Here is a 57,671-nt window from a genome sequence, read left to right on the forward strand (position 1 = left end):
TATGTCTTGCGCGGGGTGGCCGGTGTCGAAGTCATTAATATCGATATGTCCCCCTGGTTTCTCGTCTGCGCTTCACTGTTGGCCCTCTTTATTGTTTTCTGCAAGCGGCGGCACGAGCTGATGTTGTTGGGGGAAGGGGCGGACCGGCATCGCGCTTCGCTCAAGGGTTACGGGACTGTTTTTCTTGACCAGTTGATCGCCATCGTAACCGCGGCGGTGATCGTCACTTATTCGCTTTACACCCTGGCGCCGGAGACGGTTTTAAAGTTCAATACCCAGAGGCTTATTCTGACTGTTCCTTTTGTCCTGTTTGGCCTCTTCCGCTTTCTCTACCTGGTCTACAATGAAGATGAAGGCGGGAGCGCGGAGACGATCATGTTGACCGACTGGCCGCTTATCCTGACCATGTTTGGCTGGCTGGCCGCGGTATTGATGATACTTTACGCCAGGTTTTAGGCTCCGCTTTTACCCCTAACCCCTAGGTCCCCTTCCCCCTTATTAAGGGGGAAGGGGATGGCTTGCGCTTTTACACCCCACTTTCGCTATAATATAAGTGATGACGAAGATATATAACAGAAGAAAGGACAGGGAGAAGCGGCAAATATTACGGGCGAATATGACGGAGGCGGAGCAGGAGTTATGGAAAAAGCTACGGAGAAGGCAGCTCAAGGGATGCCGGTTCCGTCGGCAATACAGCATAATGGGTTTTGTGGTTGATTTCTATTGCTCTGAAATAAAACTGGCGATCGAGGTTGATGGTGGATATCACCAAGGTAAAGATCAGGTTATATACGATAGGGCGCGACAGAAACTCCTCGAAACACTGAAAATAAACTTTCTCCGCTTCACAAATGATGATATATTAAATGATATAGACTTGGTTGTTGATAAAATATCAGATCAAATAGCTGATTCATTATTATCTTCCCCTTAATAAGGGGAAGATGTCACGACGATAGTCGTGACAGAAGGGGTTAAGGGGGCCATGGACACAACCAGAATAACAATAATCGGCGCTGGAGTGGTCGGGCTGGCGATCGCGGCCGAGCTTAGCAGGAAACAGCAGGATATTGTCTTGCTGGAGAAGGAAACTTCTTTTGGCCAGGGAGCGAGCAGCCGGAACAGCGAGGTTATCCACGCCGGTATTTATTATCCCAAAGGGTCACTCAAAGCGAAATTGTGTGTTGAAGGGAGCAAACTTCTCTACAAATATTGCCAGGAGCATGATATCCCGCATAAACGACTGGGGAAGATAATTGTCGCGATTAATGACGGCGAAGTTAAACAGCTTGAGGGGTTGATGAAGCAGGGGGAGCTTAACTGGGTGAGGGGGTTGAGGTATATGATGGGAACGGAGTTAGCCAAGTTTGAACCAGGGGTCAAGGGAGTCAAGGCGCTTTATTCGCCTAATACCGGGATCATTGATTCGCATCAGTTAATGAAGGCGCTCGAGCAGGAAGCGCAGGAGAACGGCTGTTTACTGGCTTATGGTTCACAGCTGACAGCCGTTAGCCGTCAACCGGACGGCTATTTGCTAAGTATAAACGGCGAACCTTCGCTGAAAACAGAAATCCTCATTAACTCGTCCGGATTGTACGCCGACCAGCTCGCGGCTATGGCTGGGATCGATATTATTAAAGAAAAATATCGTCTTCATTTTTGCAAAGGGGAGTATTTTGCTTACACTAAGCCGCCATTTATCAAACATTTGGTTTATCCGGTGCCGGAACATGACGTGACCGGGTTGGGGGTCCATTCGGTCGTTGACCTGGCGGGCGGCCTCAAGTTCGGCCCGAGCGTCCAATATGTCGATAAGCTTGATTATACGGTCGACCCAGCCCACCGCCGTGCTTTCTGGGAGTCGGTGGTTAAATTATTCCCTCAGGTTAGGGAAGAAGATCTAGCTCCAGATCAAGCTGGCATCAGGCCAAAATTGCAGGGTCCAAGTGAGGGGGTACGTGATTTTGTCATCAGAGAAGAATCGCGGCTTGGTTTGCCGGGCCTGATCAACCTGATCGGCATCGAGTCGCCGGGATTAACCGCTTGTTTGGCAATCGCGAAGCATGTCTCAGCCCTCACCCGCTAACGTTGAGGACTCTCACCCTCTCCCTTTGGGAGAGGGTGCTAAGCAAAGCTGCTTTAGCAAGACACCTTCTCCCCCTGGGAGAAGGTACGAAACTTTAACGCATCGGATGAGGGCGCTATAGCCACTGGTTCGTCTTGACACCTTTTGACACTTTATGTTAAAATGAGCCTGCATGGAAGTTCTTGAGCACGCTATCTACACGCCTGAAGAGACGGAATCTCTCCTCAAAATATCGCGCTCTACGTTTTTACGATTAATCAAAAGGGGCGTGCTGCAAGCGCGCAAGGTTGGGGGGCAGTACAGGATCTTGGGGGAAGAGATACTGCGGATGGTTAAACCTAAACTGGCAAAAGAAAGGCGGCCAAGGAGAAGTGAATGAAATGAAAATCCAGTGGGTGGTTAGAACCTATCGAAAGAGCGGGCACTCATGAAAGTATGTGTGATCGGGACCGGCTATGTTGGTTTAGTTACCGGGGCCTGCCTGGCGGATTTTGGCAACGAAGTTTCCTGCGTTGATATTGATCGGAAAAAAATAGCTAATCTCAAGAACGGGGTGGTGGATTTTTTTGAGTTGGGGTTGAGAGAGCTCATCCTGAAGAATGTGGCGGCCAACAGGCTGTTCTTTACTCATGAGCTTGCGAAATCAATTACTTCAGCTAGTGTGGTCTTCATTACTGTTGGAACCCCTCCGCTGCCTAATGGAGAAGCGGATCTCTCCGCGATAATTGAGGTCAGCCGGAAAGTGGCTAATATTTTAAAATCGAAGAGATCTGATTTTAGAGTTGTTGTCGTGAAAAGCACTGTGCCGGTCGGAACCTCGGAAATGGTTGAAAAGCTAATGATCAAGGCTGGATTAAGCCGGAAAAATTTTGAGGTAGTTTCTAACCCTGAATTTCTGCGTGAGGGGAAAGCGGTTTTTGACTTTCTCCATCCCGACCGGGTAGTTATTGGTTCGAGCCACAACAGATCTTCTAACATAATGTCCGAGCTTTATCGTCCTTTAAATGCCAGGGTCATTTTTATGGATTCCCGTAGTTCTGAATTGGTTAAATACGCTTCAAACGTTTTTCTGGCGACTAGGGTTTCGTTCATTAATGAGATTGCCAATGTCTGTGAATGCGTTGGGGCTGATATCAGGCGGGTGGCGGAAGGAATGGGCCATGACCATCGGATCGGCCATGATTACCTGAAAGCCGGCCTGGGTTACGGCGGGTCCTGTTTGCCGAAAGATATTTCGGCGTTGGTCAATATGGCTCAAAAACATGATTATGAGACTAAGCTCATTAAAAATGTCGCCGCTGTTAATCAGGCCCAGCGGGAAAGATTTGTCCTCAAGATAAAGAACATCTTAGGCGGTGTGAAAGGAAAAAAGATAGCTATCTGGGGGTTGGCCTTCAAACCGCTGACCGATGACCTGCGCGATGCCCCGGCGCTTTATATCATTGAGAAGCTTATGGCTGAAGGGGCGGTTTTGCGGCTTTATGATCCAATGGCCAGCGGCAAGGTTAAAAAAATATTTCCGGAATTAATATACGGCCGGAGCTCTTATGACGCGGCCAAAGATTGCGACGCGGTGATCATTGTGACTGAATGGAACGAGTTCCGTGAAGTAGATTTTAAAAAGTTGAAACAAATGATGAATCGGCCGGTGATCATCGATGGCCGGAATGTTTTTGACCCCAAGCTCCTGCAGTCGGCCGGTTTTAATTATTACGGTATCGGAGTAGGGTGACCATAGGCTGGGCCGCTGGCCTGTCGATGTTTGTCAGTCCCAAGACTTAAATGATATAATAGTAAATATTTACTTAGTTCTAACTAGAGAAAAATAAGAGGAGAATAAATATATGCTGAAGAAGCTTGTTTGGGGGATGCTGATGATCTTTGTCCTTAATTTGCCTACCGCCGTTTTGGCCCAAGCTACAGCCAGTGATACGGGCTACATTGTCAGTGATAATATCATTGAAAATGAGTACAAATTGGGCCCGGGCGACCAGGTGGCGGCCAATCTGATCATTGGTGAGAATGACATGTCCTTGGACTATCTTCTGGTTGTCGGGCCGGATGGGAAGATATTTATCCCGAAAGTAGGGGAGATCGAACTCTTGGGCTTGACCATCCCTGAGGGGAAAAAGCTGATCGATCAGAAAATAAAGGAAGTTTATAAGGAAAAATTCACTTTCTCGTTTCGTTTGGTCCAGCCGAGGAAAGTACAAATATATCTCAGCGGATCAGACGATAAACCGTTGTATCTCGGCGAAAAAAAATTCGTCTACGTTTACGGCCAGGTCCAGAGGAGCGGCCGGTTCGAATATTTGTCCGGGAAAAAATTCTCGGATTATATAAGTTTTGCCGGCGGTCCGACAGCGCAGGCTAATTTCTCCGCTTCGACCATAACTCGCGGCGATAAGCAGGTCGGCGCGGATGGCTCTGATATTATATTTAATGGCCGATCAGAAAAGGACATTGAAGTCATGCCTGGTGATGTCATAAATGTTCCGGCGCAGTTCTTTTATTTCTCGGACTTTACCAGCTTTACTTCCTTGGTCTTTACGACGATCGCGCTATATAAGACTGTTTTCTCGAAATAAGAATATATTGGAGGATCATATGGGTGATGAGATTGACTTGAAGGATTACGTCGCGGTTATTTGGAGATGGAAGGTTTTTATCGTGCTGGCGTCGATAATTATGACTTTTCTTGTTGGTTGGCCGTCACTTTCGCAAAAAAAAATATATGAAGCCAAAGCTGTTCTGCTTCTAAAGGGGCAAAACAATTCCCAAATTCCGGGGATGGTCCCCGCAGGGCTATTTGGAATTCAATTAAATGGGTCTAATTCATTTTTAAGTATTATTTCATCTCGTGCGGTTGCCGAAATTGTTTTGGATGATCTTAATTTAACTAAGCGGATAAAGGGGTGGGCGCTGTCGGGCATATCAAGACAGGACCAGATTACTGCAGTTCAGGCGATGCCAAAGATATCCAAAGGCGAATTAATAGAGATCAAGATCATAAATAATGATCCGGTTTTGGCCGCCGATATTGCCAATGACTATGCGGCGGCGGCGGAAAAGTACTGGCGAAAAATGAATTTTACGGAAGCCAGGAAAAAAAGGGCGTATTTGGAAAGCCAGATCCCCAGGGTTGCCGCGGACCTGAAAAGCTCCGAACAAAAAATAAAAAAATTCTCTCTTTTGGCCCCGGATAATTTGTCGGCTTTGGGCGTCGAAGCAAGACGATTGAGGATGGAATATGATATCCTTGTTTCGACTTACTCAATGTTGAAAAGTGAGTTTGAGCTGGCCAAACTTGAGGAAGCGAAAGAAATCGATGCGTTCAGCGTGATCGACCGGGCGGATGTCCCTAACAAGCCGATCCCGAAGCGGAGGATATTCTCGTTTATTGCCGGCTTCTCTATCGGACTTTTTGGCTCGATGTTTTTAGCGTTTTTCCTGGATTATTTGATCGAAGCGTTTAAATAGAGTTGACTAGTGATGACTAGTTAATTCTCTTCTTGACAATTAATGCCTAAATGGTATAATCTTGTTATGCTTTACCCGAGGTGAATGAATACTAATGAAAAAAGCTCTGATCACCGGGATTACCGGTCAGGATGGCTCCTACATCGCCGAATTATTGCTTTCCAAAGGTTATGAAGTTCACGGCTTGATCCGCCGGGCCAGCACATTTAATACTCACCGCATCGACCATATTTACATCGATCCGCATAGTATTGGCGCGAATTTCTTTCTGCATTACGGCGATCTTTCCGATTCCGGACAATTCACGGATCTTATTTACAATATCCGGCCGGATGAGATCTATCATCTGGGCGCGCAGAGCCACGTTAGGGTGAGTTTTGACACGCCGGAATATACGGGCGACATCACCGGCTTAGGGACAACGCGTCTGCTGGAGGCGATCAGGCGCAGCGGGATCAAAACCAGGTTATACCAGGCTTCGAGCTCGGAAATGTTCGGGGCCGCTCCAGCGCCGCAAAATGAAGCGACTCCTTTCCAGCCCCGCAGCCCTTATGCCGCCGCCAAGGTTTACGCCTATTGGATGGTCACCAATTATCGAGAAGGGTACAATCTATTTGCCTGCAACGGGATATTGTTCAACCACGAAAGCCCGCGCCGCGGTGAGACCTTTGTGACCCGCAAGATCACCCGCGCGGTGGCAGAGATTAAAGCCGGCCGGCAGAACAAGCTTTTTCTGGGAAATCTCTTGGCCAGGCGCGATTGGGGCTACGCGCCCGAGTATGTCGAATGCCAGTGGTTGATCCTGCAGCAGGATAAGCCTAATGATTATGTGATCGGTACGGGCGAAAGCCACTCCATTGAAGAATTCGTCAGCGCGGCGTTTTCTTACGCCGGGCTGGACTGGCAAGAGCACGTGGAGATCGATCCAAAATATTTTCGTCCGACCGAGGTCGATTTTCTCCAGGCGGATATCTCCCGGGCCAGGAAAATCCTGGGGTGGGAGCCGAAAGTCAGGTTCAATGAACTGGTCAAGATCATGGTTGACGCTGATTTGGAAATGCTGGGCCAGAAATCGCCCGGTGAAGGTAAAAATATCTTGGCCGCTAAAGGGATCAATTGGACGAATAATAAGTTGACGGTGGGATAGAGAATGACTTTCTGGAAAGAGAAGCGAGTGACCGTTACCGGTGGGGCGGGTTTTTTAGGTTCATTTGTCGTTGCCAAGCTTAAAGAGCTGGGCTGCCGTGAAATATTCATTCCGCAGATAGAAAATTACAATCTGGTCGAGATGGCCGATGTCAAAAGGCTGTATCGCGACGCCCAGCCGGATATTGTTATTCATTTGGCGGCGGTGGTCGGGGGGATCGGGGCCAACCGGGAAAATCCCGGGAAGTTTTTTTATGAAAATCTGATGATGGGCGTTCAGCTTATCGAGCAGGGCAGGCAATTCGGGCTGAAGAAATTTGTGGCGATCGGGACGATCTGCGCTTATCCGAAATTCACTCCGGTCCCCTTCAAGGAGGAGGATCTCTGGAACGGTTATCCTGAAGAGACCAACGCTCCCTACGGCCTGGCAAAAAAGATGCTGCTGGTCCAATCGCAGGCCTATCGCCAGCAATACGGTTTTAACTCGATCTTTCTTCTGCCGGTCAATCTCTATGGGCCGGGAGATAATTTCGACCTTAATTCCTCGCATGTCATTCCAGCGCTGATCAGAAAATGCTTGGAAGCAAAGGAGCGGGGTGAGCAGGAGCTGATAGTTTGGGGGACAGGGCAGGCGACTCGGGAGTTCTTTTACGTTGAAGACGCCGCCGAGGGTATTTTGCTGGCCGCTGAATTATATAATAAACCGGAGCCGGTAAACCTGGGCGCCGGTTTTGAGATCTCGATCAAGGACCTGGCCGCGCAGATCGTTCTGCTGACCGGCTTTCAAGGCAAAATAGTCTGGGACGCGGCTAAGCCCGACGGCCAACCGCGGCGCCGGCTCGATATTTCCCGGGCGGAAAAAGAATTCGGCTTTAGGGCCGGGACCTCCTTTGAGGTTGGCCTGAAAAAAACAATTGACTGGTACAAAAAAGAGAGAAAATTTAATTAAGATGAAAACCTTGGTTACCGGTTCGGCCGGATTTATTGGTTTTCATGTTTCAGCCGCCCTCCTGGCCCAAGGTGATGAAGTTGTCGGCCTTGATGATCTGAATGACTATTATGATGTCGGCCTCAAATTGGCCAGGAACGCCATTTTACAAAATAAATCAGGCTATAATTTCTATCGTCTTGACTTGTGCGATTACGAAGGGCTGACCAAATTATTCCGTACCGAAAAAATAGATCGGATCTGCCACCTGGCGGCCCAGCCGGGGGTCCGTTATTCCTTGACCAACCCCTTTGCTTATCAAAAATCAAATAATGAAGGTTTCTTGAATATCATTGAAGGTGCCAGGCAATTCGGCATTAAACAATTTGTTTTTGCTTCTTCCTCTTCGGTCTATGGCGGGAATACTAAACTGCCGTTTTCTGTGGACGATCGGGTGGATAATCCTATCTCGCTATACGCGGCAACCAAGCGGTCGAATGAGCTGGTGGCCCACGTTTACAGCCATCTTTACGGCATCCAGGTTATTGGTTTGCGGTTTTTTACGGTTTATGGCCCATGGGGGAGGCCGGACATGGCCTATTTCAGTTTTACTAAAGCGATCTTAGACGGCCAGCCGATTGACGTCTACAATCAGGGTAAGATGACCAGGAATTTTACTTATATTGATGACATTGTGGCGGGCGTGAAAGCCAGCCTGGTTTATAACGCTAAATATGAAATATTTAATTTAGGTAATGATAAGACCGTTGAATTACTGTCTTTCATAAGCTGTTTGGAAAAATTGTTGGGGAAAAAAGCGAAATTGACGATGATGCCCTTGCAACCGGGTGATCCGATAGAAACCTGGGCGGATATCAGTTCGGCCAAGAAAAAGCTCAATTATCGGCCAAAGACCGATATCGAAGCCGGCTTGAAGGAATTTGTCGCTTGGTTCCAGACAGAGTACGCAAAGGAGAAACAGCATGTTTAATAATAAAACGATCCTGATAACGGGGGGGACCGGTTCTTTCGGTAAGAAATTCGTCAAGACAGTGCTTGACGAATACCGGCCGAAAAAGGTCATAGTTTTTAGCCGCGACGAGCTGAAACAATTTGAAATGGCCCAGCAGTTCGCGGGCCAGGAAACAATCCGGTTTTTCATCGGGGATGTTAGGGATAAGGAGCGGTTGATGAGGGCGTTCCATGAGGTTGATTATGTCGTCCACGCGGCCGCCCTGAAGCAGGTCCCGGCCATGGAGTATAATCCGTCGGAAGCGATCAAAACAAATATTGACGGGGCGATGAATATCATTGACGCGGCGATCGCCTGTAATGTAAAAAAAGTGGTGGCGCTCTCTACTGACAAGGCGTGTAATCCGATCAATCTTTACGGAGCCACCAAGCTGTGCTCAGACAAGCTCTTTGTTGCCGCTAATTCATATTCCGGCGGGACTGGCACCAAATTTGCCGTGGTCAGGTACGGGAATGTTGTCGGCAGCCGGGGCAGTGTCGTGCCGTTCTTTAAGGAGAAGATGAAAGCGGGGTCATTGCCCATTACTGACGAGCGGATGACCCGTTTTTGGATCACCCTGGAACAGGGGGTCAGATTTGTGATCAAAGCATTTGAGAGGATGCACGGCGGGGAACTATTTGTTCCCAAGATCCCGAGCATGAAGATCACCGATCTGGCGCAAGCGATCGCGCCTCACTGCAAAACCGAGATCGTTGGCATACGTCCGGGAGAAAAGCTCCATGAAGTGATGATCTCGGCCGATGATGCCAGACTGACCAAAGAATTGAGCGACTGTTACGTCCTGCAACCGGCTTTCAACTGGTGGAGCCGGGCAAATCATGCCGAAGGGAAAGACGTGGCCGACGGATTTTCCTACAGCAGTGATACCAACGAACAATGGTTGTCTATCCCCGAGCTCCAGGCAATGATCAAGGAGAATTAACTTTGAGATCAGTCCCTTACGCAACGCAATGGATCGATGAGGCCGACATAGACGCGGTGGCAGCGGCGTTGCGGTCTCCTTGGCTGACCCAGGGGCCGAAGGTTAAAGACTTTGAAGAGAAGGTCGCCGCCTACTGTGGGGCTAAATACGCCGTAGCCATGAACTCCGGCACCTCCGCGCTGCATGCCGCCTGTTTCGCGGCAGGGATCTCTGCCGGCGACGAAGTCATCACTTCCCCGATCACTTTTGTCGCTTCCGCCAATTGTGTTCTCTATTGCGGCGGCAAGCCGGTCTTTGCCGATGTCGAGTGGGAAACGGCCAATATCTCGGCTGAAAAGATCACCGCGGCGATCAATTCTAAAACGAAAGCAATTATTCCTGTCCATTTTTCCGGCAATCCTGTCGAGTTGAAAGAAATTAGCAAGATTGCTAAAGCCAAAGGTTTAACGGTAATTGAAGATGCTGCCCATGCTCTCGGGGCGGAGTACGAAGGGAAAAAGATCGGTTCTTGCGCTTATTCCGACCTGACTTGCTTAAGCTTTCACGCGGTCAAGCACATCACTACCGGGGAAGGCGGCATGGTCTTGACCAATAACAAGGCCTTTTATACTAAGCTTATGATGTTCCGGACACATGGGATTACGCGCGAACAGAGTGTCTTGACCAGGCCGGACGAAGGAGCTTGGTATTACGAGCTGCATCACCTCGGCTTCAATTACCGCCTGACCGACTTCCAGGCAGCTTTGGGGATAAAACAGCTGGAAAAACTGGATAAGTTTATCAAACGACGGCAAGAGATCGTTATTCAATACGAGCGGGCCTTGGCCGGCTTGGCTGGTGTCAAGACCATTAAAGTTAAACCAGGGCGAGCTTCTGCCTGGCATATCTATCCGGTCGTTGTTTCGGACAAGAGGAAAGAGATATTCGAACAACTTAGGAGTAAAGGAATTGGAGTTAATGTTCATTATTTTCCGGTCTATCTTCAGCCTTATTATCGCCAGCTGGGCTATCAGCCCGGCTTATGCCCCAACGCGGAAGCTTATTATCACGGAGCCATCACTTTGCCGCTATTCCCTAAAATGAACGATGAAGATGTCACTTATGTGATCGACACATTTAAACAAGTTATTTCGGAAGCAGGTTTGCCATGAACAAGCTTACTTTGGGGACGGTTCAATTCGGATTGGATTACGGCGTCAACAACCAACGGGGTAAAGTTCCGCGAGAAGAGGTATTTGCGATCCTGGACGAAGCAGCGGCGGCCGGAGTTGATCTTTTGGATACGGCCTATGGTTACGGCGAAAGCGAAACAGTTATTGGTGAATATTTACGTTTCAAAAAGAATTATTTTCAACTGGTTTCAAAGTTGCCAAAATGCCAGGTTGCGGAAGCGCCAAATTATCTGGCGGAAACACTTCAGAGGTTGGGGCGGACTTCTTTATACGGATATATTTTCCATGATTTTGAGACTTACCGTTTTCAACCAGTTATCTATGATTGGCTTGTGGAACAAAAGCGCTCTGGTAAAATCGCCAAGATCGGATTTTCTCTTTATTATCCAAAAGAGCTTGATGAGCTGCTGACCAATGAAGTCCCTTTTGATCTTGTTCAGTTTCCGTATAGTATTTTTGACCGCCGTTTCGAAGATTATTTACCGACCCTTAAGCGGAAAGGAATCGAGGTCCATGTCCGGTCGGTGTTTTTACAGGGATTGGCATTCAAAAATCCGGCAGAGCTTGACCCGTCATTTAATGCTATCAAGGATAAAATAACCAGTCTGCGCTCCCTTGCTTCCCTGAATAACATATCGATCCAGGCGATCTGTTTAAATTATGCTGTTTTAAATGATCAGGTGGACCAGGTGATTGTTGGGGTGGATAGTCCGGAAAACTTGAAAGAACTGATCCTCGCGGCCGGTCGCTCCTCGGAAGTGGCCGGCCTGTTACCAGAATTAGACCAGTTAAAAGAACAAAATGAAGAGATTCTTTTGCCGTTTAATTGGGCCGGGAAGAAAGTTGGCGCATAAATGAAAATAGTCGCCATAATTCAAGCGCGAATGGGTTCGACCAGATTGCCGGGTAAGGCACTGATAAAGATTGCAGATAAAACAGTGTTGGAGCACGTGATTCGAAGGGTCCAGGCCTGCCGCCTGGTCAACGAGGTGGTAGTCGCCACCACCGTATCGAAAGGCGATCTGCCGATCATTAAGCTTTGCGCGGAGCAGGGGATAAGCGTTTATTGCGGGTCCGAAGATGATGTGTTGGACAGGTATTATCAAGCGGCAAAGTTGTTCAAGGCCAAAACGGTGATCAGGATAACGGCCGATTGCCCGCTCATGGACCCACAGGTGATCGAAACGGTTTTGCGCAAGCATATCAAGGATCGAGCTGATTACACTTCGAATACCATCAATGAAACTTTTCCGGATGGAGAAGATGTCGAAGTCTTCAGCGCCGCGGCTTTAGAAAAAGCCTGGATAGAGGCGAAACTTTCTTCGGAACGCGAACATGTGACCGCTTATATCAGGAAGAATCCGGCGTTTTTTAAGCTGGCGGGAGTTGAATATAAGACGAACCTTAAGGAGAAGCGTTGGACATTGGATAATCAGGAAGACCTGGAATTTGTCGGCAAGATCTACAGCGCGCTTTATCAAAAAAACAATTTATTTTCTATGGATGATATTCTTGAATATTTGGCGAAATATCCGGAGCTTGAGCAGATAAATTCCCATATAACCAGAAATGAAGGTTATCAAAAATCTTTGCGCGAAGACAAGATTGTGAAGGAGAGAAAATAAATTATGGGAAAATCACAAGATCTATATAAAAAAGCCAAGCAGATCATTCCGGGCGGGACCCAGCTTCTGTCCAAGCGGCCGGAAATGTTCCTCCCAGACCGCTGGCCGGCTTATTATGAGCGGGCCGCAGGGTGCGAGGTCTGGGACCTGGACGGTAATAAATATATTGATATGAGCTATATGGGTATCGGTGCCTGCGTTCTTGGCTATGCCGACCCAGACGTGAACAAAGCGGTCAAACAGGCGGTCGACAAAGGTTCGATGACGACGTTGAACTGTCCCGAAGAGGTCGAACTGGCCGAGCTTTTGTGCGATCTGCACCCCTGGGCAGGAATGGTCAGGTACGTGAGAACCGGCGGAGAAGCGTTGGCTGTTGCCGTTCGGATCGCCAGGGCCAGGACAGGAAAAGACCTCATTCTTTTTTGCGGCTATCATGGCTGGCATGACTGGTATCTTTCCGCCAATTTAGCCGATGACCAAGCGCTGGACGGTCATTTGATAGCTGGGCTTTCTCCTAAAGGTGTTCCGCGCGGTCTCATCGGGACCGCTAAGCCGTTTATTTACAATGATATCAAAGGTTTTCGGTCGTTGATGGAGAAACATAAGGGTAAGATCGCCGCGGTCGTGGTGGAAACGATCAGAAATTACGAGCCAAAAGACGGCTTTCTTGATGAGATCAGGCAGGCGACTAAACAAGCCGGTGTGGTCATGATCTGCGACGAGGTCAGCTCCGGCTGGCGCTTAAATCTTGGTGGGGCTCATCTGTTATACGGTCTTAAGCCTGACCTGGCGGTCTTTGGCAAGGCGTTGGGGAATGGTTTTCCGATCGGAGCGGTGATCGGTACGGGCGACGCGATGTCCGCCGCCCAGGAGACTTTTATCAGCAGTACTTATTGGACGGAGCGGGTCGGGCCGACCGCGGCAATCGCCACGATAAAGAAGATGAAAGAGAAGAATGTCCCGGAACATCTGGTCAAGACCGGTAAAGAAGTCCAGGCCGGCTGGGCCGAAAAAGCGCAGAAGCACGGCCTCAAGGTAACGGTATCCGGCATCGCGCCGCTCGGCCATTTTTCCTTTGATTACGACAATCACCTGGCGCTCAAAACCCTATTCACCCAGGTAATGCTGGATAAGGGGTATCTCGCTTGCAACGCCTTTTATTCGTCTTATGCCCACAAACCAGAACATGTCGCCGGTTATTTTAAAGCGGCGGATGAATCTTTTGCTTTTATTGCCCAAGCGGTAAAAGATAAGCGGGTTGAAGCTTGTCTTAAAGGCCCGGTTTGCCACGCCGGATTTAGGAGGTTGGAATGATGACCGATAAGGTTCGGAAAAACGAATACGGCTTCTTCAGCGCGATCGATATGCCCTCAAAAGAAAAGTTAACAGACTATTATAAGGAAAATTATTTTCAGGAAAATAAAGGGTCTTATGAAAGCGTTTATTCTAGGGCCGAGGTCGAATATTTCCAAAATAAGATCGAACAAAGATATCAGGTAATAAAAGAACATTTGGGCGGTAATAAGAAAACTTTTCTCGATGTTGGGTGCGGCGAGGGTTGGGCACTCAAATTCTTTAAGAGTAAAGGGTGGCAGGTTGTTGGCCTGGATTACAGCGAATATGGATGTAAAAAAAACAATCCGGAATGTGCCGATGACCTGATTGTCGGTGATATCTATGAAAATCTATCCGCGATAATAGCCAAGGAGAACAGATATGACGTGATCTGGCTTGATAATGTTCTTGAGCATGTGCTTGATCCTTATAAATTGCTTAAGGATTGTCGATCAATTATCTCGGACCAGGGAGTGTGCGTTATCGAAGTGCCAAATGATTTTTCCAGCCTCCAGACGTTTCTGCTTCGTAACGGCTATATTGACGATGAGTTTTGGGTTTGCTTACCCGATCATCTTCATTATTTCAATAATGAAGGTCTCAGGAATATTTGCCTGCGGAGCGGCTGGAAAACTGTCGATATGATTTCTGATTATCCCATCGATCTAAGGTTGATGAATGAGAACACGAATTATGTTAGGGATAAGACAAAAGGCAAGTCATGCCATAAGGAAAGAGTGGCGGTCGAGAATCTGATGCACTCCATCTCGGTAGATAAGACCAATAATTATTACCGCGCGCTAAGCGAGCTTGGGCTAGGACGAGAGATCTCTGGGTTTTTCATGCCGGTCAAAAATAAATAAAATGAGATATCAGGTTGGCTTAAAATTGTTTTCAAGGAATATTTCCGCGATTAAAACGGCTGGCGAGCTTTTCGCTCGTGGTGATTGTGATTACGTCGAGCTTTTCGCTGTGCCGGGCAGTTTTCGGGGAACAATTTCAAATTGGCTGGGGCTAAATGTCCCGTACGTGATCCACGCGCCACATGAAATGTACGGGCTTAATCTGGCTGACAAAGATCGACGAAAAGGTAATCATCAGTTGCTTGCCGAGGCGGTTGCCTTTGCCGATAAATTAAAGGCGCGGGAAATTATCATTCACCCCGGCTTAAAGGGAGATTGCCGGGAAACGGCGAAACAGCTTAAAGCGCTGAAGGACGATCGGCTGTTGGTTGAGAATATGCCGTTTATTTCCCTGCTCGAGACCAAGGGGGTCGGCAGCACGCCGGCGGAGATCAGAGAGATCCAGCGGGTGGCGGGGGTCGGTTTTTGCTTTGATGTCGCGCACGCGGTCAAAGCGGCTTTCGCTCTTGGTCAGGATTACCTGGAATATGCCGAGCGTTATTTAGCCTTAAAGCCCGGGATCATCCATATTTGTGACGCCAATACGACTGGTTGTTTTGATCAGCATCTGGCGCTCGGGGATGGGAATATCGACCTTAAGAGGCTGTTCATGATCATGGTTCAAAAAAGACGGTCCGCTAAAATTACTCTGGAGATACCGGAGCGGTCATACAAAACGCTAGAAGCGTTCAAGAAGAATTCCGTGATATTAAGAAAATTACTTAGGGGAGCGGGAGTGAGATGAAAAATAAAGTTAAGATCGGGGGCCGATTGGTCGGCCAGGGCGAACCGGTTTTGATCATTGCCGAAATAGGCTCTAACCATAATCGAGATTTGAAGACGGCGTTGCGGATGATCGATCTTGCGGCTGAGGCTGGGGTCGATGCGGTCAAATTTCAGACTTACAGTGCTGACACGCTTTATTCAAAATTCACTCCGCGGCTTTCCGAAATGGAGGGCCGCTCAAGAGCGGGCGAAGGGCCATACGAGCTGATAAAAAGACTGGAAATGCCGAGAGAATGGCATAAGGTTCTTAGGCGGAGATGTCGCGAACGGGCCGTCTTGTTTGCCTCATCGCCTTTTGACCTGGCGGCGGTCAAAGAACTGGATCGCTTGAATGTTCCTTTCTTCAAGATTGCCAGCTATGAGACGGATGATTTCCGATTGCTCAAAGCGATCGGTCAGACTGGCAAACCAGTCATTATCTCGACCGGCAATAGCGACTTAAAATTGATTAGGGAAGCGTTGACTGTTTTAAGGAGGTCGGGTAGCCGGGATATTATTCTGCTTCATTGTGTTAGCCAGTATCCGGCCGTTTACCGGGACATTAATTTACGCGCAATCAATACGTTAAAAGAAACGTTCAAATTGCCGATTGGCTTTTCTGATCACACCTTAACCCCGATCTCTTCGATTGCCGCGGTCGCCCTGGGGGCTTGTGTGATCGAAAAGCATATCACCTTGGATAAGAAACAGACCGGTCCCGATCACCCATTTTCTCTGGAGCCAGATGAACTAAGGTCATTTGTGGCCGATCTCAGGAATACGGAGTTACTGCTTGGGGACGGGAAAAAGGTTGTTCTTGATTCTGAAAGAGAAAATTTTCGCCTGGCTCGTCGCAGTTTGCACGCTGTTCATGATATAAAAAGCGGAACGATGATAACGTCGGAAATGTTGACAGTCAAACGACCGGGTTTGGGGATTAAATCGAGAGACGAGCGCAAGGTTATTGGTCGGGTTGCCCGGAGAGATATTAAGGCGGATCAATGGATTACGAAGGACATGATCTGAAATGAAGAGAACAGTTGTCGTGACCGGCGCGGCTGGTTTTCTCGGGAAAGCGGTCAGCCGACGGCTCAAGAAACATGGCTTTCATGTCAGATCGATTGATCGGGTGGCAACCGGTGAAAATGAGGAGTTTGTTGTCGATCTGGCGGATAACGATTTTTTCGCTAAAATTTCACGCCTACCAAAGGCCGACGTTATTGTTCATTTGGCGGCGGTGGTTAATTTTGAAAATATAATGGACGATTTGTTCGTTCCCAATGTTGTGGCAACGGCCGAACTGGCTCGTTGGGCAAAAGCGACGGGGGCGTATTTTGTTTTCGCTTCGTCAATAACTGTGCATGGATTGAGAACGGCGTTGATCAACCAGGCGACCGGGATCGCTCCAGATACGGCCTACGCCCGTAGCAAATGGCTGGGGGAAGAGCTGGTCCGGGCCGCCGGCCTTGAGCACCTGATTCTCCGGATCTCTGGGATCTATGGTCATAATGGGCCGGGGCATCTTGCTTTGAACCGGGCGATCGACCAGGCGATGCTCGGGAACCTTCCGACGTTGGTTGGAGATGGAAAAGCGAAGCGTAATTATGTTTATGTCGATGATCTGGCCGCGACGATTGTTAACGCGATAGATCGTAAAATTATCGGGACACATTTTGCGGCTGGCCCAGTGCCGGTAACCATCGCCGACATGCTGAAGGAAATTTGCGCCGTTTTTTTGCCTGGTCAAAGCCCGATCGGGTTGCCGGGGGAGACGGGGAGCGATCAGATTGTTGAGCCGTCGTCCGAATTGTTGGCTGGCCGAAGTTTTAAGCAAGTTTTAGAAATAATCAAGAGTGGGGGGATGGCGTGAAAATTGCCGTGCTGGGGGATATTCACGGAAATAGTCTGGCCTTGAAGGCGGTGTTGAACGAGATCAGGAATGAGGGGATTGATCGGCTACTTATTGCCGGTGATCTGGTTGGTTATTATTATCATCCCGATGAGGTTTTCGTGGTTTTGTCCGATTTTGATTATGAAATGGTCCAGGGGAATCATGACGAGATGCTGGCGGCTCATTCGGTTTGGGATGACCGGCAAAGAGCTAAGTACAATAGCAAGTACGGATCGGCGTTGAAGAAAGCGGCGGAACAGTTGAGCAACGAGCAGATAAACGTGTTGCAAGCTCTTCCCTGGCGGCGGGAACTTGTTATCGAGGGAAAAAAAATCATCCTTTGCCACGGTTCACCGCTTGATCGTGACGAATATATTTATCCAGATGCGCCAGAAAACGTTTTTGATCGGTCTGTTGCTCAAGGGGAATATGACCTGGTGATCATGGGGCATACCCATTATCCATTGTTGAAAAAAAACAAGGGCGTAACATTCTTGAACCCTGGTTCGGTCGGTCAGCCGCGTGACGGCCGGCCGGGTGCGAGCTGGGCGATCCTAAACACGACCGGATTGGCGGTCGAATTCAGGCTGACCCAATATGACGTTGGGGCGGTCGCGGCGGAAGCGCGCCGAAACGACCCGGAATTGCCGTATCTGTCTCAAGTGTTGATGAAAGGGCAAGATGAAAATAGATAAAGCGGGCCGAATATTATTGACCGGGGTTGGTGGTGATATTGGACAATCGGTGACAGGCTGTTTGCTGGAAACAGAGTATGCGGAACGACTCTGTGGTTGCGATCTTGATCGCTACGCGGCCGGGCGGGCCCTGCTGGATGTCTTTAAAACTGCTCCCTCTGTCTCTGACCGGCAAAGGTACGAAAAGTTCATCTTAAGGTCTATCGCAGAATTGAATCTTAGCCATATTATTCCGCTGACTGAAGGTGAGATCGATTATTTCTCGCTGGAAAAGAGGCGTTTTGAGAAATTAGGTGTTAAGGTCCTGGTGTTGAACAGGAAGATTATTGATAAATTCCTGGATAAATACCTGACCATCGAATATTTGAAGGCCCATGGTTTTAAGGCGCCGCGGACCTATCTGCCCGAAGATTATCGGGGCAACTTATCATTTCCCTTGTTGCTAAAAGATCGGCATAGTTGCGGCGGGAAAGGCTTGGTCCGCGTCGAGGACCAGGCGGCGATGGATTTTTATCTCCGGAGAAATCCGAGATCGATCATTCAGGAGTTGGTTGGAACGGAGGACGAGGAATATACGGTTGCCGTGTTTTCCGATGGGAAAAAGGTTCTTTCCATGGCCTTTAAACGTCAGCTTGGTTATGGCAGCATGACGAAATTCGCCCGATTGGCGGAGGACCCGCGGATCACCAGGCTAGTGACCAGGCTCGCCAGGTTATGTCGTTTGGTCGGGCCGATGAATGTCCAGATGCGCAAGACGAAGGCCGGTTTTTTCCCTTTTGAGATAAATCCGCGTATTTCCAGCACGGTATTTTTTCGGCATCGATTCGGTTTTCATGATGTTAAATGGTGGTTGGACATTAATCATGGTAAAACCGTGGAATATTCCCCCCAATTCAGCTCTGGCGTGGCTGTCCGCACCATTGGCAGTGTTTTTTTTGAATTAAAATCGAGGCCGGAATGCAAGTAGTGCCGTTGACTGAAAACAACCGGACTGACTGGGACAACTTTTGTTGCCAATCAGACGATGCTTGGTTTTGGCATACGATAAAATGGCTTGATTACTGTGTCGTCTACGGCCAGGAAAATTTTGGGACGAACAACCTCTCTTTCCTTGTTAAAGATGACACCGGCCTAATCGCCATCTGTCCGCTGCTCTGTGAAAAAGATCTTTTTGCCGCCAGAGGTGGCGGTCGATATGGGGCGCTTCCCGCGCTAGCCAATGGCCTGTCCGGTAGCCGGCGGGAAAAAGTAATTAAATACATTTTTGAAAAAATCGATGAGCTGGCCGGGGGGGGGTCGATTAAAAAAATATATTTTCGTTCCAGTCCGCTGGCGAAGACCACGATGAAATTCAACTGGCTGGTCAAACTCGGCTATCTTGATGATTCTCTTAATACGGAATTGATTCAGCTTGACCGGCCCATCGATGATATCTGGGCGGCGGTCAGGAAAGGGCATAAGTACGATATTAACCGCGGATCGAAACACTATAAAGTGGATTTCATTGATCGCCATAACGCGGACAAAACCATTTTTGACCAATATCGGTTATTGCATCATAAAGCGGCGGGCCGGGTGACCCGTCCGGTTGAGACTTTTGAAATGATGTATCGCTGGATCAAAGATGGCGAAGGGTTGCTTTGTGGCCTGAGCTTCGAGGGACGATTTGTCGGCTTTTCTTATGTTTGCATCTATAAAAGCGCTGCCTATTACGCCTCGGCCAGTGATGATCCTGATTTTAAAGATGACGTGCCTATTTCCCATGTCATTCAGTGGGAAACGATCAAGTATCTCAAGAACCTGGGCTTCAAGACCTATGAGATCGGCGTTCAGCAATTTGGCCCGCAGTTCAACGATTTGCCGAGCGATAAAGAAGTTAGCATTTCTAATTTTAAACGTGGGTTTGGCGGTGAAACGGTCACATATTATCGGGGAGTGAAATATTTTGACAAAGAATATATGCAGAAAGAATTGTCGACCAAGCTAAACCAGCTCACCCTTGATTATCAGATCGGAGGCAGATAGTGGATTGGACGGATAAATATGATCAGCCTGCGATCGTTGAAAAAACGAATAAATTTATCGATCAAGTGATCGACCGGCTGCACCAGAGTAAAATCGAAGTATTTTCCGGCTTAACCCGCGATGAATTAGCGCTGGTCATCCGTTTTCCGGTGCATGTAGCCACCAATATTTTTGTCGAGCGGCTGTTGCGCCAATATTTGAACCGAGAGATTTATCCGCCGGCTACCAAGGAGAACAAATATTATAACAATACGGTCGAAGCAGTTCAGAGTTATTATTATGATTTTTCCGTCAATTATACGTTGCTTAATCAGATCGCTTCAGTATTTGGCGCGGAAGAGCGGGCCAAAGACGTCATAATGCCAATAACGGTCAAAATCGATCAATCGAGTTTCATATTGCTTAAACTTAGGAACGTGAAAAAATATTTACTCGGCCTCCGGTCCAATATTTTTATGAAATTAATGAAGCCAGTTTATATTTGTGATTATTCTAATTGGATGAGAATGTTCATGCCCGCTTCGCATATTTTTGCCTTTGATTTTAACCCCCGGGTAAAAGAGGTCGATCGGATTACTCGGCGGCAGATTCGCGCCGTATTGACCGAATTATTTTTAATTGAAATTGATGGAATATTATCCGGACTTCATGATCAAGAAAAACAATTCCTGGCCCTGATATATGCGGAATTTGCCGAGCATATTTTGCCGACTAGTCTTGTCGAGGGTTTGCGGCCGAGATTTTCTTATTATCGGGTGCTCCTCAAGGACTGGCCGGTCAGGCAACTACATTCTTTTACCGGGTTTCAATACAATGACAATCTCAAGATATTTGCCGTTTTGGCAAAAAGAGAAAAAGCAATTTTGGTCGGCTATGAGCATGGGATAACAAATTTTATTGTTGACCATCGTGGTTTTAGCAATGAGTTGGTCTTTCTCGATTATTTTTTTTCGTGGGGGGTGAAGAATAGCGATTGGCTGGCCAAGGGCGCGCCTCTTGCCAATTTAAAAATATTTAATTTTGGCAGTCCTTATCTTGGCGAAATAAAAAAATGGGAAAGGAAGGCCGTGAGTCCACCGGTTTTTACCATTTTGTATCCTTCCGGCCCTTTGTTGGATTTTATGGATGATCTTGAGGGAGCGTCACCGGAAAAGAATCGACAGCATCGTTTAAAGGTGTTGATGATGTTAAGGGCAGTACTAAAGCTATTTCCGTCCGCGCAGATTCTTTATAAGCCATTTCCTGGTACCTTTGCCAAAGATCCAATTAAGGACGTCCTTGCTGAAGAATTAGGGCGGGGCCTGGTTAAGATTGTTTATGATAAGCCGATTCATTATTTCAATCAGGTTGATCTGGTGCTCTGGGACACGATCAGCACCGGCTTTGCCGAATCAATGGCGGCTGGCGTGCCGACGATGGTTTTCCATTCTAACGGGGAAAAGCAACAGGCTCTTCCGCTTGGTAAGATGGTCGACGGTGAACTAGAAAAAGCAGGGATCGTATTTTACGATATCGAATCTGGTTTGAATGCATTTAAACGAATTATAAATGACCGGTCCGCTATTTCTCGTTCTGAGAGTAACGCAGTCAAAGTATTCCAAGAGGCGCTGGCTTATCCAGTCAAGCGCACTGAGTTTGTTGGCCAGGTCGAGAAAGCTCTTAACATTAGGATGCAGGGATGAAAAGGAGGAACTATATTGTGGCGACGGTTAAGCCCTGGAACATCAAGCTGGCCGCCGCTTTTGCCAAAAAGAGTGCGGATCCAATGCGGATTATCAGTCGCTATGATGAATTAACCTATCAGAAGATCAATCATGTTGATCCAGAATTGATTTTTTTTCCGCATTGGTCGTGGAAAATACCGGAAGCGATATATAAAAAATGGGAATGCATTGCCTTTCATATGACCGATCTGCCCTTTGGCCGAGGTGGCAGCCCATTGCAGAACTTAATTTCGAGGGGAATATATAAAACTAAAATATCTGCTTTCAGAGTAACTGGGGATTATGATGCAGGGCCCGTTTATTTAAAAGCTGATTTGCGGTTAAAAGGAACCGCCCAAGAAATATTCACTAGGGCGGCAGAAATTATTTTCAATGAAATGATCCCTCATATAATCAAAAAACGGCCGGTGCCACAACCGCAAAGAGGGCCCGTAAAATATTTTAAGCGACGCCAGCCTTCGGAAAGTGATATTTCGAAAATAAAGGGATTGGCGAGTATTTATGACCATATCCGGATGCTTGATGCTGACGGATACCCGTCGGCCTTTTTGGAATCGGGAGGGGCGAGATATGAATTTTCCGGGGCCGAGATGGTTGGCAATATGGTTAAGGCAAGGGTAAAGATTAAAATGATGGTTGCGGATGGTGAGGTTGATAAATCATGAATTCGGGGGGTGGATGATGTTTTTTAGCGCTAAGAACGTTCTGGTCGTTGTTGCTCATCCCGACGACGAGGCCTTCGGTTGCGGGGGAACGATCCTCAAACACGTTCAGGCGGGTGCGGAGGTTAGGCTCATCGCTCTGGCTGATGGGGTGACTTCGAGAGTTTACCGCCACGGCGTGTCCAGAGAGAGTGAGATAAAGAAATACTCTAAGCTCATTTTAAAGAGAAAAAGAGAACTTTTTCGGTCGGCCGCTATCTTGGGGATCAAAAGGAAAAATTGCTACGCGCTTGGACTGGCCGATCAGCGGCTTGACAGCATATCTTTGTTGGATATCGTTAAGGAGATCGAGCGGATCGTGGCCGGGACAGATCCCGACATTATTTATACCCATCACTGGGGAGATATTAACCGTGACCATCGGGTTTGTTGCGAGGCTGTCCTGACCGCTTTCAGACCAAGTAAGGAGCCGGTAAAAAAAAGAGCGGTGTTTTGTTTTGAGATCCCTGGGAACATGGATTGTTTGCCGCCGATTGAAATTAATAAATTCAAGCCAGACAATGTTGTTAATATCTCTTCTTATATCCAAAGTAAAAAAGCGGCCATCAGAACTTATAAGGAAGAACTCAAAGAGTTTCCCAGCCCGCTCTCGCTCAGAGCGGTGGTTGATAATTGCCGGCAAAGAGGCAAGGAGAATAAATACGGGTATGCAGAGGCCTTTGCTAGATTACAATAGGTCGGACTGGACCGGTGAATATGACCAGCGCGAAATAGCCAGCCAAACTGGCCGCTTGGTTGACGAATTGCTGACCGAACTCTATGCGGCCAGAATCGTGACGTCCGGTGACCTGGCCGGCGAAGAATTTCGTTTGCTCTACCGTTTTCCGGTCCATGTGGCCTGCAATTTCTTCGTGGAGAGACTTCTGCGGACGGTAGTGAGCGAAAAGAACAACGAGAGTGGTGAAACTGTGAATATTTCCGCTGATCGATACTATTACTTGAACAGCTTTATTTCTCTTGAAAGATATTACTACGATCAGGATATCAACCGGCAGTTGCTTGGCCGGCTGGCCAAGGCACTTCGCGGGGAAGCAATCGCCCGGACAGGCTCGAGCGCCAAGGCGAAATTGTTCAACCGGTGGAGTGTTGGCGAGCTTTTTAACCCCAAAAAGATCATCAGGCGTTTTCTTGATCGATCTGAGCTTGCCAGGATCAGAAGAAGCAAACCGCGCAAGCTCGCTGATAAGACGGAAAAGATGAAATATCTGCTTGAAGATCGGGAGATGATGATTTTTAATTATCAGCTACCTTCCGTGACGATCAATTTGACCCTTCGGTTCAATATGCGTGACGTCTTTGAGAAAGTATTTATCGCATGGATCAATAATATCTTGCCGAATCTTAATAATTCAACCCGTGATTCATTAGCCATTCTCTTTGCCGATTTTGTTGATCGGGCTCTGCCGGTGGCGGTGGTTGAAGGCCTGCCTGAGACGTTAGCTTATTATTCGCGGCTCCTAATCGGCTGGGATATAAAACAGGTCCACTCCGCAACCGGTTATTATCGTAATGACAATTTTAAGATCTTTGCCTTGCTGGCCAAGCGAAAGAAAGCCTTGTTGATCGGCCATCAGCACGGAGCATCAAACATGATCAGTTCCCGCAAACAAGCGGCCAATGAGTTGGCTTTTCTTGATTATTATTTCGCCTGGGGGAAGAATGATAGTGACTGGCTTAAAGGCGAGGTCCTTCTTCCGAGGTTAAAAACGATTAGTTTCGGCAGCACATACCTAACCGCAATCCCGAAATGGAATAAGCCGGTGATCAACGGGCAGGAGCTTACTCTTTTTTATCCCTCCGGACCGCTGATGGATTTTATGACCGATCTCGAAGAAATTTCCCCTGAAAAAAACCGGGTTCACCGCTTGCAGGTGCTCCAATATCTTAAAGAGTTAAAGCGACTGTATCCGGGACTAAGGGTTTTGTACAAGCCTTTTCCCGGAACCTACGCTAATGACCCGATCAAGGAAGTGTTTGCCGATGAACTGAAAGCCGGGAGTGTTGGGATTGTCAGTCAAAAACCGCATGAGCTGTTTGCCATGGTTGATCTGGTTTTGTGGGATACGGTGAGTACTGGTTTTGCTGAATCTGTCCAGGCGGGAGTGCCAACTTTGGTTTTCCATAATGAATGGGAATGCCTGCAGGCTACCGTGCGCGGGAAGGAGATCGACCGTGAATTGGCCGCGGCGGGGATTATTTTTTATGAAGCGTCGGCCGGCTTAAGGTCGTTCAAGATGATCGTTGATGATAACCGCGAATTCCTAAACAAAGGTCGTCTGCCGATCAGAAAGTTCCAGGCGGAAGTCGCCTGGCCGGTTAGCCGCCAAGAATTTTTTGAGCAGGCAAAGGCCATATTATGATCAAATTGTGGAGAGATATGGCCGTACAAAATCCGGGACTGGGAAATTTCCCGCTTAGGAATATTTTTCCCAGCGGCCGGCAGGCGCTTAGCCAAGCGCTCACTGAAGCGGGGCTTGACCGCGGCGATCGCGTTGCCATCCCGGAGTGGAGCTCCCAATGCGTGATCAACGCGGTGGGGGCGTATGCCATGCCTATTCCCATTAACGAGGTGATCGCCGGGGAGATCAAATGTGCTGGTGTTTTGGTGTATGAACAATGGGGGTGGCCGTTGTCGGCGGGGGTATTGGGGGAATTGGAAGCCCGTTTTACCGGCGCGGTCTTCATCAAAGACATGGTTGACTCGGCTCATTATTTTGCGGACAAGCTCAATGCGGCCAAAAACTTTAAAACTATTATCCGGGTACTAAGCTTGTCGAAATTGCTTGGTGTTACTGGGGGAGGGCTGGCGACCGTGAACGATCGACCACTGGCTTTTGAGCCCGAAGAGGGCTCGGTCAAGCTCATGGCTGCCTTGGTAAAACAAGGTTTAGTGGGCGAAGATCCTTACGGTCAAATTAACACGATCCTTAAAAGCCAGGTCAAGGCGCTTGATCCTCATCTCACAAAATGGTTGTCCGAGAATGACGTTACGGCCGCGGTCAAGATCGAACTTGCCGCTCGTCAGCGCAATCTAGCGGCATTATTAAAATCTCCGCTGAGCAGTGAGTGGCCGGTTTGGATGAAAAGGGCGGTGGAAGCTGGTGCCGGGCCTGGCATTGCTCCTTTGTTAAGAGGGGCTCCAGAACCGGTCATCAAAGGGAAGCAGGCCGTTCTGCTTTCGGAACATGGGGTCGAGACCAGTCTTTATCATTTTAATTGGTCCGGCGATCCTTTGAACCCAGCCTATGAAAAGTGTTTGGCCTTTCCAGTTCATGGGCTAGTCGAAGATATTGCCAAAAAATTGGAGTTTATCAAACCGTGAATAAAAACCAATTATTGATCATCGAGGATATGAACGAAGCAAAACAGGCGCTCCGGGAGCTTGAACTGAACGATTGGTCGGTCTTGGCGCTTAACCCGAATATCAGGTCATTTTTGGCGCAGAATAATATTATCAGTCTTGATACATCGGATATTATTGACACGGCTTCCTTTCAACTGGTGATGGAAAAGTGCGCTGAGATCGAGTCGTCCCTAAGGGGAGAGCTAGACAAAAGCAAGGGGAGGCGACCAGAAGATTGGTTTGTTAATGCCAGTTTTTACTATCTGGTTCTGATCTGGCGGCACCTCCTTTGGAATATCGAATTATTAGATAAGTGTTTAGCCCAAAATAGCTATTCACAAATTGCGGCTTTCAAACATAAATCGGAAGTGACTCTTTCCCCCTGGGTCGAAGACAACCAGCTTTATCTGGGACGGCTAGCGGAAAAAATGTGTACTATGAGAGCGATCGGCTTTGTGCCGCTAAAACTGTCGCCCTGGACAGTCCAACCTATGGCTGAAAAGTTTGGCCAAAGTCGATTCAATTTGGCCTGCAATTGGGTTAGTTCGCAAGTGCTGAAATTGGCGGCCGCGCTCCTAAAAAGGAGAAGGACCCTGTTGGTGCCAAGTTTTAAATATAACCTTGACCGTGTCTGTGACGATCTGCGCAAGGAGGAAAACGGATTGGCGGTCGGCGGATTCTATAACGGGCGCGAGGGCTTGATGGAAGTTGTCCAGGCCTTGGGGATATTGGTTTCCGTCTTGGTTAAACGAAAGATCAAAGATCGCGCGACCGGTTATCCGCTCGATTTTATTTTTCCCATTAAGACGTTTGCCCGGGCGAACATCGGTTCGTATGAGAAAGAAGCGCCAAAAGAATATTCTGAGAATATTATGGGTTTCTTCGGGAAGAATAATGACGTCTTGACTTATATGGGAGTGAATATATCCGGGATCTTAACGGAAAAGATCAGATCCGACCTCGCGCCGTATCTGCTGGGAGTGCATTATCTGGCTTTCGGCTTGGAGAAAGCGCTGGAGGCGATCAGACCGACATACGTGATCTCGCAAATGAACTTGGAAGTTTATGGCGCTTTGGGAGAGATAACGAAAAAATTTAATATCCCCTCTGTGCTGATCAGCCATGGCTCACATGTTTTGCACACTGAAAAATACGCGGCTAGAGAGCATGAGCAGCTGGCGAAAAACATTTTGGTCGGACATTACCGATATTCGGCAGTTCAGTCGCCTCATGCCGGGACGCTGGCTCTTAAAATGCTCGCTGATCCCGACCGCCTGGTAAATATCCAGCCGACCCTCTGGGGAAGGCGGATTGAAAAAGCGAACCCAGCTGAACGGTCGCAACTGACGGTCGTTCACGCCGGGACCTTTAAGATGCGGCATAACCGCCGCTATATTTACGAAACTGCCGATGAATACGTCAAAGCTCTTCAGGAGTTGGCCGCGGCCGTTGCGGGGCGGCCAAGGATCAAGCTGATCGTCAAGTTCCGGCAAAATGATTACGAGCTGACGCTCGAAGCGTTGAAGCGCTATCTCCCCCCAGCGGATAATGTCATAATTGAAACAGAAAGATCCTTTCTTGACGTCCTGGCGGAGGCCGACCTGATCGTTAGTTTTTCCTCGACTACGATCGAAGAGGCCTTAAGCAATAAAGTCCCAGTCCTCCTTTATGGCGGGGAAGGGAGATACGCCCACATTCCCGGTGAGCCTTTCAGCGGCGAGATCGGAAAAGCGGTCCTCTTTGTCCCGGACCGGATAGCGCTCCAGCAATACTTTGACCGGCTGGACGAAGCCGGCCTGGATTTTAAAGTGCCGGCAAAGGAATTCCAGCGGCATCGTTTTGGCGCGAACGAGACGGTCGACTTTCCCGCCTGGTTATTAAAACAAAAATAGGAGCGGTAAAATGGAAAAAAATAAAAGTTTAAAGGTGCTGATCGTTGGGGCCGGCATGTACGTCTGCGGTCGGGGGACAACCGGCTACGGAACGATCTTGCCCGCTCTTTTTCAGGCTCAAAAGGATGGCTGGGAGCTTGAGGTGAAGGTCGCGGCGACAAGTGCGGGCAGTGTCAAAGCGCTAAGAGCAAAACTCGCCGCCTTACGGAAGATCTTTGGTTTTGGGCTGGATGTGGAATGTTTTCCAAAAGGGAAGAGCCGGGACCCACAGGCTTACCAGCAGCCGCTCAAGGACGGTTGGTGGCCCGATTGTGCCATTGTTTCGGTGCCGGATCATCTCCATTTTGCGATCACGGCTAACTTGCTGAGGAGGAGTATCCCCTGCCTGGTCGTTAAACCGCTCGCTCCGACGCTGCGTGAGGCCAAGGAACTCGTCAAGCTTCAGCGCGCCAAAAATGTTTATGGCGCGGTCGAGTTCCACAAGCGCTATGACCGTTCGAATTTAAAGCTGAAAGAAGCGATCGGCTCAGGGAAGATCGGCGATCCGCTTTACTTTATTGTCGAATACAGCCAGCGAAAAAACATCCCGCTGGGGGTCTTTAAAAGCTGGGCGACCAAGAGTAATATTTTCCAATATCTCGGCGTCCATTACGTCGATATTATCTATTTCGCCACCCGGGCTCTGCCGCAACGGGTCATGGCCGTCGGCCAGAAGAATTTTCTTCGGGCCAAAGGGGTCGATACTTACGATTCGATCCAATGTTTGATCGAATGGAAAAGTTCGAACGGTCGCCGGTTCACCAGCGCGATCCTGGTCAATTGGATCGATCCCGAGGGGACATCGGCGATGTCCGATCAGAAGATCAAAGTGATCGGGACAAAAGGGCGCTATGAAGCGGACCAGAAAAAACGGGGGATCTGTCTGGTGACCGACGCGGCCGGGATCGAAGAACCGAATCCTGATTTCTCGGCTTTTTACGCGAATGGGGAGGGCGAAACGACCTTTCGCGGTTATGGGGTTGAGAGTATTCTCCAGTTCGTAAGCGATGTTCGCGGAATTATTGATGGAGAAACTTCGCCGGAGAAATTGGAAGGGAAAAGGCCGACTTTCTCGGAAGCGCTGGTTTCGACCGCGGTGGTCGAAGCGGCCAATCAGAGCCTGAAACGTAATGGAGCCTGGGTAAATTTATGACCGGCAAGGAAAAAATAGTCGCGATGATCCCGGCCAGAATGGGGAGTACCCGTCTGGCCAAAAAGAACTTAGCCCTGATCAACGGGCAACCGATGATCTATTACCCGATCGCGGCGGCCAAAAAATCCGGTGTATTTGATAAAATAATATTGAATTCGGAAAACGAGGTTTTTGCCGGGATTGCTGAAAGGTACGGGGTAGAATTTTACCACCGCCCGGAAAAGTTGGGGAGCTCCGAGGCCAAGTCCGACGATGTTGTTTTTGATTTTATGGAACATCATCCGGCCGACATCACTGTCTGGGTTAATTCAACTTCGCCGCTGCAGAGCGGGGAAGAGGTCCGTGCTGTCGTCCGTTATTTTCAAGAAAAGAAACTGGATGGTCTGATCACGGTGCGGGAGGAGCAGGTGCATTGTCTGTATGACGGACAGCCGCTCAATTTCCAGGAAGACGGTCTATTTGCCAGGACTCAGGATTTAATACCGGTCCAGCGTTTTGTTTATTCCGTGATGATGTGGCGCAATAAGACTTTTCAAAAGACATATAAAGAAAAAGGCTATGCCCTGTTTTGCGGCAAAATGGGTTATTATCCGGTTAGTAAAGAGTCAGCTCTGATTATTAAGACCGAAGACGATCTGAAAATGGTGGAGGCGCTTCTGGTCGGTAAAGAAAAACTTGGTAATTATGATCTGCGCTATGACGAGGTTGCTGGGGATGCTTGAAAAGAAACTCGCCTTGCTGTCGAACCGATTTAAGGCTAACGGACGTCCGCTCTACCGGGAAAGTCGGATCACCAGAGCGGCGGCTGGGGTGGTCGGGGAAGCGCTAAAAAATGGGGAGATCGAACGGCTGGCTTTTGCCGCCTGTCCCTTATGTCAAGCAACAAAAGTAACGGTTGTCGCTTTAAAAGACCGGCTCGGTTTGCCCCTGGAAACCGTGATCTGCGACAACTGCGGGCTAGTTTTCTCCTCCGCCTATTTCAGTGATAAGGGGGCAGATCGCTATTACGCTAAATATTGCAATCAACTGAAGAATGACGGGCGGAGCGCTGCCCGGATGTTTGCCGATCGTACCGCTCCGGGGGCGTATGCCTGGAAAAGATTTCAATGGATAAAAGACGCGCTGGGCGAAGGTTTTAAAAAGACAGGTGTCGTCATGGAGGTTGGCTGCAACGATGGCTGTAATCTTTATCCTTTCCATCAGGCCGGCTGTCAGGTTTACGGTTGCGACTTTGACGAAGACAGGCTGGGAGCGGGGAGAGCGGCCGGAATGGAGCTTTTATCCGGTGGGATCGAATCGCTCCAGAAGCTGTCGTTGAAGGCCGATCTGCTGATCTTTTCCCACTGTCTTGAGCATATGCCGGATGTTGATCTGGCTTTGCAGCAGGCGAAAGAACTGATCACTCCGACCGGCAGCATTTATATTGAAGTCCCGGGGGTAAAACATTGGAGCCGAACGCGGGCTGATAAAATATCCGACGAATGGCTGGTCAGCGGCAACGATTTCTTGTCGTTTTTACAGCTCGAACATAATTTTTGTTTTGAATTGAGGACATTAAAGGAATTCACCAAGCGGAATGGCCTGACCGCGGTTAAAGCTGATGAATTTATTCGTGCTATATTCAAAAGAAACGATGAGCTCGCGAGCGAAACTCCCGGCAAGGTCAACCGGGGAGAAGAAACCCAGGATTATTTAATAGCAGTCGAGAGGGATTGGCGAAGGAGTAATCCTGTTTGGTTAAGAATTCTTCGTACGTTATTAAGGGGTTTTAGATGAATAAAAAACCATTAGTCCTAGGGATATCGGCGTTTTTTCATGATTCAGCGGCGGTGCTTGTTGAAGACGGTGAAATAATCTCGGCCGTCCAGGAAGAGCGCTTTACCCGAACTAAATTTGACAGTTCCTTCCCGGTGAACGCCATTAATTTTTGTTTTGAACAACGAGGCGTGGGAGCGGCAGAGATCGATACAATTGCCTTTTATGATGAACCACAACTTAAACTGGATCGGTTAATTGAAACGCTGACCGCTTTCGCACCGTTAAGAGTTAAAGCTAATGCGGGGAAAGTTCGTGATTTCCTGGCCAGGAAATATTTTCTCGAAGAGATCATCGCCACTAAGCTGCCGGCTTTCAAGGGCGAGATTTTTGTTTCCCGTCACCATCTCAGCCATGCTGCTTCGGCCTTTTACCCGTCACCATTCGAGAAAGCGGCTATCATTGTGGTAGATGCGATGGGTGAATGGTCTTGCTCAAGCATTGGCCTGGGCGAAGGGGCTAAGATAGAACTGCTCAAAGAACAGCGTTTCCCCCATTCCGTCGGCCTTCTTTATAGTGCCTTTACCCAATTCCTGGGTTTTAAGGTGAACTCCGGTGAATATAAGGTGATGGGACTCGCCCCGTATGGCACGCCAAAATACGCCAATTTGATCAAAGACAAATTGGTTGAGATAAATGATGATGGTTCGATAAAGCTGAATACGGAATATTTTGATTTTATGACCGGACGAAGGATGATCAGCCGAAATTTCCAGCGGTTGTTTAACGCGCCTGAGAGACGGCCGGAAGGGCCGCTGACGGAACGGGATGCCGATGTTGCGAGTTCGATTCAAAAAGTGGTTGAAGAGATAATGGGAAAGATCGTCAGGCAGGCGGTCAGGCTTACCGGGCAGAAAAAAGTGGCCATGGCTGGTGGTGTTGCCTTGAATTGTGTTGTTAATGGTAAATTATTGAAATCTGATATTGTTGAGGATCTATGGATACAGCCCGCTGCCGGCGATGCCGGAGGAGCGCTAGGCGCCGCCCTGTTGGCTCATTATAATCTGTTTGGCAGAGAACGAAAGGCCGATGGGAAAAATGACTCGCAGAAGGGATCATTTTTGGGGCCGGCTTTTTCCGGAGAAACGATCAAAAAAATTCTTGATCTGCACGGTTTTGTTTATGATGAAGTCGGCGAAAGTGAATTGCCGGCTCGCCTCTGCAATTTAATTGCTGGCGGCAAGGTGATCGGCATCTTCCAAGGAAAGATGGAATTTGGACCGCGGGCGCTGGGTGCCCGGAGCATAATCGGCGACGCGCGCGATCCTGACATGCAAAAAAAGATGAATTTGAAGATAAAATACCGGGAATCATTTCGACCGTTTGCCCCGGTTGTTCTGGCGGAAGAAGCGGCAGAGTGGTTTGAGATCAAGACAGAAAGCCCTTATATGCTTATTACGGCTCAGGTGGCTGCGGCAAAGCTGGTTCCTGGATATGATAATGACCGATCCGGTATCGGCTCAATAAACAAAGTCAGGTCGATAATCCCGGCAGTGACCCATGTTGATTGTTCGGCTAGGGTCCAAACAGTCGACAGGCAAAGGGGGCCATATTTGCATAGACTTTTGGAGGCATTTAAGGGAAAGACCGGGTGTCCTGTTATGGTCAATACCTCTTTTAATGTCCGCGGCGAGCCGATCGTTGGCGCGCCAATCGATGCTTTGCGTTGTTTTATGAACACCGAGATGGATTATTTGGTCTTGGAACGGTTCATTTTAGACAAACAAAAGCAGAAAAAGCAATTGATCGAAAGTGAATTCAAGGCAGGATTGTCATTTGATTAACAAATCGTTCCTGGGGGTAAAAGCGGAGCAGGTTCATGCTAAATGGGGAAGGGCCGGCTTGCTTTGGTGGTTGGGTTTAGCCGGGATCATCAGTCTTATTTCACGGCAGCAGCGGAATAAGCTCTTTGCTTCCGGTTGGAAAGAGCCCTTTGATAAAGACACGTTCAGGCTAACCAGGCCGAGAATAAGCGATAAGAACGTTTTGATCGAAACCGGAGGAGCTGTCGATGAAGACATTTATCCGTTGGCTTAGTTGGTTTGTTTCGGTCGTGAAAAGAGAGATCAGGCTCTTGCGGGCGCCTAACCTCAAGAAATTGATCGTTTATTCCGGCCATGACCAATCTGGTATCGGCAAACATTATATTTACGCTCCCCATCCGATGACAAATTGGGCCTTGAACCCTGGCTATGAGAACAGGTCGGGAATGAAACTGCATACGGTCGAAGGGTTCAGGAAAACTGATGAGGCTGACTCGGTCATCAAATCTTTTGCGGTGGCCGCCGGAAAACAGAAAATATATTGCTTTGGTGGCAGCACAACTTATTGCACAGGCCTGTATGAATTAAACAGCCCATGGCCAAGCCGGCTGGCAATATCTAATGATTGTGTTGTTGCCAATGCGGGTGTCGGTGGCTGGAATACGCTCCAAAGTTTGACCAGGCTGATCAGCTGGGCGCCTCTGCTTAAGCCGAATCTTATAATTGTCTATCAGTCGAAGAATGACCTGACGCCGCTTTATAATGGGGAACCTTCGGAAGAGTGGGCTTTTCCTGATTATGCCAATTTGATGGGTCAGTTCTCAAGCGCGGTCTTCAAGCGGGGAGTATTCGACTCAAGGCGCTGCTGGCAGGCGAATGGCGGACTAACTTCAGTTTACGGCAACAAGGTGACCTTCCCAGAAAAAGGTTTGGCTCGCTGCAACCGCGATTATGAAGCGGCTATTGAGATGCGTTATGAAGGCATCTGTAACGTTGGCAATATATTGGGGGCAAAAGTAGTTTTCGTTCCGGAAATTATCCAGGGTGGGCCATATTATGCATACATGAGGAAACTGCATGTGATAATGAAGTTGGTTGTGGCAAAGCACCCTCATTCGTTCTTTGTCGATCTAAATGGAGCATTGCCGTTCAACGAAAAGTATTTTTTGGATAAAATGCATTTTACCGAGTTGGGTTGTTGCCTTTTTTCCGAAGTTTTGTCAAAATCATTAAAGGAAAAGGGGCTGTTATGAACAACAAAAATATTTCGATAATTATCCGTTCCTATAACGAGGAAAAATGGATCGGCGCCTGCCTGCAGGCGGTCTTCAAGCAGGATTATCAGGACTTCGAGGTGATCCTGGTCGACAATAAGAGCAGTGATCAGACCGTTAAAAAAGCCCAGGCCTTCCCGGTCAAAATCGTCTCGATCGACGACTTCCTGCCGGGCAAGGCGATCAATATCGGGATAAAAAATTCGAGCGGCAACTATATCGTCTGCCTCTCCGCCCATTGCATCCCGGTCGACAGCCGCTGGCTGGGGAACCTCCTCCGCAACTTTAGCGACGATACAGTGGCCGGAGTTTACGGGCGGCAGGAGCCGATGTCTTTTACCCCAGACACCGATAAGCGCGACCTGATAACGGTTTTCGGTCTGGACAAGAAGGTTCAGCTCAAAGACAGTTTTTTCCACAACGCTAACAGCATGATCCGCCGGGATATCTGGGAAAAAATACCGTTCGATGAGAAGATTTCCAATATTGAAGATCGGCTTTGGGCGAGGGATATCCTCAAAGCCGGCTATAAGATCATCTATGAGCCGGAAGCGAGTGTCTATCATTGGCATGGGATCCACCAGAACCAGAACAAAGAACGTTGTACCAACGTGGTCAAGATCATCGAGAATCTAAATGGCGAGGATGGCCGCCGCTTCAATCACCTGCAACTCAAAGACCTTAATATTGTTGCCTTGGTCCCGGTCAAAGGTGAAAGTTTTTCACTGGGAGGCCGGCCATTGCTGGAATACACGGTTAACAGCGCTAAAGAGTCCCAATTTGTCAAACAGACAATCGTGTACACCGATTCAGAAGAACACGCCGACCTGGCGAAGAAATTAGGCGCCAGCGTCCCCTTTATGAGGGACAGCTCCCTCTCCGCGGAGCATGTGGGCCTCGAAAGCGTTTTTCAACACGCGGTCATGGCCATGGAGAACAAGGGGATAATGGCGGATATTATTGTCACCTTAGAGGTCACTTTCCCTTTCCGTCCCAAAGGGTTTCTTGACCAGTTGATCATGCGGTTGGTTAAAGAGGGGTTGGACAGCGTGGTCGCGGCCAGAACGGAATTTGGTTCCTGTTGGGTCAAGGAAGCTGATGGTTTGAAGCAGGTTGATGCCGGTTTTGTTCCGAGAAAATTCAAGGAGCCCGTCTATATCAGCATCAAAGGTCTGGCCTGCGCGACCCATCCGCTGTTTTTAAGAGAAGGGCGGCTCCTGGGAGAAAAGGTCGGTATTGTTGAAGTCAATGACCCCTATGCTCCGCTCGAGGTCCGGGATGAGGCAGGGTTGCGGTTGGCCGAACAGTTGGTAAAAAATTGGTCGGAAAGGAAAAACCAATGAAAGAAAGACTGGTTCCCGATAAAAAAATTAAAGAATTGTTTTTGAGCATTTTAGCGAAAGAAAATGTCCGGGCTGATGTTGCCGGGTTTTTAGTTGAAGGGATAGTCCAGGCTTCCTTGCGGGGGGTCGATTCTCATGGGATCAGATTGTTCCCTCATTATCTGCAAGGCTTTATCCACGGCCGGTTGAACAGAGAGCCGAAATATGATTTTAAACTGACCGCCCCTTCAACCGGCAAACTTGACGGCGATCATGCCCCCGGCCACGCGGCCGGGGCCGAAGGAATGTTGAAAGCGATTGGGATCGCCCGGACGAACGGGATCGGCGCGGTCGCCGTCCACAATTCCAGCCATTTTGGCGCGGCGGCCTATTATGCCCACCTGGCGGCCCGGGAAGAGATGATCGGCTTAAGTTTTACCCACGCGACCGCCCATGTCCTTCCTTACGGCGGCTTGCGGCCGTTCCTGGGGAATAATCCGATCTGCCTGGTCGCGCCGTGCGAGGGGGAAGAGCCGTTTTGTCTGGACATGGCGACAACAGTAACAAACTTCAATAAGGTCCAGCAATATAAGGAACAAGGAAAGCAAATGCCGCCCGGCTGGGGAGTGGATGAAAATGGTGACGAGACAACTGATCCGAACAAACTAAGCAGTCTCCTGCCGATCGGCGGGTATAAAGGGTTCGGCTTGAGCATGATGGTCGAGATCCTCTGCGGCCTTTTGACCGGCGCTCCCTATGGCCAAAACGTCAGCCGGATGTTCGGCACGCCGCTAAGTGATAAACGACGGCTGGGTCACTTTTTTATGGCGATCAGGATCGATGCTTTTGAGGAGCCGAAAGTCTTCAAAAAGCGGCTAAAAACAATGATGGATGAACTCCGCCGGGAACCGGCGAAGGACAAGAATTTTCCGGTCATGGCTCCGGGTGATCCGGAAAAGCGCTGTTTTGCGGAGCGCTCCTTGAAGGGGATTCCTGTTCCGGAAATACTGGCAAAGGAATTAATAACTTTGGCCGAAAAACACCAATTGACAAGTTTTGACTAGATATTTGACCTCTTGACAAACTCTGCTTATTTGCTATACTTAATATATTATGGTTGTTGATGAAAATAGTGTCTATACGCCGCAAGAAACTATCTCTATTTTAAAGATCTCCGATTCCACTTTTCGCCGCCTGATCAGGCAGGGAGTGCTTCGGGTAGCCAAGATCGGCGGGCAATACCGGGTGATGGGCCGGGAGATCCTCCGCGTGTTAAGCCCGACCTTGCCGGAAAAAGTGAAACGGGCCTACAAGAAAGTGATCCTGGAATTAGAGAAGAAAAAATGACCGGAAATGCTTAGCGTCAACCTCAATTATTTTTTTAGGAGAATCAATTGGAAATCACCGGCAGATCGGTAGAGACCCTAAAATATTTCATGGCCAAGAAATGGAAAGTGTTGACGGTTGTCGCAATCCTGAGCTTTTTTGCCGCTTTTTTTGAGAGTCTTTCGGCCGTCGCGATCTATCCGGTCTTGTTGGTCATTATGCCGGCTTCTGCGGTGGAGGGGGGGAGCAATAAATATGTGGATGCCGCGATAGCTTGGGCGACCGCCCATTCTTCCTTAACCCCCTTATACGTAACGATCATTTTTCTCTTGGCCGTGACCATTATTAAAATCGCCTTAAATTACGGCAATTCATTGTTGGCCTGGGTTGTGGCCAATAATATCTTCCAAGAAACACAGATCAAGATGATGTCCGCTTTGCTGACAGCCGATTATCAGTTTTTGGTGAACACCGAAAAGGGTGATCTGGCTTTCCGTCTTTTAACCGCCCCTGGCTACGTCAGCAAAGTTGTTAACACAATACCCCTGATGCTCGTGGAATTATTAAAAATACTTATGATGATGGCTGTTCTTTTCGTGGTTTCCCCGCTGATTACGGGCATCTTATTGGTCACTTCTTACGTTTATTATTTGATCACAAAAAGTGTCGCGCAAAATGTCTCCTATGGCACCGGCAGCGGCCGGGCGATCAGCGCTTCGAACCAAACGATCCACGCCATGAACGCCTTAAAAGGGATCAAAAGCATCAGATTGCACGGCGCCGTTGGGCATTGGGTGGAATTGTTCAGCAAAGAGGTCAGGAAATTTTATCAATACGCGCTAAAAGATACACTGATCGGCAGCATTCCCAGCAGCCTGCTGGAGTTGGTTTACATTTCTTTTTTGTGCGTCATGGTCCTATATTATTCCGGCACTAAGGGCGGGATCATCGGCAGTATTCCGATGTTGGGCGTTTTTGCTTATTCTCTTTTAAAGATCATGCCTTCTTTAAAGCAATTGAGCACATACGGCATGACCTTGATGGGGATGCTGCCGAACGCGGAGGCGGCTTATATTGCGATCCAGGAAGCGGAGCAAAGGAAGCCTTTTGATGGGATCGAGCGGCTGGACAAATTTTCAACCAGCATTGATTTGAAAGATCTGACTTTCTCTTACGTTAATTCCAAGAAACCCGCGGTTAAAAGCCTTAATTGTTCTATCGCGCGCGGAGAATTTATCGGGATAATCGGCCCTTCAGGTTCCGGCAAGACCACTTTACTTGATCTGCTGGCCGGCTTATTAAGCCCTACCGCCGGTAAGATCTTGGTGGAAGGGAAAGATCTCCAGTCATATTCGGCCCGCTCCCTTAGCGAACATATCGGCTACGTCGGGCAGGAGACTTTCTTGTTCAACGACACGATCCGCGCCAACATTCTTTTTGGCCGGAAAGAATTTGACGACGGGGCGATCAAAAAAGCGCTGGCCAAGGCGGACATGCTGGAGTTTACCGAATCCCTGCCGGGCGGCCTGGATTATATCCTGGCGGACGACGGGATGAAGATCTCCGGCGGCCAGCGACAGCGGATCAGCATCGCCCGGGCGGTTCTGCGCGATCCCGAAATCTTGTTTTTGGACGAAGCGACCAGCGCGCTCGATCACCAGACGGAAGAAAATGTCATGCAGACGGTTTTGCGGCTGGTCCGGAAAGAGGGGAAGACGGTCATTTTTGTCACCCACCGGAAAAGCGCGATTAAGGACGCGGACCGCATTATCGAGCTGCGGGACGGCCAAATAATCGAGGCGGTGAACCCCGAGACGATCGGAGAACTGATCAAAAGTGAAAGCTAAATCGGGCGTCAAAATGATCAAGATCGGCGATCGGAAGATCGGGTTCGATCAACCGGTCTTTATCATCGCGGAGGCCGGGGTCAACCATGACGGGAGCCTTAACGCGGCCAAAAAACTGATCGACACGGCCAAAGCGGCCGGGGCCGATGCCGTTAAGTTCCAGACCTTCCGGGCGGCGGCGCTGGCGACGATGACCGCGCCTAAGGCCGGTTATCAGAAAAGAACGACCGCGGGCGGCTCCCAGCAGGAGATGCTTAAAAAACTGGAGCTGTCCGGCGCTGATTTTCGCAAGTTGTCCGCCTATTGCCGGCGGCGGGGGATAATGTTCCTCTCGACGCCGTTCGACCTGGAAAGCGCCGACCTGCTTAACCGCTTAGGTCTGTCGGCTTTCAAGATCAGTTCCGGTGACTTGACCAACCTCCCTTTTCTCCGGCAGATCGCTTCTTATCGAAAACCGTTGCTTCTCTCAACCGGGATGGCGACTTTGGCGGAGGTCCGGTCGGCGGTTGAGTGCGTGAGATCAGCGGGAAGCTATCAATTGGCCTTGCTGCACTGTACTTCCAATTACCCGACCAGGCCGGTTGATGTCAATCTGCGGGCGATGGCGACGATGAGCAAAGAGTTTAATGTCCCGGTTGGCTACTCCGATCATACCGAAGGGATCGGGATTGCCGTGGCGGCTGTGGCGCTTGGCGCCGCCATCATCGAGAAACACTTTACGCTCGATAAAACTCTGCCGGGGCCGGACCACCAGGCTTCGCTGGAACCGAAAGAATTAGCCGCCCTAATTTCGGCGGTCCGGCAAGTTGAGGCGGCCCTGGGGAACGGGAAAAAAGAACCGCGGCGGTCAGAGCGGGCGGTCGCAAAAGTCACCCGAAAAAGCCTAGTTGCCGCCCGCGATATTCCCGGCGGGACTAAGCTGACCAGGGAACTGCTAGCCATCAAACGGCCGGGAACCGGGATCAAACCGAAAGATCTGCCAAAAATGATCGGCCGGACCGCCCGGCGCAACATCAGAAAAGATTCGTTATTAAATTGGAAGCAGGTGGCGACATGAAAAATGTCCTGGTGGTAGCGGCCCATCCCGATGACGAAGTATTGGGCGTCGGCGGTACGGTTTTGAAACATGTTGCCGCCGGAGATAAAGTTTATGTTTGCCTGGTGACTAGTGCCTATGAGCCGGAATGGTCGAAGGACTATATCGAGCAGAAGATCGTCGAACAGGCGCAAGTGGACAAGCTATTAGGGATCGCCGGCCGTTTTAATCTCGATCAGCCAACGGTCAAGCTCAATACGCTGCCGCACGGCGAATTGAACAATAAGATCGCGGTTGTGATCGACCAGGTTAAGCCGTCGATCGTTTATACCCATTTTGAAGGTGATCTTAATTATGACCATACTTTGATTTATCGGGCTTGCGCCGTTGGGACCCGGCCGCCGAAGACCATTAAATTGTTATGTTACGAGACCCTCTCCGAAACCGAATGGAATAACCGGGCTTTTGTCCCGAACGTTTGGGTCGGGATCGAACGGCAGATCGAGCAAAAGATCAAAGCCTTCGAGATTTATGCCTCGGAGGTTAAAGCGCCGCCGCACCCGCGCAATGCCGAAGGCCTGATCACGCTGGCCAAGAAGCGGGGCTTGGAGATTTGCGCTGATTATGCCGAGGCCTTTATGCTGATCAGGGAGATCCAGAGATAGGAAAATGAAAACTGTCTGGTTGTCAGCCAATAAACTGGGTTTGGAGTTGTTGAAAGAAGCGATTAAGGTCAAAGGCTTTGACCTAAACGCGGTCATCACCCTTGACCAGACCGCGGCCACGATCATGTATGACGGTGTACCGGCCAAAAGCTGGCAAAATTTTGGCGTTAAAGTCCATCAAGTTTCCGAGATCAACAAAGAAAAAGCGCTGCTTAAAGAATTGGCGCCTGATCTGGTCGTGATGTGCGGCTGGCGCCAGGTCGTTGACGGCGAAGTGCTGAAAATACCGCCGCGAGGCGTGATTGGTTTTCATCCGACGCTGCTCCCTTTTGGCCGGGGCCCGGCGCCGATCATTAATTCCATCCTGACAGGCGTCAGGGAGTCAGGGCTGACCATGTTTTATCCCGGGACCGGGCTTGATGACGGCGATATTATCGCTCAAGAAAAATTCAAGATTGGTGAGGTTGATGATGCGGCGACTGTTTATAAAAAAGTGATCAGAGCCGGTAAAAAGATTATCAGGCAATATTTGCCGTTAATTATCGCCGGCCAGGCGTCGCGAACCCCCCAAGATGGAAGGGAAGCGGTGGTTTTCAAAAAACCGAAATTGGCTGACAACAGGATCGATTTGGAAAAAGAAAGTCTCAACGATATTTACGCTAAGATCAAAGCCCTTTCGAAACCGTACAAGGGCGCTTACCTTGAAAAAGACGGGAAAAAGTTGATCATTTGGCAGGCGGAATTGTTGACAACATGAAACAGAGAAGAAAGATTTGCGTGGTGACCGGTAGCCGGGCCGAATACGGCCTGTTAAAGCCGGTTATGTTGGCGATCAGGGCCCGGCCTGAGCTCAAACTATCATTGATCGCGACCGGCATGCACCTTTCCTCTCAATTTGGCCGGACGGCCGGCTTGATCCAACAAGATGGCTTCCGGATCGATCAGCAAGTGAAAATGGACCCGGCTAACAATGACGGAGCAGCCATGGCTAAAGCGATCGGCCGTGGCATTACGGGGCTGGCGGCCGCCCTGAGCTCGATAAGGCCGGATGTCACTTTGGTTTTGGGTGACCGGACCGAGGCCTTGGCGGCGTCGATCGCTAGCGCTTATATGAATATTGCCGTTGCCCATATCCATGGTGGGGATATCAGCATGGCCGGCCTTGATGAGTCGGCCAGGCACGCGATCACCAAACTGGCTCATATCCATTTTCCGGCATCAAAAGAAAGTAAGGAGAGGATAATTAAGCTGGGGGAAGAGCCAAAGCGTGTTTTTTTGGTTGGTGCCCCCGGATTGGATACGGTTTTGCATGAGCCATTATTATCAAAAAAAGCGTTAGCGGCTGAAATAGGTTTTGATTTTACTCAACCAGTCCTGGTGCTGCTGCAGCATTCGGTCACGACCCAAATAGAACAAGCCGGGGAACAGATCAAGGGGACGATCGCTGCGGTTAGACAGTTTAATCTGCCAACGGTAGTGATCTATCCTAATTCTGACGCAGGCGGCAGGACCATAATCAGAGAGATCGAAAAACTAAGAACTGTCGACAATATCCGGCTCTTTAAAAATCTGCCGCGCAGAGTCTACCTGAGTCTGTTAAAATATACTTCAGTTCTGGTCGGCAATTCCAGCGGCGGGATCATCGAAACCCCCTTATTTAAACTGCCGGTGGTTAATATCGGGATCAGGCAAGCGGGGCGAGAGCGGGGGAAGAATGTTATCGATGTGCCGCATAAGCAATCAGCAATAATAAAGGCAATCAAACGAGCCTTATTTGATGATAAGTTTCACCGGCAGATCGATCATTGCGTCAATCCATACGGTAGTGGCCGCGCCGGTGAAAAGATCGCGGCAGTTTTAAGCAAGATCGGGATAGACCGTGATTTTTTACAAAAACAAATAACCTATTAGGAGATGATCATGGCGGAAAGATTTAAGAAATGGCGTTTGCCTGCGATTAAAGAGGGTAAATTAACCAAATATAACTGGCTGATCCAGCATGCGAATAACTTGGTGCTTGGCAACAAGACTGATATCGGGGCATTTACATATATCAACGCCAAGAACGGAGTAGTTATCGAGGCCGGAGTCCAGGTCGGCTCGCATTGTTCTATCTATTCTGTTTCCACGATCGACGGCAAAAATGGGAAAGTCTGGCTTAAGAAAGACAGTTGTCTCGGCAGTCACTGCGTAGTTATGCCGGGGGTTACAGTTGGCAAGAATTCAATTGTCGGCGCTTTTTCTTTCGTCAATAAGGATATACCGGACAATTGCGTGGCTTTCGGCGTGCCGGCCAAAGTTGTCAAAAAGCTGGGAAAGAAATGAAAATACCATTATCAAATCCGGATATTACTGACAGCGAAAGAGAAGCTGTTCTGGCTGTTTTAAGGACACCGAACTTAAGCCTGGGGCCGAAACTGCCGGAATTTGAAAATAAATTCGCGGCCTATTTGGGTGTTAAACATGCGGTCGCCGTCAACAGCGGGACCAGCGGCCTCCATCTTTGCGTCAGAGCGCTGGGTCTAAAAGATGATGATGAGGTCATTACTACCCCTTTTAGTTTTATCGCTTCCGCTAACTGTCTGCTGTTTGAACGGGTCAGGCCTGTCTTTGTCGATATCGATCCCGACACTCTCAATATCGATGTCAAGAAGATCGTTGGCAAGATAAACAAAAAGACCAAAGCGATCCTGCCGGTCCATGTTTTCGGTTATCCCTGCGACATGAAAAAGATCATGGCGATCGCCAATAAACATAGTTTGTCGGTGATCGAAGATGCCTGTGAGGCGGTGGGGGCAGAGATTGACGGCCGGAAAGCCGGAACGTTCGGCGACTGTTCTGTTATCGCTTTTTATCCCAACAAACAGATGACCACCGGCGAAGGCGGCTTGATCGCGACTAACAGCGCAAAGATCGCATTGTTGGCGAGAAGCATGCGTAATCAGGGGCGGGATGATGGTATGGGTTGGTTGGCGCACAGCCGGCTGGGTTATAACTACCGCTTAAGCGACATTAACTGCGCGCTCGGGATCGCCCAGTTGAAAAGGATCGCTGAACTGTTAAAACGTCGCCAAAGAGCGGCGGATCTTTATGAGGCAAAATTGAGAGGTATTCAGGGGTTGATCCTGCCGCCGAGAGAAACTGCTGGCATTAAACGAAGCTGGTTTGTCTATGTCGTGCGGTTGGCCGATGAATTCTCTTCTGCCCAGCGCGACCGGATAATCTTGGAATTGCGGGCCAAGGGGATCGGCTGCAGCGCCTATTTCCCGCCGATCCATTTACAGCCATTTTACAAAAAAGAATTCGGTTTTAAAAGAGGTGATTTCCCGATCACTGAAGCGGTCGCTGATCGGACGATCGCGCTGCCGTTTTTTAACCGTTTATCAGAAAGTCAGATCGATCAAGTCGTCAAAGCGCTTAAAGCGGCGCTGCAAGGAGTGAAAAAATGAAGGATTACTTTTCCGGCAAAAAGATCCTGGTGACGGGGGGAACGGGTTCGATCGGCAGCGAGATCGTCCGGCAGGTCATTAAATATGAACCTTCCGTTATCAGAGTATTCAGCAATGATGAGGATGCCCAATTTAATTTGTCTCAGAAATACGGCAGCAAAGGCAAAGTGCGTTTCTTGTTCGGCGATATCCGTGATGAAGAGCGTTTAAAATGGGCGATGGACTCAATTGATATAGTTTTTCACGCTGCCGCGCTCAAGCATGTGCCCGCTTGTGAATTTGATCCATTTGAAGCTGTGAAAACAAATGTTATCGGAACACAGAATGTGATCAAAGAGGCCTTATTCCAGAACGTCGGGAAGGTCATTAATATAAGCACTGATAAGGCAGTCAATCCGATCAATGTCATGGGGGCCACCAAATTACTGGCCGAAAGGATCACCATCTCCTCCAATAATTATAAGGGTTTGGGCCGAACGGCTTTTGCCTGCGTCCGCTTCGGCAATGTGCTGGCTTCCCGCGGGTCAGTCGTCCCGATATTTTTGGATCAGATCAAACGGGGTGGGCCGGTGACGGTAACCGATCCCAACATGACCCGGTTTATCATGAGCATAGCGCAATCGGTAGAACTGATCTTGAACGCCGCGGTCGGCTCCAAAGGTGGAGAGATCTTTATCCTTAAAATGCCGGCGGTCAAAGTCGGAGTTTTGGCGGAGGCGATGATCGAAATGCTGGCTGGCAGGTATGGTCATGACCCCAAAAAGATCGAAATTAAGGAGATCGGTATGCGTTCGGGAGAAAAGTTCCACGAAGAGTTGATGACGCACATTGAAATGACCAATGCCGTTGATGACGGTAAAATGTACACAATTTTGCCCGGGATGCTTGACAAGAAGTCAAGCAGCCCGTCAGCCGATTACAATTCAGCCAGCGCCGAACAGCTAAATAAGTCGGAAATAATAAAGACGCTGGGAGACTTGCTTCCGGCATGAGGGAGATAATGGCTTGAGAGTTTTACTGGTAGTTTATGATAACGACTCCTATATTCACTGGTTCCCCCAGGGTTTGGGGTATATTGCCGCCGTGTTGCTTAAAGCCGGCCACGAAGTAGAGATTTATAGCCAGGATCAGCATCATTATCCCGAATCGCATCTTCAGGCCCATCTTGATAAGAACCGGTATGATTTTATCGGTGTCAGCGTGGTCGGCGGCTATTACCAATACAGGAAATTGCTGAAAATATCCGAGGCGATCAACCGCGCTAAGAACCGGCCTTTTTACATCATCGGCGGCCACGGTCCTTCACCGGAGCCGGAGTACTTCTTGAAAAAGACCGGCGCTGACGCGGTGGTCATCGGCGAAGGCGAAAGAACGATAATCGAATTGTTAGAAGCGGTGGCGCAGCGATTGCCGCTGAAGGAGGTCAAAGGGATCGCTTCCCGGGAGGGCGACAAGGTTGTTGTTAACGAACGCCGGCCCCTGATCGAAGATATAGATTCCATCCCGTTCCCGGCTTATGAGCTCTTCCCAATAGAATATTATCGGCTGCTGCGGATGCCCCACGCGACCAATGCCGACTTTGTCATGCCGATCCTTTCCGGGCGGGGCTGTACTTTTGAATGCAATTTCTGCTACCGGATGGACAAGGGTTTCCGGCCGCGACGGAGCGACAGCATCATCGAGGAGATCGAATTGCTGAAAAGGAAATTCGGCATTACTTATATCGCCTTTGGCGATGAGCTGCTGATGTCCTCGGTCGCCAGGACGGAAGAGCTTTGCCGGGCATTCATAAAAGCGCAGTTGAACATTAAATGGGATTGCAACGGCAGATTGAATTACGCCAAGCCCGATCTTCTAAAGCTGATGAAGGAAGCCGGGTGTGTTTTTATTAATTATGGAATTGAATCAATGGATGAAAAAGCGTTGCGGGCGATGAATAAGGCTCTGACCGTCAAGCAAATTATTACAGGGATAGAAAACACTTTGGCGGCCGGGATCAGCCCGGGCTATAATATTATTTTTGGTAATATCGGCGAGAATGCCGAGTCGCTGCGCCTGGGGATGGAGTTTTTATTGAAATACGACGACCATTCGCAGCTGCGGACGATCAGACCAGTCACGCCTTACCCGGGCTCTCCGTTGTACTATTACGCGATCGAAAAAGGGCTGCTCAAGGATTGCGCCGACTTCTATGAAAATAAACACACTAATTCCGATCTGTTGTCGGTTAATTTTACCGAGATGACCGAGGATGAAGTATTGCGGGCGCTCCATGACGCCAACATCCAACTGATCGAGAATTATTACTCCCATCAAAGGATCAAGGCCAGAGAGACCGCTAAAAAATTATATCTGGAAAAAGATCAATCTTTCCGGGGTTTTAGGCAATCATGAGTAAAATTCTCGGCATCATCACGGCGCGGGGCGGGTCCAAAGGGGTTCCCGGTAAAAACCTGAAGCAGGTCGCCGGGCAACCGCTCATCGTCTGGACGATCGAGCAGGCAAAAAAGTCAAAACAGCTTGATCGTTTGATCCTGTCTTCGGAAGACCAGGAAATTATAGCTGTAGCACGAAATAACGGTTGCGAGGTTCCTTTTGTGCGCCCGATTGAATTAGCCGGGGATGGCACTTTGACGATTGAGGTCGTACTACATGCTTTAAAGATCCTAAAAGACAAATACGATTATGTTGTTTTATTGCAGCCGACTTCACCGCTGAGAGCAGCGGCGGATATTGATGGTTGCATTGAAATGTGCCTTAAAACAAAAGCAAATTCATGCGTCTCGGTAGTCGAAGCGGGGAAAAGCCTTTACTGGACATTTTCCGTTGACCGTGAGAATCATTTGCGCCCCTTGATCTCAACAGAGAAATTTATCCTGCGCCGCCAGGATTTGCCGAAAGCGTATACTCTCAATGGCGCCGTTTATTGCGCGCGCGTCGATTGGCTGCTGGAAAAGAAAGCGTTCGTTACCGAAGAAACCATGGCGTATGTGATGCCGGCTGAAAGATCGCTCGATATAGATTCCGAATACGACCTTAAAGTGGCTGAAGCCTTGTTAGGGGATAAAATCAGATGACTTTGGCTTATGACCTGGGCGAGATGAAAAGCGAATCCGGCGCTTCATTAAAATATGAAGTGGAGACGCTGGCTTCAGAATTAGCTTTAAAAATGTCCAAGCTGTTATCTGAATTACCGATCTATCAAAAGATCGAGCAAGTCTTGCCCAGCGATAAAACAATCGTCTTCTTCCAAAAATCGTTAAAGACCGAGATATATCAGATCGCGCGCGATCTTTGCGTTGCTAAATGGCAAAAGAGGAACAAGCCCACGTCAAGTGCCCGGGAACTGGTTTTCACAACTGATCAGGGGATTTTCGCCCTGTTTCGGCGGGTCTGGGACGATCAGGAGTATTTAATAACTTTTAAAGAACGTAAATCCGGTCAATCGATCCTAATAGCGATCGGCCGATCGTTATTAAGGTTTCTTCGTGAAATAAAGCCTGCTGACCGGCCTGCTCTTTCTTCGGTCAATAAGCCGGTGCTCGCGGTCGCTTATGCCGAGGGGTTAAATCTCGAGCGGCGGTCTGATTTTGTCTGGTTGGCCAAGAGCCGGATCGATCCGGGCCAGGTTCTGGTCTATTTTGAAGGGGCGGACAATGTCACTGGTAGGCCGGTTGCCGAAAACGTCTTAGATCAGATCGAAAAAATGGGGATGCGTTGGGTGTCGTTGAATCGCGGATCGGTTGCCAGAAAAAACGCCCCAGTCTGGCGGCCTGGCTCGGCGAAGAGGTTGGAACTCTCCCCTTCAGCGATCAGGCCCGGTAATAGTGTTGATAAATGGATCATGGCCAAGGGAAAAGAGCTGCTCCTAGCAGTTAATTACTGGCGAGCCTTTTATCAAGACTTTAACGTTAAGATCAATTTCATAATTGGGGAAGGCGGGATCGATCATATCCCTAAAACAATTGCTTTTGCTGCCGGCCAGCTTGGTCTGGCTGTTGGCAAGCAGCGCTCAGAGTTATTTCTAAACGTAGAAACGTATTTTGGGTATCATGTGAAAGATGTCTTTTTTAGCTGGACGCCGCGCTCCAATTGTTATTTGTCGCCCAACCTTAATAAGATCACGACAAATGTCGTGACCGGTTATCCAAATGATCTGGTTTTTAAGGAAATACTCAAAAGATCCCGGCCGGTACGTGAAAAGCTGCGAGCGAAAGGCGCGGCGTTCGTGATCGCTTTATTCGACAATGTTTTTGGGCCGCAATATCAATTTTCAAAAGAAATGATGGAAAAATATTATCTGGCATTTATCAACTGGGCACTGAAAGATGAGAGCATCGGAATAATAATCAAAACAAAAAAACCGCAATTTCTGGCTGATCTTGGCCAGGTTTTGCCGGCTTTAAATAAATTAATGGCAACAGGCAGATGTTTCCGCTTTAACAAAGAAATAGGCCGTTTGCCTGTTGACGCTGCGGCGGCCGGCGACATGGCAGTTGGGATCGGCATCTCGACCGCGGTCATTGAATCGGCCATAGCCGGTTGTCGGGGCATTCATTGCGACCTGACAAAATTCCGTTCCCACGAGTTCTACAAATGGGGAGAGGGGAGATTAATATTCGATGATGTTGACAAATTGATCGCTGCTCTTAAAAAGTACAAAAATAATCGCGGCGACTTACCCGATCTGGGCGATTGGACAAAGTATTGTGATAAGCTCGATCCTTATCGGGACGGCCGGGCGGGAGAGAGAATGGGTTCTTATTTGCGCTCCTGCCTAGATGGCTTAGCGGCGGGAGAAAGCAGAGCAGCGGTCTTAAAGCGAGCAAATAAAGAATACACGTCTCAATGGGGAGCAGATAAAATTATCGCAATGGAGAACAACTGATGCGCACATTAATAGTTATTCCAGCCAGGCTTGGCTCCTGGCGATTCCCCGAAAAGCCGTTGACTATCATCGATGGGATGCCGATGATCGAGCACGTTTATCGGCGATCTTTGCTGGCCAAAGGGGTCGAGGAGGTGGTCATGGCTGTCTGTGAAGACCGAGTTCTTCAGGCTTGTGAGAAATTTGGCGCTAAAATCGTTATGACCTCAACCCAGTGCCCTTCGGCGGTGGATCGGGTCGCTGAAGCGGCCAGACAGCTTGGTTATGTTTCCGGCAATGATCTGGTCCTTAATGTCCAGGGGGATGAGCCGGCCATGCCGCCGCCGGTGATCGAGCTGACGATCGAAAAGCTAAAAAACGACCCGTCGGCCAGGTGTGCTAATCTGATTGAAAGAATTACAGATGAGGCCGATCTGCAAAATCATCACCGGATCAAAGCGGTCATTTCCCGCCATAACCGGCTGATCTACCTGACCAGGCAGGCGATACCGGCTTCGGTCTTTGATGTCAAAAAAAGAGCGGTCTTCTATCGGCAGACTTGCGTCATCGGTTTTCGCGGTGACTTTCTTCAGGAATTTACGCGGCTGGAGCGGACGCCGCTCGAACTGATCGAAGGGATAGATATGCTCCGGGCGATCGAGCATGATTTGCCGATCGCTTCCGGCGTGTCGGAATATATCACCCAGCCGGTTGATACGCCGGAAGACATCGGGCGGGTGATCGCACTATTGAAGAACGACCCTTATTGGCAAAGTCGATATTCAAGCCAAAGCGTAAAAGGAGCGACAAATAGTGGTAAATAAAACAGTTGCCAAGGTCAGGGATTATTACAATAATAATTCATTAAAAATTGATGAGAGCAAACGGCGAACTAAAGGTTATTACAACGAATTAAAGCGTTTTCTCTCCTCGGTCATCATTCCCGGCCAAAAAGTTTTAGATATCGGCTGCGGCAACGGCGACATGCTGGCCTCGCTTGATGTCGCCCGGGGTGTGGGAATCGATATTTCGGCTGGGATGATCGAGCTGGCGCGAAAAAAGCATGCCAATAATGAACTTAGCTTTTTTGTCGGGGATGCGCAGGATCCCGCTCTTTTGACGGGGCTTAACGAGAAATTTGACGTGGTCTTGTTATGCAATAGCATCACGGAGATGCATGATGTTCAGGCGGTTTTTGAGGCGCTTCATACGGTCTGTCATCCGCGGACCAGGATAATCGTCATCAGCTACAGCCGGGTCTGGCAAATACCGCTCCAAATCGCGGAGTGGCTGGGTTTCAAGGTCAAGAACCCCGTTAATAACTGGTTGAGTTCGGATATTGTCAGGGAAATGCTCCAGACAGCTGAATATGACATCATCCGCGGCGCCAATTATATAATCTTTCCCTTTAATTTGGGGCCGGTTTCGAGGTGGATAAATCGTTATGTCGGTAATCTGCCGTTGATCAGTGAATTGAACCTGATGTTTGGCATCATTGCCCGACCAATTAAACAGGCGAGTGTTCCGGCAAAAGAGCCGACCTGCAGTATCGTGATCCCTTGCCGGAATGAAGCTGGTCATCTGCAGCAGCTATCCGATCGTTTACCGGCATTGCGGGACGGTTCCGAAGTGATATGGATTGAAGGCAATTCCACGGATGATACTGCGGAGCGCATCCGGGAGATGATCGAGCGGAATCCGGAAAAGAATTGGCGCTTCTTGCAGCAGCCGGGAAAAGGGAAAGGGGATGCGGTTCGCCACGCCTTTGCCAGCGCCAGAGGCGATATCCTGATCATCCTTGACGCTGATGTTACAGTCGCACCGGAGGACTTGCCGAAGTTCATTAACCTGCTGGCGCGCAATAAGGCCGAATTCGTCAATGGCTGCCGCCTGATCTACCCGATGGATGAAAAAGCGATGCGTTTTCTCAACCTGTTGGGCAACCGATTTTTTGCCAAACTTTTTAGCTACCTGCTTGGACAAAAGGTTCGTGACACGCTCTGCGGCACCAAGGTCCTGTGGCGGAGTGATTATGAGAAGATCGCAGCCAACCGCAACTATTTCGGTGACTTTGACCCCTTTGGTGATTTTGATCTTCTTTTCGGTGCCGCCAGACTCAATCTGAAAATTCTTGATCTGCCTGTCCGTTATGGCGAAAGGACTTACGGCACGACAAATATTTCCCGTTTTCGCGACGGCTTCTTGTTGCTGAAAATGAGCGGTATCGCGGCGAAAAAGCTGAAATTTATTTAAAGTTATGAACTTATGAACCCAGGAGTTAAAAATGCTTAAAGACCAACATAAACTTGATTGGGTTGAAGATCATCGCAAGACATATCTTGCAAAGGGCTCGCTCCGTTATTATTATCGCGAAGTGTTTGCCAATCTTTTACGGCAGGAACTTATCCCCGGGCCAGCATTGGAGCTTGGTAGCGGGCCCGGATTCCTGTCTGATGTCGTTGAAGATGTTACAACTTCTGATATCTTTCCTTATCCGGGAATAAAAGTGGTATGTGATGCCCACCGACTCCCATTCGATGACCAAAGCTTTGCTAATGTTTTTTTTGTAGATGTATTGCATCATTTGAAGTCGCCGTTGGTCGCTTTTCGTGAGATCGCTAGAGTGTTGCGTCCCGGCGGGCGCCTGGTCATGATCGAACCTTATACGACCATATTCTCCAGGCTGTTCTATAAATATTTGCACCATGAGGATTGCGTGGTCGTCGAGGATGTTTGGCATAATGCTTTCCCCAAGGACAAAGAGCCGATGAGCGGCAACGCTGAAATTCCTCGCCTTTGTTTAGTAAAACGCAACTCTCCGCTGAAGGGGGGAAATTCTGAAAGCGGTTTACATTTGCGCAAGGTCGTTCCCTTCGCTGGTCTCAGTTATCTGTTGACCGGCGGCTTTCAGCCCTGGCAGTTTCCAGTGTTTATCGTTCGCGGATTATATCAAATGGAAGAGCGGACCAGGCCGTTATGGGCTAACCTGGCGGCGACCCGTTGCCTGGCGGTTCTTGAGCGTCCGGATAGATAATATGCAATACATAAAGGAAAGAATATTTGGGCTTTGGCAATTAAAGGGGATTCGTTTTTTCTTCTATTTTTTGCTTGCCGCGATTGTCGCGCACTTAGATAGGTTCATTTTTGGCGAGCAGATGCTACTGAAGCTCCATGACCAATTGGACTCCTTCTGGCCGTATCAGGTTGAAATGGCCAGGCGCGTCCTGTCGTTCCACCTGCCGCTCTGGTTCCCGGATTATCTGGGCGGGCTGCCATTCTTATATATGGACATAAATTGGTTATTCCTCCCGATGCTGGTGGGCGGTTTGTTCCGGGACCCGTGGGCGTTTGTCGCGGTTACGATGATGCAATTTATCCTGGCCGGTTACGGCGGGTATCTTTTTCTGCAATATTATCTGAAGACTGATGATCAGGCGAGTTTTGCGGGCGGTTTGTTGTGGGCGCTGGGGACTTTCAGCCTGACTTACTGGCGGATCTTTGACCTGGCGACAATACCGCTCCTTTTTTATTGCCTGGAGAGGTTTGTCTTTGAGGAGCAGAGAGGAAGAAGGCTTTTAAGCTTTTTAGGCTTGCTGGTTGCCGCTGCTAATATTTACCTGGCTAAAGGGGCTCCTTTTATCGCGGTCTTCCAATTGTTTTTCATTTTCTTTGCTACTCCGGACAGGAACAGGCGCCAAAAACTCTTGGTTGCTTTTTCTTGGCTTTGGTCGTTTGTTGTCGTTATGAACCTGCCAGTGATAATTTCCCTATTTTCCAGTACCAGCATCGGCAGCCGTGGTCTGGTCAAGTGGATACCGGACCAGCCGATCGCTTTGATCGAGCGCTTAAAGGGGCTGTTCAATTATACGATTGGCGCTTCGGCCATGAACTTTGGCGTGATCTCGACCTTTATCTTTTTGTTCGGTCTGCTCCGTTTTAAGAAGTGGGACAAGCTGATCCGGGCGCTGTTATATTTTTATCTTGTGGTTCTCTTTTTTGCGTTTTTTGTTGATTCAGCGGCCTGGTTCCAGAACTTAAGACAACACTTGCCTTTGAAGGATTATCGGTTATCCAGGTTTCTTCTGCCGTCTCCCTTCATTACTTTGCTGATAATTATCGCGAATTTTGAAGCTTTTATGGTTTTGATCCAGGAGCACTTTCGAAAATATTCTCTCTTGATCGCGAGCTCGGTTTTCCTGTTGTTGTATTACTACTTCAATAAACCAGGTTATGACCGGCATATCGGTCTTTTCATATTGATCACTTTCACCCTGCTGTTTCTCGTTGGGATCAATCTGCTTAAATTGTTCCGGATCAAACGCGCCTGGCTCGTCGGTTTTGTTGTCCTGCTGATCTTTGCGGAAAGATTGACCAATGTGGCGCTGTTAAGGGTGCTTGATGGGCCGTCTTATAAAACGTTTTTCCGCTCGCCGCTGTTTGAAAAGTACCGGTCGGCGCACAAATATGATTATCGAATAGCTTTTATTAACCGGACCGAACGGCTCAACTGGCATCCGACGGTTGGGTTTTACAATGGTTATCAGGTGGCCGGGGGCTATGCCTCACAATACTCGCGTCGTTACGCGGTTTATTGGGAATCGGTCATCAAAGATAAAAGGGATGAATTCCTGTCGTATCCCTACAAAGCTTACCTGATCGACAGCACTAATAAGCATGGGCCGATCGATCAAATATCCTTCCGGCCCGATCTGCTGGCTTTGCATAATGTTCGGTATGTTTTCTCTTTGTACAGGATCAGTGACCCCGGCCGCCGGGGAATGAAAATGATCAACAAGGGCGATGATTTTGCCGCGCTGGCTGAACGCTCAAAGATCAAGTGGTATTTAAAGACATTGTTTCAGCCGATGGATTATTACGTTTATGAAATAAACTCCTGGTCGCCGAGGTTTTTTCTCGCCAATAATTATGCTTTGGTCAGCGGGGAAAAAGAGATCGTTGATTACATCGACAAACATTCGGAGGCGCAACTTAAGCGCCAGGTGGTCTATGATCGGAGGGATCTTTCACCGCAGCAGATCGAAGCTTTGTCACAATTGAGAGGTTCAGGGGGAACGCTTGCAATCACCGATTATTCTGATAACCGGATTGTGATCGATGTGAATTCCAGCGGCAGGCAGCAGCTTATCCTGGCAGAGAATTTTGCCCCTGATTGGCTGGCCAGTGTTAACGGCCGGCTGACAGAGATAATGCCGGCTTACGGCGCTTTTCGTGCTGTTATGGTCGATAAAGGGCGAAATCTGGTTATCTTGAAGTACCAGCCCAAAATGCTCATTCATTCTTTCTGGCTTTCCGGTATAGGAACGCTTTGCTTTATTATCTCAGGTTTTATTTGGTCGTTCCGGAGGAGTAAGCGCAAATAATAAATCATGGCTGAAGCAAGAAAAAATGTTTTAATAGTGGCGGATGATCTGGGCCGTGAATGGGGAGGCCTTCCTGCGGATGATCGGAAAGTTGCTATTCATCTTCTAACGTTCGGGATATCTCCGGCCGAAGCGCTCAAGGCCCGCGCGCTTGCCGGGATAACGCCCGTTGATTCTGCTGATATTTCCCTTAGGGCGGAAAAAGAAGCTAGAGCGCTCTATCTTAATTTTATCGCCGGTTTTCCTAGGGAAGCATTTGCTTATGGCCGGATAAACTTGTGGTGGTTCCTTAATGTCAGTGAAAAAAACATCTGGCTGGATAAGACGGTCCACCGGCTTTATGCTTTTCTCCGCTTGTATTATTTGTTGGAGGAGAAAACATATGATGAGCTCCGCCTATTTATCGCTGATGACAATCTTAGGCGAGCCGTCAGCGCTTTGTTGCGGGTAAAAAAGATTAAGTTCGTCGATCAGGACGCGCCAAGCGCGGCTCCAATATACGCGCCTGGCCTTTTTAAGTTCACGCGCTCTTACTACTGGACGGGAATTATCGAACTAGGGCGCATGGTCATTAAGCGATCTTTTTTGCGTCTGTCATGCATCGGGTCAGTCAAAACGTTTGCGCCGGGCGGACTAGCGTTCTTTAGCTTGTATCCCGGGTGGTGGCGCCGTCCGGCGGTGGAAAAGGGCGATATATTTTTTGGCAATATCGGCGATAAGCTGGAGGGAAAGCGCGCTGTTTACCAGTTGATCTGGCTTTTTACCGGCCTGCGCGCCCTGTTTACCAGCCGCCGCGACCTGAAGAGTTTGGGCCAAAATAAAAAAGTGGTCTTTCTGGACCAGTTTATCGGTATAAACGACTTATTGGCTCCGTTTAATTCCCGTCTGGTCCTGAAACTTCATGGCCTGTTCAAGCTGATCAAAGAGAGGACGCTGGAGGTTAAGGGGATAGATCTTTCTGATTTTATCCGTGAAGAATTAAATATTTCTTTGTTGAACGGACAATTGTTCAACTGGCTCTGGCTTTATTCCGCTTTTAATCGGCTCGGCCTGGAGCGGTTCAAAGCGATCATCTTCCGTCTTGAATTTCAGCCGCTGGAACGGGCGTTGCTCTACAATACCCTTGGTAAGGCCAAAAGCATCGGTTATCAGCATTCCGCGCTAAGTAATAATTTCCTAAACTATGTGTTTCGGGCCGGCGAGCTGGGGGCGTATTGGCGCGGCCGAGATAATAGTAACAACATGCCTTTGCCCGATCACATCATTACTTGCGGTCAAAAAGGGGCCGAATGCATGAAACGGGCCGGTTATCCCTCTGACCGGGTGGTTGTCGGAGGCGCGCTGAGGCTACGATCCTTGGTAAATTATGCGTTGCGCCGGCCACCGTTGCCCCAGCTGCTGGCCAAATACTCATTGCCGGCGGCCCAAAAGAATATTTTTCTGGCCACTTCTCCGCTGGTGCCCGAAACGCTTTCCCTGTTGGGCGACTTTTCAGCGGCGTTAAAGAAGAGCGGTAGCCGTTACCATAGTTTCATCAAATTCCACCCCAATCTGGCGGTGAACGGTCAATTGACTGGTCAAGTGCCGGCTGAATCCGAAATCGTTCCTAATTCTGCTATAATATATGATTATATTTCGGTTTCTCATGCGGTTTTGTTGACGGGCGGTACGGTCGCCTTGGAAGCGATCGCGCTCGGTATCGTACCTATTGTTTATAGCTGTCAGGCCCAATTCAGCCATAATCCGATGCTTGAATACCCTAAAGCGATTCATCTGGTCAATGATGTAACCTCTTTATCGCGGGTGCTGGATAAGATAGCCGACGAGGGTGAAACGGCAGAAATGAAACGGCATGGTTTGGAACCGCTGGCGGATCAATTCGGTGATCTCTCGGTCGATCCGCAAATGACCTTTGCCAAAAAGCTGGAGGAATTGCTAACATGAAATGGAAAGTGCTGGTTTCCGCCCCATATCTGCAGCCGGTGATCAGCGAATTCAAATCTTTTTTCCGGGAGAACGGGATTGCGATCGTTGTGCCGAAAGTCCGCGAAAGATTGGAAGAAGCGGACCTGCTTAAGCTGGTCGGGGATCTTGACGGCGTGATTTGCGGGGACGACCGGTTTACGGCGAAAGTCTTGCATCGAGCGAAAAAGCTCAAGGTTATCGCCAAATGGGGGACAGGGATCGATTCGATCGATAAGGCCGAGGCGGAAAAACTCGGTATAAGTGTTTATAACACGCCCAACGCGTTCACCGATCCGGTCGCCGATACCGTTCTTGGTTACATGCTTAGTTTTGCCAGAAATATTCCCTGGAACACTTCTGCCATGCGCCGGGGCGAATGGCAGAAGACGCAGGGCGTTTCGCTTAAAGAGCGCGTGCTGGGGGTGATCGGCGTCGGCAATATCGGCAAAGCAGTTATCCGGCGGGCCGCCGCTTTTGGCATGAAGACGATCGGCACCGATATTGTTAAGATCGATGACGCTTTTCTTCAAGAGACCGGGACCAAGATATTGTCTAAAAGGGAACTGCTGGCACAAGCCGATTTTATCAGTCTCAATTGCGAGCTTAACTCAACCAGCCGCCATTTGATCGGCGCTGAAGAGTTCGCGCTGATGAAGCCAAATGCGTTCATTATCAATACTGCTCGCGGGCCGATCATCGATGAAAAGGCGCTGGTTAAAGCTTTAAAGAAAAAGCTTATCGCCGGCGCCGGGCTCGATGTCTTTGAGTCTGAGCCTTTGCCTAAGAACAGTCCGCTCCGGAAAATGACTAATTGCCTGCTTTCGGCCCACGATGCTAACAGCAGTCCGCTCGCCTGGGCAGCCGTTCATAAAAACACCTTAAATAATCTTCTAGTCGGGTTGAAACATAGCCGAAGGGGTGAGAAATGAAGATTATCAGGGTTTCCTATGACCTAGAAGACAAAATGCCGGTTTTTACCAACAATTTGCCAAACAAGATCGAGGCGATCGATTCGTTCAATAAAGGGGCGACTTGGAATTCTTATAAGATCACGCTTTTTAACCATAACGGCACCCACATTGACGCCCCGTATCATTTTGACCGGCAGGGCAAAAGGGTCGGCGAGTTTGCCATTAACGATTTTATCTTTGATAAGCCGCACCTGATCGATCTGCCAAAACGGGCAGGGGAGAGCATTGGAGCGGACGAGTTGCAAGCTTGTCCCAGAAATTGTGATTTATTGTTGCTCAGGACTGGTTTTTGGAAAAAACGGCAGAAAAAAGAGTATGTGAGCAATAGTCCCTGGCTTCATCCGGAAGCGGCCGGATTTATCCGCGAAAAATTCAAAGGGCTTAAGGCGATCGGCATTGACACTATTTCCATTGCCTCTTTTCCTCATCTTGAGCTGGGGGGAGAAGCGCACCGCTTGCTGCTAAAAGATAAGAGCCGCCTGATGATTATTGAAGATCTCAATCTTGGAGCGATCGCCCGCCGGGCCAGGATCAAGCGGTTTTTTGCCATTCCGCTTTTTGTCAGTCAGGTTGACAGCATGCCGTGTACCGCCTTCGCGGAGGTCTCCGGTGGCTAACGTTAAAGCCTCGATCATCATCAGGACGTTCAATGAAGGGGCGCACCTGGCCAGATTACTTGAGACTATTAAGTCGCAAAGCTACAAAAACTGGGAAATAATAATTGTTGATTCCGGCTCAACCGATAACACTTTGGAGGTGGCCGGGCGGTATCCGGTCAAGATCGTCAAAATAAGGTCGGAGGAGTTTTCTTTCGGCCGCTCGCTCAATTTGGGCTGCCGGAACGCGAACGGCGATTATTTGATCTTTGTCAGCGGCCACGCTTATCCACAGGATAATATTTGGTTAAATAATCTAATTCAGTCTTTTGAGGATGATAAGATCGCTATGGTTTATGGCCGGCAGATAGGGAATGAAGTCACAAAGCTTTCCGAAGAACGCGATCTGCGCGGCAATTTCGGGGATAAATCAAAGATCCTGGTCGAAGAGTCTTTCGGCAATAATGCCAACGCGGCAGTCAGACGATCGCTTTGGGAACGAATTCCCTTTGACGA

At 48.9% G+C, this 57,671-nt stretch carries 55 protein-coding genes (1 of these 55 running past the window's edge); all 55 read left to right on the forward strand.

Features of this window, described 5'->3' with window-relative positions:
• On the forward strand, positions 1 to 456 hold a 456-nt coding region (locus WC903_06505; GenBank protein ID MFA5893585.1), incomplete at its 5' end, for a decaprenyl-phosphate phosphoribosyltransferase.
• Between the two features lie 100 nt (positions 457 to 556).
• Positions 557 to 934, forward strand: coding sequence for an endonuclease domain-containing protein (locus WC903_06510; protein ID MFA5893586.1), 378 nt, complete (start codon positions 557 to 559; stop codon positions 932 to 934).
• 51 nt (positions 935 to 985) lie between these two features.
• Positions 986 to 2,086: an NAD(P)/FAD-dependent oxidoreductase gene (locus WC903_06515; protein ID MFA5893587.1), complete on the forward strand. Its 1,101-nt coding sequence runs from the start codon at positions 986 to 988 to the stop codon at positions 2,084 to 2,086.
• Positions 2,087 to 2,513: 427 nt separating this feature from the next.
• Complete coding sequence (locus WC903_06520; protein ID MFA5893588.1) at positions 2,514 to 3,818, forward strand: UDP-glucose/GDP-mannose dehydrogenase family protein; 1,305 nt, start codon at positions 2,514 to 2,516, stop codon at positions 3,816 to 3,818.
• A gap of 112 nt (positions 3,819 to 3,930) precedes the next feature.
• A complete protein-coding gene (locus tag WC903_06525; GenBank protein MFA5893589.1) occupies positions 3,931 to 4,674 on the forward strand; it encodes a polysaccharide biosynthesis/export family protein in 744 nt (247 codons plus the stop codon).
• Complete coding sequence (locus tag WC903_06530) at positions 4,577 to 5,566, forward strand: Wzz/FepE/Etk N-terminal domain-containing protein (protein ID MFA5893590.1); 990 nt, start codon at positions 4,577 to 4,579, stop codon at positions 5,564 to 5,566. Before WC903_06525 ends, WC903_06530 begins: the two co-directional genes overlap by 98 nt.
• A gap of 94 nt (positions 5,567 to 5,660) precedes the next feature.
• Positions 5,661 to 6,713, forward strand: coding sequence for a GDP-mannose 4,6-dehydratase (gene gmd, locus WC903_06535; GenBank protein MFA5893591.1), 1,053 nt, complete (start codon positions 5,661 to 5,663; stop codon positions 6,711 to 6,713).
• A gap of 3 nt (positions 6,714 to 6,716) precedes the next feature.
• A complete protein-coding gene (locus WC903_06540) occupies positions 6,717 to 7,661 on the forward strand; it encodes a GDP-L-fucose synthase (GenBank protein MFA5893592.1) in 945 nt (314 codons plus the stop codon).
• Position 7,662: 1 nt separating this feature from the next.
• Positions 7,663 to 8,631 carry an NAD-dependent epimerase/dehydratase family protein gene (locus tag WC903_06545; protein ID MFA5893593.1) on the forward strand — a complete coding sequence of 323 codons (969 nt, stop codon included), beginning with the start codon at positions 7,663 to 7,665 and terminating at the stop codon, positions 8,629 to 8,631.
• Positions 8,624 to 9,595 carry a UDP-N-acetylglucosamine 4,6-dehydratase (inverting) gene (gene pseB, locus WC903_06550; GenBank protein MFA5893594.1) on the forward strand — a complete coding sequence of 324 codons (972 nt, stop codon included), beginning with the start codon at positions 8,624 to 8,626 and terminating at the stop codon, positions 9,593 to 9,595. The genes WC903_06545 and pseB overlap by 8 nt, the downstream gene beginning before the upstream one ends.
• Positions 9,550 to 10,746 (forward strand): UDP-4-amino-4,6-dideoxy-N-acetyl-beta-L-altrosamine transaminase, encoded by a 1,197-nt coding sequence (gene pseC / locus WC903_06555; protein ID MFA5893595.1) that lies wholly within the window; start codon positions 9,550 to 9,552, stop codon positions 10,744 to 10,746. Before pseB ends, pseC begins: the two co-directional genes overlap by 46 nt.
• The gene (locus WC903_06560; GenBank protein ID MFA5893596.1) at positions 10,743 to 11,621 is read left to right on the forward strand and encodes an aldo/keto reductase; all 879 of its coding nucleotides are present in this window, start codon (positions 10,743 to 10,745) and stop codon (positions 11,619 to 11,621) included. The genes pseC and WC903_06560 overlap by 4 nt, the downstream gene beginning before the upstream one ends.
• Positions 11,622 to 12,392, forward strand: a complete 771-nt coding sequence (locus WC903_06565; protein MFA5893597.1) for a glycosyltransferase family protein — start codon at positions 11,622 to 11,624, stop codon at positions 12,390 to 12,392. It abuts the gene before it with no gap.
• Positions 12,393 to 12,395: 3 nt separating this feature from the next.
• The gene (locus WC903_06570) at positions 12,396 to 13,706 is read left to right on the forward strand and encodes an aminotransferase class III-fold pyridoxal phosphate-dependent enzyme (protein MFA5893598.1); all 1,311 of its coding nucleotides are present in this window, start codon (positions 12,396 to 12,398) and stop codon (positions 13,704 to 13,706) included.
• Positions 13,703 to 14,590: a class I SAM-dependent methyltransferase gene (locus tag WC903_06575; GenBank protein ID MFA5893599.1), complete on the forward strand. Its 888-nt coding sequence runs from the start codon at positions 13,703 to 13,705 to the stop codon at positions 14,588 to 14,590. The genes WC903_06570 and WC903_06575 overlap by 4 nt, the downstream gene beginning before the upstream one ends.
• Position 14,591: 1 nt before the next feature.
• Complete coding sequence (locus WC903_06580; protein ID MFA5893600.1) at positions 14,592 to 15,374, forward strand: TIM barrel protein; 783 nt, start codon at positions 14,592 to 14,594, stop codon at positions 15,372 to 15,374.
• 50 nt (positions 15,375 to 15,424) lie between these two features.
• Positions 15,425 to 16,420 carry an N-acetylneuraminate synthase family protein gene (locus WC903_06585; protein ID MFA5893601.1) on the forward strand — a complete coding sequence of 332 codons (996 nt, stop codon included), beginning with the start codon at positions 15,425 to 15,427 and terminating at the stop codon, positions 16,418 to 16,420.
• A 1-nt stretch (position 16,421) separates the two neighbouring features.
• The gene (locus WC903_06590) at positions 16,422 to 17,264 is read left to right on the forward strand and encodes an NAD-dependent epimerase/dehydratase family protein (protein MFA5893602.1); all 843 of its coding nucleotides are present in this window, start codon (positions 16,422 to 16,424) and stop codon (positions 17,262 to 17,264) included.
• Entirely contained in the window at positions 17,261 to 17,980 is a 720-nt protein-coding gene (locus tag WC903_06595; protein ID MFA5893603.1) for a metallophosphoesterase family protein, read from the forward strand. The genes WC903_06590 and WC903_06595 overlap by 4 nt, the downstream gene beginning before the upstream one ends.
• Positions 17,967 to 18,947, forward strand: a complete 981-nt coding sequence (locus WC903_06600; protein MFA5893604.1) for an ATP-grasp domain-containing protein — start codon at positions 17,967 to 17,969, stop codon at positions 18,945 to 18,947. The genes WC903_06595 and WC903_06600 overlap by 14 nt, the downstream gene beginning before the upstream one ends.
• Complete coding sequence (locus tag WC903_06605) at positions 18,938 to 20,005, forward strand: GNAT family N-acetyltransferase (protein ID MFA5893605.1); 1,068 nt, start codon at positions 18,938 to 18,940, stop codon at positions 20,003 to 20,005. The genes WC903_06600 and WC903_06605 overlap by 10 nt, the downstream gene beginning before the upstream one ends.
• 464 nt (positions 20,006 to 20,469) lie before the next feature.
• Positions 20,470 to 21,687 (forward strand): hypothetical protein, encoded by a 1,218-nt coding sequence (locus tag WC903_06610; GenBank protein MFA5893606.1) that lies wholly within the window; start codon positions 20,470 to 20,472, stop codon positions 21,685 to 21,687.
• Positions 21,688 to 21,704: 17 nt separating this feature from the next.
• On the forward strand, positions 21,705 to 22,394 hold the full coding sequence (locus WC903_06615) for a methionyl-tRNA formyltransferase (protein MFA5893607.1): 690 nt from the start codon (positions 21,705 to 21,707) through the stop codon (positions 22,392 to 22,394).
• Positions 22,372 to 23,127, forward strand: coding sequence for a PIG-L family deacetylase (locus tag WC903_06620; GenBank protein ID MFA5893608.1), 756 nt, complete (start codon positions 22,372 to 22,374; stop codon positions 23,125 to 23,127). The genes WC903_06615 and WC903_06620 overlap by 23 nt, the downstream gene beginning before the upstream one ends.
• Positions 23,099 to 24,811 carry a hypothetical protein gene (locus tag WC903_06625; GenBank protein ID MFA5893609.1) on the forward strand — a complete coding sequence of 571 codons (1,713 nt, stop codon included), beginning with the start codon at positions 23,099 to 23,101 and terminating at the stop codon, positions 24,809 to 24,811. Before WC903_06620 ends, WC903_06625 begins: the two co-directional genes overlap by 29 nt.
• A 17-nt stretch (positions 24,812 to 24,828) precedes the next feature.
• On the forward strand, positions 24,829 to 25,773 hold the full coding sequence (locus WC903_06630; protein ID MFA5893610.1) for a hypothetical protein: 945 nt from the start codon (positions 24,829 to 24,831) through the stop codon (positions 25,771 to 25,773).
• Complete coding sequence (locus WC903_06635) at positions 25,770 to 27,686, forward strand: hypothetical protein (GenBank protein MFA5893611.1); 1,917 nt, start codon at positions 25,770 to 25,772, stop codon at positions 27,684 to 27,686. The genes WC903_06630 and WC903_06635 overlap by 4 nt, the downstream gene beginning before the upstream one ends.
• A gap of 10 nt (positions 27,687 to 27,696) precedes the next feature.
• The gene (locus tag WC903_06640; GenBank protein ID MFA5893612.1) at positions 27,697 to 28,878 is read left to right on the forward strand and encodes a Gfo/Idh/MocA family oxidoreductase; all 1,182 of its coding nucleotides are present in this window, start codon (positions 27,697 to 27,699) and stop codon (positions 28,876 to 28,878) included.
• Positions 28,875 to 29,600, forward strand: coding sequence for a hypothetical protein (locus tag WC903_06645; protein ID MFA5893613.1), 726 nt, complete (start codon positions 28,875 to 28,877; stop codon positions 29,598 to 29,600). Before WC903_06640 ends, WC903_06645 begins: the two co-directional genes overlap by 4 nt.
• Complete coding sequence (locus WC903_06650) at positions 29,593 to 30,654, forward strand: methyltransferase domain-containing protein (GenBank protein MFA5893614.1); 1,062 nt, start codon at positions 29,593 to 29,595, stop codon at positions 30,652 to 30,654. Before WC903_06645 ends, WC903_06650 begins: the two co-directional genes overlap by 8 nt.
• Positions 30,651 to 32,477: a carbamoyltransferase N-terminal domain-containing protein gene (locus WC903_06655; protein MFA5893615.1), complete on the forward strand. Its 1,827-nt coding sequence runs from the start codon at positions 30,651 to 30,653 to the stop codon at positions 32,475 to 32,477. Before WC903_06650 ends, WC903_06655 begins: the two co-directional genes overlap by 4 nt.
• Positions 32,470 to 32,730 carry a hypothetical protein gene (locus WC903_06660; protein MFA5893616.1) on the forward strand — a complete coding sequence of 87 codons (261 nt, stop codon included), beginning with the start codon at positions 32,470 to 32,472 and terminating at the stop codon, positions 32,728 to 32,730. Before WC903_06655 ends, WC903_06660 begins: the two co-directional genes overlap by 8 nt.
• Positions 32,705 to 33,709 carry an SGNH/GDSL hydrolase family protein gene (locus tag WC903_06665; protein ID MFA5893617.1) on the forward strand — a complete coding sequence of 335 codons (1,005 nt, stop codon included), beginning with the start codon at positions 32,705 to 32,707 and terminating at the stop codon, positions 33,707 to 33,709. The genes WC903_06660 and WC903_06665 overlap by 26 nt, the downstream gene beginning before the upstream one ends.
• Positions 33,706 to 35,073: a glycosyltransferase family 2 protein gene (locus WC903_06670; protein ID MFA5893618.1), complete on the forward strand. Its 1,368-nt coding sequence runs from the start codon at positions 33,706 to 33,708 to the stop codon at positions 35,071 to 35,073. The genes WC903_06665 and WC903_06670 overlap by 4 nt, the downstream gene beginning before the upstream one ends.
• The gene (locus WC903_06675) at positions 35,070 to 36,116 is read left to right on the forward strand and encodes an Ldh family oxidoreductase (GenBank protein MFA5893619.1); all 1,047 of its coding nucleotides are present in this window, start codon (positions 35,070 to 35,072) and stop codon (positions 36,114 to 36,116) included. The genes WC903_06670 and WC903_06675 overlap by 4 nt, the downstream gene beginning before the upstream one ends.
• Before the next feature lie 49 nt (positions 36,117 to 36,165).
• Positions 36,166 to 36,399, forward strand: a complete 234-nt coding sequence (locus WC903_06680; protein ID MFA5893620.1) for a helix-turn-helix domain-containing protein — start codon at positions 36,166 to 36,168, stop codon at positions 36,397 to 36,399.
• A 47-nt stretch (positions 36,400 to 36,446) separates the two neighbouring features.
• Positions 36,447 to 38,225, forward strand: a complete 1,779-nt coding sequence (locus WC903_06685; GenBank protein ID MFA5893621.1) for an ABC transporter ATP-binding protein — start codon at positions 36,447 to 36,449, stop codon at positions 38,223 to 38,225.
• Positions 38,215 to 39,282 carry an N-acetylneuraminate synthase gene (gene neuB / locus WC903_06690; protein ID MFA5893622.1) on the forward strand — a complete coding sequence of 356 codons (1,068 nt, stop codon included), beginning with the start codon at positions 38,215 to 38,217 and terminating at the stop codon, positions 39,280 to 39,282. Before WC903_06685 ends, neuB begins: the two co-directional genes overlap by 11 nt.
• The gene (locus WC903_06695) at positions 39,279 to 39,926 is read left to right on the forward strand and encodes a PIG-L family deacetylase (protein ID MFA5893623.1); all 648 of its coding nucleotides are present in this window, start codon (positions 39,279 to 39,281) and stop codon (positions 39,924 to 39,926) included. Before neuB ends, WC903_06695 begins: the two co-directional genes overlap by 4 nt.
• Before the next feature lie 4 nt (positions 39,927 to 39,930).
• Entirely contained in the window at positions 39,931 to 40,683 is a 753-nt protein-coding gene (locus WC903_06700; protein ID MFA5893624.1) for a formyltransferase family protein, read from the forward strand.
• On the forward strand, positions 40,680 to 41,837 hold the full coding sequence (neuC, locus tag WC903_06705; GenBank protein MFA5893625.1) for a UDP-N-acetylglucosamine 2-epimerase: 1,158 nt from the start codon (positions 40,680 to 40,682) through the stop codon (positions 41,835 to 41,837). The genes WC903_06700 and neuC overlap by 4 nt, the downstream gene beginning before the upstream one ends.
• Before the next feature lie 9 nt (positions 41,838 to 41,846).
• On the forward strand, positions 41,847 to 42,251 hold the full coding sequence (locus WC903_06710) for an acyltransferase (GenBank protein ID MFA5893626.1): 405 nt from the start codon (positions 41,847 to 41,849) through the stop codon (positions 42,249 to 42,251).
• Positions 42,248 to 43,375: a DegT/DnrJ/EryC1/StrS family aminotransferase gene (locus tag WC903_06715; protein MFA5893627.1), complete on the forward strand. Its 1,128-nt coding sequence runs from the start codon at positions 42,248 to 42,250 to the stop codon at positions 43,373 to 43,375. The genes WC903_06710 and WC903_06715 overlap by 4 nt, the downstream gene beginning before the upstream one ends.
• Positions 43,372 to 44,367: a UDP-N-acetylglucosamine 4,6-dehydratase family protein gene (locus WC903_06720; GenBank protein ID MFA5893628.1), complete on the forward strand. Its 996-nt coding sequence runs from the start codon at positions 43,372 to 43,374 to the stop codon at positions 44,365 to 44,367. The genes WC903_06715 and WC903_06720 overlap by 4 nt, the downstream gene beginning before the upstream one ends.
• 13 nt (positions 44,368 to 44,380) lie before the next feature.
• Positions 44,381 to 45,769 carry a radical SAM protein gene (locus WC903_06725; protein ID MFA5893629.1) on the forward strand — a complete coding sequence of 463 codons (1,389 nt, stop codon included), beginning with the start codon at positions 44,381 to 44,383 and terminating at the stop codon, positions 45,767 to 45,769.
• On the forward strand, positions 45,766 to 46,452 hold the full coding sequence (locus tag WC903_06730; protein MFA5893630.1) for an acylneuraminate cytidylyltransferase family protein: 687 nt from the start codon (positions 45,766 to 45,768) through the stop codon (positions 46,450 to 46,452). Before WC903_06725 ends, WC903_06730 begins: the two co-directional genes overlap by 4 nt.
• A complete protein-coding gene (locus tag WC903_06735; GenBank protein MFA5893631.1) occupies positions 46,449 to 48,263 on the forward strand; it encodes a hypothetical protein in 1,815 nt (604 codons plus the stop codon). Before WC903_06730 ends, WC903_06735 begins: the two co-directional genes overlap by 4 nt.
• Complete coding sequence (locus WC903_06740) at positions 48,263 to 49,066, forward strand: 3-deoxy-manno-octulosonate cytidylyltransferase (GenBank protein MFA5893632.1); 804 nt, start codon at positions 48,263 to 48,265, stop codon at positions 49,064 to 49,066. Before WC903_06735 ends, WC903_06740 begins: the two co-directional genes overlap by 1 nt.
• On the forward strand, positions 49,056 to 50,495 hold the full coding sequence (locus tag WC903_06745) for a bifunctional class I SAM-dependent methyltransferase/glycosyltransferase family 2 protein (GenBank protein MFA5893633.1): 1,440 nt from the start codon (positions 49,056 to 49,058) through the stop codon (positions 50,493 to 50,495). The genes WC903_06740 and WC903_06745 overlap by 11 nt, the downstream gene beginning before the upstream one ends.
• A gap of 31 nt (positions 50,496 to 50,526) precedes the next feature.
• Complete coding sequence (locus tag WC903_06750; protein ID MFA5893634.1) at positions 50,527 to 51,276, forward strand: class I SAM-dependent methyltransferase; 750 nt, start codon at positions 50,527 to 50,529, stop codon at positions 51,274 to 51,276.
• Between the two features lie 121 nt (positions 51,277 to 51,397).
• Positions 51,398 to 53,623 carry a YfhO family protein gene (locus WC903_06755; protein MFA5893635.1) on the forward strand — a complete coding sequence of 742 codons (2,226 nt, stop codon included), beginning with the start codon at positions 51,398 to 51,400 and terminating at the stop codon, positions 53,621 to 53,623.
• Between the two features lie 6 nt (positions 53,624 to 53,629).
• Entirely contained in the window at positions 53,630 to 55,567 is a 1,938-nt protein-coding gene (locus tag WC903_06760) for a hypothetical protein (protein MFA5893636.1), read from the forward strand.
• Positions 55,564 to 56,517 (forward strand): phosphoglycerate dehydrogenase, encoded by a 954-nt coding sequence (locus tag WC903_06765; GenBank protein ID MFA5893637.1) that lies wholly within the window; start codon positions 55,564 to 55,566, stop codon positions 56,515 to 56,517. Before WC903_06760 ends, WC903_06765 begins: the two co-directional genes overlap by 4 nt.
• A complete protein-coding gene (locus tag WC903_06770) occupies positions 56,514 to 57,176 on the forward strand; it encodes a cyclase family protein (protein MFA5893638.1) in 663 nt (220 codons plus the stop codon). Before WC903_06765 ends, WC903_06770 begins: the two co-directional genes overlap by 4 nt.
• Positions 57,169 to 57,671, forward strand: the start of a protein-coding gene (locus tag WC903_06775) for a glycosyltransferase (protein ID MFA5893639.1). 1,381 nt of this gene lie beyond the right edge of the window; the window shows 503 of its 1,884 coding nt (coding positions 1-503); it begins with the start codon at positions 57,169 to 57,171; the stop codon falls past the right edge of the window. Before WC903_06770 ends, WC903_06775 begins: the two co-directional genes overlap by 8 nt.

It is taken from the genome of Candidatus Margulisiibacteriota bacterium, from assembly GCA_041658645.1.
Lineage (GTDB): Bacteria > Margulisbacteria > WOR-1 > O2-12-FULL-45-9 > XYB2-FULL-48-7 > JBAZZV01.

What these genes read in the sequence shown, in the direction of transcription:
- WC903_06510 (MFA5893586.1), top strand. Translation starts at nt 557, where the DNA reads ATGACGAAGATATATAACAGAAGAAAGGACAGGGAGAAGCGGCAAATA.
- WC903_06515 (MFA5893587.1), top strand. Translation starts at nt 986, where the DNA reads ATGGACACAACCAGAATAACAATAATCGGCGCTGGAGTGGTCGGGCTG.
- WC903_06520 (MFA5893588.1), top strand. Translation starts at nt 2,514, where the DNA reads ATGAAAGTATGTGTGATCGGGACCGGCTATGTTGGTTTAGTTACCGGG.
- WC903_06525 (MFA5893589.1), top strand. Translation starts at nt 3,931, where the DNA reads ATGCTGAAGAAGCTTGTTTGGGGGATGCTGATGATCTTTGTCCTTAAT.
- WC903_06530 (MFA5893590.1), top strand. Translation starts at nt 4,577, where the DNA reads ATGTTCCGGCGCAGTTCTTTTATTTCTCGGACTTTACCAGCTTTACTT.
- gmd (MFA5893591.1), top strand. Translation starts at nt 5,661, where the DNA reads ATGAAAAAAGCTCTGATCACCGGGATTACCGGTCAGGATGGCTCCTAC.
- WC903_06540 (MFA5893592.1), top strand. Translation starts at nt 6,717, where the DNA reads ATGACTTTCTGGAAAGAGAAGCGAGTGACCGTTACCGGTGGGGCGGGT.
- WC903_06545 (MFA5893593.1), top strand. Translation starts at nt 7,663, where the DNA reads ATGAAAACCTTGGTTACCGGTTCGGCCGGATTTATTGGTTTTCATGTT.
- pseB (MFA5893594.1), top strand. Translation starts at nt 8,624, where the DNA reads ATGTTTAATAATAAAACGATCCTGATAACGGGGGGGACCGGTTCTTTC.
- pseC (MFA5893595.1), top strand. Translation starts at nt 9,550, where the DNA reads ATGGTTGTCTATCCCCGAGCTCCAGGCAATGATCAAGGAGAATTAACT.
- WC903_06560 (MFA5893596.1), top strand. Translation starts at nt 10,743, where the DNA reads ATGAACAAGCTTACTTTGGGGACGGTTCAATTCGGATTGGATTACGGC.
- WC903_06565 (MFA5893597.1), top strand. Translation starts at nt 11,622, where the DNA reads ATGAAAATAGTCGCCATAATTCAAGCGCGAATGGGTTCGACCAGATTG.
- WC903_06570 (MFA5893598.1), top strand. Translation starts at nt 12,396, where the DNA reads ATGGGAAAATCACAAGATCTATATAAAAAAGCCAAGCAGATCATTCCG.
- WC903_06575 (MFA5893599.1), top strand. Translation starts at nt 13,703, where the DNA reads ATGATGACCGATAAGGTTCGGAAAAACGAATACGGCTTCTTCAGCGCG.
- WC903_06580 (MFA5893600.1), top strand. Translation starts at nt 14,592, where the DNA reads ATGAGATATCAGGTTGGCTTAAAATTGTTTTCAAGGAATATTTCCGCG.
- WC903_06590 (MFA5893602.1), top strand. Translation starts at nt 16,422, where the DNA reads ATGAAGAGAACAGTTGTCGTGACCGGCGCGGCTGGTTTTCTCGGGAAA.
- WC903_06600 (MFA5893604.1), top strand. Translation starts at nt 17,967, where the DNA reads ATGAAAATAGATAAAGCGGGCCGAATATTATTGACCGGGGTTGGTGGT.
- WC903_06605 (MFA5893605.1), top strand. Translation starts at nt 18,938, where the DNA reads ATGCAAGTAGTGCCGTTGACTGAAAACAACCGGACTGACTGGGACAAC.
- WC903_06610 (MFA5893606.1), top strand. Translation starts at nt 20,470, where the DNA reads ATGAAGCCAGTTTATATTTGTGATTATTCTAATTGGATGAGAATGTTC.
- WC903_06620 (MFA5893608.1), top strand. Translation starts at nt 22,372, where the DNA reads ATGGTGAGGTTGATAAATCATGAATTCGGGGGGTGGATGATGTTTTTT.
- WC903_06625 (MFA5893609.1), top strand. Translation starts at nt 23,099, where the DNA reads ATGCAGAGGCCTTTGCTAGATTACAATAGGTCGGACTGGACCGGTGAA.
- WC903_06630 (MFA5893610.1), top strand. Translation starts at nt 24,829, where the DNA reads ATGGCCGTACAAAATCCGGGACTGGGAAATTTCCCGCTTAGGAATATT.
- WC903_06640 (MFA5893612.1), top strand. Translation starts at nt 27,697, where the DNA reads ATGGAAAAAAATAAAAGTTTAAAGGTGCTGATCGTTGGGGCCGGCATG.
- WC903_06645 (MFA5893613.1), top strand. Translation starts at nt 28,875, where the DNA reads ATGACCGGCAAGGAAAAAATAGTCGCGATGATCCCGGCCAGAATGGGG.
- WC903_06650 (MFA5893614.1), top strand. Translation starts at nt 29,593, where the DNA reads ATGCTTGAAAAGAAACTCGCCTTGCTGTCGAACCGATTTAAGGCTAAC.
- WC903_06655 (MFA5893615.1), top strand. Translation starts at nt 30,651, where the DNA reads ATGAATAAAAAACCATTAGTCCTAGGGATATCGGCGTTTTTTCATGAT.
- WC903_06665 (MFA5893617.1), top strand. Translation starts at nt 32,705, where the DNA reads ATGAAGACATTTATCCGTTGGCTTAGTTGGTTTGTTTCGGTCGTGAAA.
- WC903_06670 (MFA5893618.1), top strand. Translation starts at nt 33,706, where the DNA reads ATGAACAACAAAAATATTTCGATAATTATCCGTTCCTATAACGAGGAA.
- WC903_06675 (MFA5893619.1), top strand. Translation starts at nt 35,070, where the DNA reads ATGAAAGAAAGACTGGTTCCCGATAAAAAAATTAAAGAATTGTTTTTG.
- WC903_06680 (MFA5893620.1), top strand. Translation starts at nt 36,166, where the DNA reads ATGGTTGTTGATGAAAATAGTGTCTATACGCCGCAAGAAACTATCTCT.
- WC903_06695 (MFA5893623.1), top strand. Translation starts at nt 39,279, where the DNA reads ATGAAAAATGTCCTGGTGGTAGCGGCCCATCCCGATGACGAAGTATTG.
- WC903_06700 (MFA5893624.1), top strand. Translation starts at nt 39,931, where the DNA reads ATGAAAACTGTCTGGTTGTCAGCCAATAAACTGGGTTTGGAGTTGTTG.
- neuC (MFA5893625.1), top strand. Translation starts at nt 40,680, where the DNA reads ATGAAACAGAGAAGAAAGATTTGCGTGGTGACCGGTAGCCGGGCCGAA.
- WC903_06710 (MFA5893626.1), top strand. Translation starts at nt 41,847, where the DNA reads ATGGCGGAAAGATTTAAGAAATGGCGTTTGCCTGCGATTAAAGAGGGT.
- WC903_06715 (MFA5893627.1), top strand. Translation starts at nt 42,248, where the DNA reads ATGAAAATACCATTATCAAATCCGGATATTACTGACAGCGAAAGAGAA.
- WC903_06720 (MFA5893628.1), top strand. Translation starts at nt 43,372, where the DNA reads ATGAAGGATTACTTTTCCGGCAAAAAGATCCTGGTGACGGGGGGAACG.
- WC903_06730 (MFA5893630.1), top strand. Translation starts at nt 45,766, where the DNA reads ATGAGTAAAATTCTCGGCATCATCACGGCGCGGGGCGGGTCCAAAGGG.
- WC903_06735 (MFA5893631.1), top strand. Translation starts at nt 46,449, where the DNA reads ATGACTTTGGCTTATGACCTGGGCGAGATGAAAAGCGAATCCGGCGCT.
- WC903_06740 (MFA5893632.1), top strand. Translation starts at nt 48,263, where the DNA reads ATGCGCACATTAATAGTTATTCCAGCCAGGCTTGGCTCCTGGCGATTC.
- WC903_06750 (MFA5893634.1), top strand. Translation starts at nt 50,527, where the DNA reads ATGCTTAAAGACCAACATAAACTTGATTGGGTTGAAGATCATCGCAAG.
- WC903_06755 (MFA5893635.1), top strand. Translation starts at nt 51,398, where the DNA reads ATGCTACTGAAGCTCCATGACCAATTGGACTCCTTCTGGCCGTATCAG.
- WC903_06760 (MFA5893636.1), top strand. Translation starts at nt 53,630, where the DNA reads ATGGCTGAAGCAAGAAAAAATGTTTTAATAGTGGCGGATGATCTGGGC.
- WC903_06765 (MFA5893637.1), top strand. Translation starts at nt 55,564, where the DNA reads ATGAAATGGAAAGTGCTGGTTTCCGCCCCATATCTGCAGCCGGTGATC.
- WC903_06770 (MFA5893638.1), top strand. Translation starts at nt 56,514, where the DNA reads ATGAAGATTATCAGGGTTTCCTATGACCTAGAAGACAAAATGCCGGTT.